38 protein-coding genes, 7 pseudogenes and 1 riboswitch (1 of these 46 running past the window's edge) are annotated in these 57,671 nt (G+C 58.3%); of the genes and pseudogenes, 21 read left to right on the top strand and 24 right to left on the bottom strand.

Going from position 1 to position 57,671, the window contains the following annotated elements; translation table 11 throughout:
• A protein-coding gene (gene groL, locus MTR72_RS33905) for a chaperonin GroEL (protein WP_341511943.1) crosses the window boundary here: on the bottom strand, positions 1-486 show its beginning. Its footprint begins 1,155 nt before the window's first position; 486 of the gene's 1,641 nt are visible here — the first part of the coding sequence; its start codon is at positions 484-486; the stop codon falls past the left edge of the window.
• Between the two features lie 83 nt (positions 487-569).
• Positions 570-884: a co-chaperone GroES gene (locus MTR72_RS33900; RefSeq protein ID WP_280969132.1), complete on the bottom strand. Its 315-nt coding sequence runs from the start codon at positions 882-884 to the stop codon at positions 570-572.
• A 1,123-nt stretch (positions 885-2,007) separates the two neighbouring features.
• Here MTR72_RS33900 and MTR72_RS33895 point away from each other — a divergent pair.
• Positions 2,008-2,655 carry an FkbM family methyltransferase gene (locus MTR72_RS33895; protein ID WP_280970900.1) on the top strand — a complete coding sequence of 216 codons (648 nt, stop codon included), beginning with the start codon at positions 2,008-2,010 and terminating at the stop codon, positions 2,653-2,655.
• A 703-nt stretch (positions 2,656-3,358) separates the two neighbouring features.
• Here MTR72_RS33895 and MTR72_RS33885 read toward each other — a convergent pair.
• The 5 genes from MTR72_RS33885 to MTR72_RS33865 form a co-directional block, all read right to left on the bottom strand.
• The gene (locus tag MTR72_RS33885; RefSeq protein ID WP_341511942.1) at positions 3,359-3,718 is read right to left on the bottom strand and encodes a hypothetical protein; all 360 of its coding nucleotides are present in this window, start codon (positions 3,716-3,718) and stop codon (positions 3,359-3,361) included.
• Between the two features lie 363 nt (positions 3,719-4,081).
• On the bottom strand, positions 4,082-4,243 hold the full coding sequence (locus MTR72_RS33880) for an RbsD/FucU domain-containing protein (RefSeq protein ID WP_341511941.1): 162 nt from the start codon (positions 4,241-4,243) through the stop codon (positions 4,082-4,084).
• 226 nt (positions 4,244-4,469) lie between these two features.
• Positions 4,470-4,724 carry a hypothetical protein gene (locus tag MTR72_RS33875; protein WP_341511940.1) on the bottom strand — a complete coding sequence of 85 codons (255 nt, stop codon included), beginning with the start codon at positions 4,722-4,724 and terminating at the stop codon, positions 4,470-4,472.
• 1,537 nt (positions 4,725-6,261) lie between these two features.
• Positions 6,262-7,059, bottom strand: coding sequence for a glycosyl hydrolase (locus MTR72_RS33870; protein ID WP_341511939.1), 798 nt, complete (start codon positions 7,057-7,059; stop codon positions 6,262-6,264).
• Between the two features lie 700 nt (positions 7,060-7,759).
• Positions 7,760-8,926 (bottom strand): acyl-CoA dehydrogenase family protein, encoded by a 1,167-nt coding sequence (locus MTR72_RS33865; RefSeq protein WP_341511938.1) that lies wholly within the window; start codon positions 8,924-8,926, stop codon positions 7,760-7,762.
• A 1,539-nt stretch (positions 8,927-10,465) separates the two neighbouring features.
• Here MTR72_RS33865 and MTR72_RS33860 point away from each other — a divergent pair.
• Positions 10,466-10,684 (top strand): annotated as a pseudogene (locus MTR72_RS33860) (8-amino-7-oxononanoate synthase); the annotation flags it as partial.
• 314 nt (positions 10,685-10,998) lie between these two features.
• Here the strand turns inward: MTR72_RS33860 and MTR72_RS33855 are convergent.
• From MTR72_RS33855 to MTR72_RS33845, 3 genes are all read right to left on the bottom strand, one after another.
• A complete protein-coding gene (locus MTR72_RS33855) occupies positions 10,999-11,727 on the bottom strand; it encodes a carbonic anhydrase (protein WP_341511937.1) in 729 nt (242 codons plus the stop codon).
• A gap of 10 nt (positions 11,728-11,737) precedes the next feature.
• The gene (locus MTR72_RS33850) at positions 11,738-12,472 is read right to left on the bottom strand and encodes a thermonuclease family protein (RefSeq protein WP_341511936.1); all 735 of its coding nucleotides are present in this window, start codon (positions 12,470-12,472) and stop codon (positions 11,738-11,740) included.
• Positions 12,473-14,300: 1,828 nt separating this feature from the next.
• Positions 14,301-14,918, bottom strand: coding sequence for a nodulate formation efficiency C protein (locus MTR72_RS33845; protein WP_341511935.1), 618 nt, complete (start codon positions 14,916-14,918; stop codon positions 14,301-14,303).
• 1,208 nt (positions 14,919-16,126) lie between these two features.
• Positions 16,127-16,328: riboswitch (cobalamin riboswitch) on the top strand.
• A gap of 103 nt (positions 16,329-16,431) precedes the next feature.
• On the opposite strand from MTR72_RS33845, the gene metE reads away from it, so the two are divergent.
• The gene (gene metE / locus MTR72_RS33840) at positions 16,432-18,777 is read left to right on the top strand and encodes a 5-methyltetrahydropteroyltriglutamate--homocysteine S-methyltransferase (RefSeq protein WP_341511934.1); all 2,346 of its coding nucleotides are present in this window, start codon (positions 16,432-16,434) and stop codon (positions 18,775-18,777) included.
• A 741-nt stretch (positions 18,778-19,518) separates the two neighbouring features.
• Here metE and hemN read toward each other — a convergent pair.
• From hemN to MTR72_RS33805, 7 genes and pseudogenes are all read right to left on the bottom strand, one after another.
• Complete coding sequence (gene hemN / locus MTR72_RS33835; protein WP_341511933.1) at positions 19,519-20,871, bottom strand: oxygen-independent coproporphyrinogen III oxidase; 1,353 nt, start codon at positions 20,869-20,871, stop codon at positions 19,519-19,521.
• A gap of 372 nt (positions 20,872-21,243) precedes the next feature.
• Entirely contained in the window at positions 21,244-21,843 is a 600-nt protein-coding gene (locus tag MTR72_RS33830) for a hemerythrin domain-containing protein (RefSeq protein ID WP_341511932.1), read from the bottom strand.
• Positions 21,844-23,075: 1,232 nt separating this feature from the next.
• A complete protein-coding gene (gene fixJ / locus MTR72_RS33825) occupies positions 23,076-23,681 on the bottom strand; it encodes a response regulator FixJ (protein ID WP_341511931.1) in 606 nt (201 codons plus the stop codon).
• Entirely contained in the window at positions 23,678-23,812 is a 135-nt protein-coding gene (locus MTR72_RS33820) for a hypothetical protein (protein ID WP_341511930.1), read from the bottom strand. Before MTR72_RS33820 ends, fixJ begins: the two co-directional genes overlap by 4 nt.
• A gap of 539 nt (positions 23,813-24,351) precedes the next feature.
• Positions 24,352-24,603, bottom strand: a pseudogene (locus MTR72_RS33815) (PAS domain S-box protein); the annotation flags it as partial.
• Positions 24,604-25,080: 477 nt separating this feature from the next.
• Positions 25,081-25,311 carry a hypothetical protein gene (locus tag MTR72_RS33810; RefSeq protein WP_341511929.1) on the bottom strand — a complete coding sequence of 77 codons (231 nt, stop codon included), beginning with the start codon at positions 25,309-25,311 and terminating at the stop codon, positions 25,081-25,083.
• A 2-nt stretch (positions 25,312-25,313) separates the two neighbouring features.
• Positions 25,314-25,655 carry a hypothetical protein gene (locus MTR72_RS33805; protein ID WP_341511928.1) on the bottom strand — a complete coding sequence of 114 codons (342 nt, stop codon included), beginning with the start codon at positions 25,653-25,655 and terminating at the stop codon, positions 25,314-25,316.
• A gap of 1,366 nt (positions 25,656-27,021) precedes the next feature.
• On the opposite strand from MTR72_RS33805, the gene MTR72_RS33800 reads away from it, so the two are divergent.
• A complete protein-coding gene (locus MTR72_RS33800) occupies positions 27,022-27,249 on the top strand; it encodes a hypothetical protein (RefSeq protein WP_341511927.1) in 228 nt (75 codons plus the stop codon).
• A gap of 525 nt (positions 27,250-27,774) precedes the next feature.
• Here the strand turns inward: MTR72_RS33800 and MTR72_RS33795 are convergent.
• Complete coding sequence (locus tag MTR72_RS33795; protein ID WP_341511926.1) at positions 27,775-28,020, bottom strand: hypothetical protein; 246 nt, start codon at positions 28,018-28,020, stop codon at positions 27,775-27,777.
• Positions 28,021-28,095: 75 nt separating this feature from the next.
• Here MTR72_RS33795 and MTR72_RS33790 point away from each other — a divergent pair, with 75 nt between their 5' ends.
• The 4 genes and pseudogenes from MTR72_RS33790 (at position 28,096) to MTR72_RS33775 (ending at position 30,680) form a co-directional block, all read left to right on the top strand.
• Positions 28,096-28,650 carry a hypothetical protein gene (locus tag MTR72_RS33790; protein ID WP_341511925.1) on the top strand — a complete coding sequence of 185 codons (555 nt, stop codon included), beginning with the start codon at positions 28,096-28,098 and terminating at the stop codon, positions 28,648-28,650.
• Between the two features lie 785 nt (positions 28,651-29,435).
• Positions 29,436-29,747 carry a hypothetical protein gene (locus MTR72_RS33785; protein ID WP_341511924.1) on the top strand — a complete coding sequence of 104 codons (312 nt, stop codon included), beginning with the start codon at positions 29,436-29,438 and terminating at the stop codon, positions 29,745-29,747.
• 157 nt (positions 29,748-29,904) lie between these two features.
• Positions 29,905-30,015, top strand: a pseudogene (locus MTR72_RS33780) (cold-shock protein); the annotation flags it as partial.
• A gap of 479 nt (positions 30,016-30,494) precedes the next feature.
• Positions 30,495-30,680: a hypothetical protein gene (locus MTR72_RS33775; RefSeq protein ID WP_076829490.1), complete on the top strand. Its 186-nt coding sequence runs from the start codon at positions 30,495-30,497 to the stop codon at positions 30,678-30,680.
• A 744-nt stretch (positions 30,681-31,424) separates the two neighbouring features.
• Here MTR72_RS33775 and MTR72_RS33770 read toward each other — a convergent pair.
• Complete coding sequence (locus MTR72_RS33770; protein WP_341511922.1) at positions 31,425-31,856, bottom strand: hypothetical protein; 432 nt, start codon at positions 31,854-31,856, stop codon at positions 31,425-31,427.
• Between the two features lie 799 nt (positions 31,857-32,655).
• Here MTR72_RS33770 and MTR72_RS33765 point away from each other — a divergent pair.
• The 3 genes from MTR72_RS33765 (at position 32,656) to cysN (ending at position 36,971) form a co-directional block, all read left to right on the top strand.
• Positions 32,656-33,921 (top strand): sulfotransferase family protein, encoded by a 1,266-nt coding sequence (locus MTR72_RS33765; RefSeq protein ID WP_341511921.1) that lies wholly within the window; start codon positions 32,656-32,658, stop codon positions 33,919-33,921.
• Between the two features lie 267 nt (positions 33,922-34,188).
• Positions 34,189-35,088: a sulfate adenylyltransferase subunit CysD gene (gene cysD / locus MTR72_RS33760; protein WP_445819658.1), complete on the top strand. Its 900-nt coding sequence runs from the start codon at positions 34,189-34,191 to the stop codon at positions 35,086-35,088.
• Positions 35,088-36,971, top strand: a complete 1,884-nt coding sequence (gene cysN / locus MTR72_RS33755) for a sulfate adenylyltransferase subunit CysN (protein WP_341511920.1) — start codon at positions 35,088-35,090, stop codon at positions 36,969-36,971. Before cysD ends, cysN begins: the two co-directional genes overlap by 1 nt.
• 800 nt (positions 36,972-37,771) lie before the next feature.
• Here the strand turns inward: cysN and MTR72_RS33750 are convergent.
• Complete coding sequence (locus MTR72_RS33750; RefSeq protein ID WP_341511919.1) at positions 37,772-37,999, bottom strand: hypothetical protein; 228 nt, start codon at positions 37,997-37,999, stop codon at positions 37,772-37,774.
• 1,261 nt (positions 38,000-39,260) lie between these two features.
• On the opposite strand from MTR72_RS33750, the gene MTR72_RS33745 reads away from it, so the two are divergent.
• The 6 genes from MTR72_RS33745 (at position 39,261) to MTR72_RS33720 (ending at position 47,229) form a co-directional block, all read left to right on the top strand.
• Complete coding sequence (locus tag MTR72_RS33745; protein WP_445819657.1) at positions 39,261-41,672, top strand: 2-aminoethylphosphonate--pyruvate transaminase; 2,412 nt, start codon at positions 39,261-39,263, stop codon at positions 41,670-41,672.
• Positions 41,673-41,703: 31 nt separating this feature from the next.
• Entirely contained in the window at positions 41,704-42,762 is a 1,059-nt protein-coding gene (gene rtxC / locus MTR72_RS33740) for a dhydrorhizobitoxine desaturase (RefSeq protein ID WP_280969165.1), read from the top strand.
• A gap of 29 nt (positions 42,763-42,791) precedes the next feature.
• Entirely contained in the window at positions 42,792-43,577 is a 786-nt protein-coding gene (locus tag MTR72_RS33735) for a gamma-glutamyl-gamma-aminobutyrate hydrolase family protein (RefSeq protein ID WP_341511917.1), read from the top strand.
• Positions 43,578-43,706: 129 nt separating this feature from the next.
• Positions 43,707-44,609: a DMT family transporter gene (locus MTR72_RS33730; protein ID WP_280969167.1), complete on the top strand. Its 903-nt coding sequence runs from the start codon at positions 43,707-43,709 to the stop codon at positions 44,607-44,609.
• Positions 44,606-45,892: an ATP-grasp domain-containing protein gene (locus MTR72_RS33725; RefSeq protein WP_341511916.1), complete on the top strand. Its 1,287-nt coding sequence runs from the start codon at positions 44,606-44,608 to the stop codon at positions 45,890-45,892. Before MTR72_RS33730 ends, MTR72_RS33725 begins: the two co-directional genes overlap by 4 nt.
• Positions 45,892-47,229, top strand: coding sequence for a glutamine synthetase (locus MTR72_RS33720; protein ID WP_341511915.1), 1,338 nt, complete (start codon positions 45,892-45,894; stop codon positions 47,227-47,229). Before MTR72_RS33725 ends, MTR72_RS33720 begins: the two co-directional genes overlap by 1 nt.
• A gap of 411 nt (positions 47,230-47,640) precedes the next feature.
• Here MTR72_RS33720 and MTR72_RS33715 read toward each other — a convergent pair whose 3' ends face one another.
• The gene (locus MTR72_RS33715) at positions 47,641-47,955 is read right to left on the bottom strand and encodes an IS1096 element passenger TnpR family protein (protein ID WP_341511914.1); all 315 of its coding nucleotides are present in this window, start codon (positions 47,953-47,955) and stop codon (positions 47,641-47,643) included.
• 189 nt (positions 47,956-48,144) lie between these two features.
• Positions 48,145-48,213, bottom strand: a pseudogene (locus MTR72_RS33710) (plasmid pRiA4b ORF-3 family protein); the annotation flags it as partial.
• Between the two features lie 1,090 nt (positions 48,214-49,303).
• Between MTR72_RS33710 and MTR72_RS33705 the strand changes: the two are divergent.
• Positions 49,304-51,559: a hypothetical protein gene (locus MTR72_RS33705; RefSeq protein ID WP_341511913.1), complete on the top strand. Its 2,256-nt coding sequence runs from the start codon at positions 49,304-49,306 to the stop codon at positions 51,557-51,559.
• A gap of 291 nt (positions 51,560-51,850) precedes the next feature.
• Positions 51,851-52,873, top strand: a complete 1,023-nt coding sequence (locus MTR72_RS33700; protein ID WP_341511912.1) for a transposase — start codon at positions 51,851-51,853, stop codon at positions 52,871-52,873.
• Positions 52,874-53,372: 499 nt separating this feature from the next.
• On the opposite strand, the pseudogene MTR72_RS33695 reads toward MTR72_RS33700, so the two are convergent.
• Positions 53,373-54,179, bottom strand: a pseudogene (locus MTR72_RS33695) (IS5 family transposase); the annotation flags it as partial.
• Positions 54,180-54,735: 556 nt separating this feature from the next.
• On the opposite strand from MTR72_RS33695, the gene ltrA reads away from it, so the two are divergent.
• On the top strand, positions 54,736-55,989 hold the full coding sequence (gene ltrA / locus MTR72_RS33690) for a group II intron reverse transcriptase/maturase (protein ID WP_341511911.1): 1,254 nt from the start codon (positions 54,736-54,738) through the stop codon (positions 55,987-55,989).
• Positions 55,990-56,064: 75 nt separating this feature from the next.
• Here the strand turns inward: ltrA and MTR72_RS33685 are convergent.
• Positions 56,065-56,386 (bottom strand): annotated as a pseudogene (locus MTR72_RS33685) (IS5/IS1182 family transposase); the annotation flags it as partial.
• A gap of 519 nt (positions 56,387-56,905) precedes the next feature.
• On the opposite strand from MTR72_RS33685, the pseudogene MTR72_RS33680 reads away from it, so the two are divergent.
• Positions 56,906-57,573: pseudogene (locus MTR72_RS33680) on the top strand (IS5 family transposase).
• Positions 57,574-57,671 lie beyond the last annotated feature (98 nt).

Here is a 57,671-nt window from a genome sequence, read left to right as displayed (position 1 = left end):
GAGGAACTTGCCGATCTCGACATCGCCGTTGGCCGAAATGGTGCCAACCTGGGCGATCTCCTCATTCGAGGTGACCTTCTTCGAGTTCTTCTGGAGATCCGCGACGACGGCTTCGACCGCGAGGTCGATACCGCGCTTCAGGTCCATCGGGTTCATACCGGCGGCGACCGACTTGGCGCCTTCGCGGACAATCGCGGCGGCCAGGACGGTCGCGGTGGTGGTGCCGTCGCCGGCAGCATCCGCCGCCTTCGAAGCTACTTCGCGCACCATCTGGGCGCCCATGTTCTCGAACTTGTCGTCGAGTTCGATGTCCTTAGCGACGGCAACGCCGTCCTTGGTGATGCGAGGCGCGCCGAACGACTTGTCGAGCACGACGTTGCGGCCCTTCGGACCGAGCGTGACCTGCACGGCATTGGCGAGGATGTCGACGCCGCGCAGCATGCGATCCCGCGCGTCTACTCCGAATTTGACTTCTTTGGCTGACATAAAGAATTCCCTCAGTTCTTATTTTCTCATCCATCAGCGCGCCCAAGCGGGCGCTCGTCAGGGGGAGCTGTGCGAGCGCTGGGTTAGGCGGCTTTCTTCTTGGAAAACGCATCGGTGAGAACGCCCATGATGTCGCTCTCCTTCATGATCAACAGCTCCTCGCTGTCGATCTTGACTTCGGTGCCCGACCATTTGCCGAACAGCACGCGGTCGCCGACCTCGAGGTCGATCGGAATCAGCTTGCCGGTCTCATCGCGGCCGCCCGGGCCAATTGCAATGACTTCGCCCTGCGAGGGCTTTTCCTTGGCTGTGTCGGGAATGATAATGCCACCAGCGGTCTTCTCTTCTGCGTCGATACGCTTGACCACAACGCGGTCGTGAAGCGGACGGAAATTCATACAGCTCTCCTGAGCGTTTGAACAAGTTGGAGATAGTCACATTGTGACAAGCCCAATTATAGCAAGAGTCAGGCCAAAAACGAGCTGAACGATCGATGCCTGCAGTTCTGCTGAATCGTTGCCTGGCCTCGCGTGTCTTTGTCCGGAAGCAAACGCCCTCAGGTACACAGCCCGCCAAGCTGTTGCGAAAATGACATTGCGTTTCGTCGAAACACCCGGATTGAGCCCAGGGTTCCTCAACATTGCACGCGCGGCCGTTACACCGATCGAAGCGCCGCGTGTCTCAACGACGACGGCCGGGTGCTGCATGCACATGATTGCGTCGTCTGACGGCAGCATCTAGCAACTGACGCCGGCGGACCGTGCGGTGCACAAGACTCATCGATGAGCAGCGCTCGATCAGTCTGACGTAGTCGTAATAATATGCCAACTATCTCGAAAACTCAGGCGATGTTTCCTGTTGGAGGCGGCGTGCTCCAAGAGAGCCCATCATCGAATTGTCGATATCCAGCCGTGGCACGGTTGCTCAAACCTGTTGGATTTACCCCGATCGAGTGATCGAAGATGATCGCCGGAGGCTTGCCTGCGCGCGGCAACGCGTGCGTCGGAGCTTTGACCTCGTACGCTCTTTTCCGAAGAACAAATGATTCCGAAGAAGGGATCACCCGGAGCTGCTCGCAAATTGCGTCAGCGAATCTGAGATGGCGACCGTCAGTCGGCAGAGCACATTTCGCCCAACTGTGATCGAGGCCATTGGCTATTGCTGCGCACGAGAGATCACTCTGCCCGGCACGCTCCACGGAGAATAGCCGATAGGTGACATTCGAGCGAAGCCGATCTTTCGGCCGCCCCGAAAAAGAACCTCCGACGACGATCTAGCTCACAGAGGGCGCGTCTGCCGACGCTGGGTTGGAATTTGCATTGCAGGGCAGTGCTGCACCTGTCGGTCCGAGAGGTTTCCCTTCTTGATGTCGATGGCATCCAAATAGCCGTCATGGATCAAGGGGACTGAGGGGCATATGAATTATATACGTTGATATACGTTGTGCCGGCGCGTCTGGCGTGTGATTGCGGCTTCGAAGTTCGAAATTTACGCGATCTCCGTCCAATGGAAAAAGCACCTGTGTCCTCTGTAGAAGTACACCAGCACATCGTCTCACTTCTTCAGAAGCCGAATCCCGTCATCCTGGATATCGGCTGCAATGACGGGACCGATACGCAACAGTTTCTCAATCTGTGCCCGCAAGCTCAGCTCTACTGCTTTGAGCCGGACCCCAGAGCGATCGCGCGCTTCAAGAAGAAGCTGGGCTCATCCCTGAATAAGGTGAAGCTGCTTGAAATCGCCATCAGTGATCGAAACGGGATGATCGACTTCCATCCAAGCAATGCAGATGGTGATGCGAAGGAATGGGACCTCTCCGGCTCAATACGCCGCCCGAAGAATCATCTTACCGAGTATGATTGGGTTCGGTTCGATCGCCCTGTCTCGGTTGAAACGCGGCGGCTGGACGACTGGTGCAGCGAAGCGGAGCTGAACACGGTCGATTTCATCTGGATGGATGTCCAGGGAGCCGAAGCCGATGTTATCGCCGGCGGCATGCAGACCTTGAGCAACACGCGCTTCGTCTACACGGAATATAGCGACCGCGAGCTCTACGAAGGGCAGTTGTCCCTGCAAGCTATTCTTGACCTGTTGCCATCATTCGAAGTGGCGGCCCACTATCCCCGCGCGGTGGAGGGTGATGTATTGCTCAAAAATACGCGCTTCTAGTGGCGACTCATATCGAGCGCCTCATTCATCGCTGGAAAACCTGACCAGCGCGCTTATGCCGCCCAAAGCTGCACAACGGTGATCATTCGAGCGGATATCGGTGGCCGGACGGGCGCTCCGGTTTCCGGTTGCCATTACAGACCCCGCACGACGTCCGCGTCGGGCGGATGGTAGGTTTCTAACACTGCCAGCCGGCGCTCGAAGCATTCAATCGTCTGAACGGCTGCTGTGTGGCCTGGTCCTCTAGGAAGCTGGTGCACTGCTTCGAACAAGTGCCAAAGCAATTGCATCAGTTCTCGTAATTCCTTGAGATGGGCGGATTTCAGCACGCGCTTGGCGTCGCTATTGTTGTGTCAATGGGAAAGCGAGCTGAAGTGTGTGTTCATTCCAGAACAAGATCGCCGTGAGGCGTCCAGCATAACTGCAGCAGCCGATTGTCCGGCAAGTCGTCCTGGACGCGGCGCAGGAGAAGGCGGCGGCGATCATCAGCGGCCGATCTCGCGCCGGATCGGATCAAGATCGTCATCGCAATCGGGGTTACTTGCCTGCTCATTTGCCGCAGGTGGAGCTGATCATCGACTCTGCGAGCACGGTCTGCCCGTGCGGCTGCGGCGCGATGACGAACATCGGCGAGGACGTCAGTAAACGCCTCGACGTAATCCCGGCGCAATGGCGCGAAGTTTCTCCTAGCCGCGCCGCTCGATCACCCGCAATTCCAGATCGGCCCGATCGGCGTCCGGGTCCAGCATGGCCCGAAACTGCCGCCATTGTAGCGTCCGCCGCGGAAGGCGGGCCGGCCGAAATAGTGCCACTCGCCATCCCAACCGTAGTACTGAGGAACCGCGTCAATATACCAGTGACGCCGGTCGGCGCGCGAGAGCCGGCGCATCGCGTCCTTCTGCTTGTAGAGCGGAATGCTGTTGCTCAGCGGCTGGCGATATCCGGGCAGGAAGCCGTAACTTTGCCAGACCGGCTTGGGCCGCTTTTGAATTGGCGCAGCGTTCGCGACAACCGGCAACAGCGACAGGATGATAGTAGCAGTTAGACACACAAGGCGAGACATAGATCGACAATAGTCGGTCGGTTGCGCGGAGGCCATTCAAATTTGGGTGCAGAGTTCTGCGCAATCTTGCGTAGAATCTTTCTCTTAGCTGATCACGCCCTTCCTGATCAGAAAGGACGCATATCCCCTGCTGTCACCCACCTGCACGACGCCGAAGCCCGAAGCCGTAGCGCGAGATAATCTGGACGCGAGAGCTTGCCGGGACTGATGGGGCGGCCGACCGAGCGCTCGATCTCGGCCAGCGCCGTGCGCTGCGTCCGGGCACACGGTCGGGATCGTCGACCGGCATCATCACGCGCACGGATCGACGAGATCGTCGAGCGGATAGAGCGTTAGGATGGCGCGGACAGTCCTATCCATAACTCAATGCCCGGCAGCTGGATCAGGCGCTCCGAGCAGAGTCGAGGCGGCGATGCGGGTGGCCGGGTGGTGGGCGTCGACGGCCACGACGTCGCCGCCATGGCCCATGGAGGCGAGCAGCCAGAGCAGCTCGGGCGCTAGGATCGGATCGATCGATTTCAGCATGTGACGAACTATCCTCCCAGTCGATCTTACGTTTTGTCTCTGTCTCCCTAACCCTTCGCAATCATCAGATACCGCGGGCCAGAACACTCCAAACTGTCGTTCATCGTTGGCAAAAAAAGCCCGGCCTCATTTCGATAGCCGGGCCGAAGTCAGTCGTCGACAGAGGGAGCGCTGCCGACGGTTATTTGCGGCAAAACGTTCACCGCAAATTCCAATTACGAAAGGATCAATGATCGGAGAAATCTGGCGTCGTTTCCTTTTTATCAGACGATATTGATGGAATGCGGCTCAACACCGGCTTGCACAAACCTTGAAGGGGGTATTGTCCGTTGTCCCGAGGATCGTCGAAGTCATGGTGATCAAATGAGCGGCGCCGAACAGAGACGATCCGCAGCTGTTCGAACGGCGTCAACGTGCCGGCCGCAAGAGCGCAGCAACCCAGCATCCCCTGGGTTGTGACGAAGTACGTTGTTGTTCGCATGCGAGTACTCGGAGCCGGTTCGCGCGATCCCGCAGGCGAGGGCCCTCTGCTGTACACACGTCGATCGCATTGGTATCATCCTCTCACCGATCGCAGCAAGCAGCGGGCCGGTCCGATTTGACGGGCATCCTCGTCAGCTACTTCGCAATGGTACAACGTGACGCTACGTGCGATTCAAGGCCTTTTAGCTCATCCGCATAAAATTCAAGCCGCCGACCTCTCACAGGCAGCTCAGGGATCCGCAGCGGTCGACGTGCGTCTCGCATTTTATTTTTGAATGGGCTTGTGCACGCGAGCGCTCAAGGCACCTTGCACGTCATATTTCGAAGGGCCGCTGATGCACGTCGCGCGTCAAGCCGCGGAGGTGTCGAAGGAGGGAGGGAGGCGGACGTGACCTTACCGATCCGCGGCTCGCTGTTCGATCAGCGCGACGATAGTGCGCGCTGGCGCGCTCGCCCGTTGAAGCGCCGAGCAGCTCGCGGGCGCGCCGGAAGCGAGATTGCCTTGTCTGATGGGGCCCCCGCTGATGGACTAGATCAGGCAGCGCCTGTGAAGAAAGATGACCATGTAGATCCGGCATTGATCCGGTCTAGGCACCTTTTTGAAGCGCTTCAAGATGCGGAAACTGTCCGGGAGGCGCGGGCCGGTTTTTGCTTCGCGCCGATGGCAGCCGAGCGGTCGTGTGAGGAAATGGGCCAAGTGCACGTGCTTGTTGTCGCTCAGCTTCTCGAAGCTAGCTTAGCTAGGAACCCTGACGTGCCGGTAGGGCAACGGCGGATCAGACGAGCCTGCAGGCGAGCTTTGAACAGTAATTGAGCCAGTTGCAGACAACTTTGCTTGATGAGGGCGCTGGAGAAATCCGGAGCGCCGACCTGCGACAAGAGCCGTTTAGCGGTCCGACGGCGGCGACGCCAGGCCCCGGCCCGAACAGCGGGGGACAGCAACCGCGACCTGTGCTGAATAGGGTGCCTCCGTCGGCGCTAAGCGCGGCCGCTCCGAACCCTTTACCGAGGACAAGGAGCTCGTTTCCGCAATCAAGAAGCAGCGCGCGAAATGGAGATGAGCGAGAGGAACGTCAACAGGTTGGGGCATGATCTGCACCATCCAAGCCGTTGGCTGCGCCAGGAAAATCGCGGTCCCATAGCCGGCCGGTTGAACCGCGATGCTCCTGGCCATGCTTCTTTTGTTGCCGATGTGCAGGACTACTTGAGGAATGATGGCCGCCTTGCTGTCGTTGCGCAGCGTTCGCGCCGGGGAGTCTCCCCTCGCCAGACGAACTGATGCTTCCCGCCGAACACGCGGACCTCTTGCAAGGTTCCGGGTAGACGCCGAGCAGCACAAGATGGTCCCGGGGGCGGTCAATAACGCACCAAATGCTCATGGCGCGTCTGCGGAACGTCGGAGCGGACATCTTGAACTCTGACACCTTGCCGAGCGACTACACCTTCACCGGCTCATAAGTCGCAAACGGCAAGCCGAGATCGTCAGTTGGCGCCGCTCAATGGCAAAGCGCAGATCACATCTTCGCCCGCGATCTTCACTTTAAGGTCACGGTCCAGTCGTTGAAATTGAAGTTCATTCCCCCTGGGGACGAGGTGATCTCGACGCCGTATTGGACGCTACCGACGTTTATGTCGTCGAAGTAGCCCTTTGACTTGATCCACTGCAGGATACTCTTGATGTCCACTGTCCCGCTGTTCGTCTTCGAAGTGCGAAGGAGCGAGATGACCTTGTGACCATTGAAGCCTTCAAACACGTTCCAAGTAGCCCCGCCTGAATCGATATTGCGGTAGACCGGGATCGCCGCCCCGGAAGAGGCATAATGATATGAAATGGGCTTTACGTTGCCGCTACCGTCCGAGTTTCCGGTGTAGTTTGTCCAGAGCATTATCTCATGCTGGTTTGAGCTGTCCCAGATATCGTAGGCGACGTCCCAGGCGCCGCTAGTGGGAACATCCTGATTGAAGCTCGAGCGAAGAGTGTTGATTGAACTCAGAGGCTTTCCGATATTGAAGGCCTCGTGCGGATAACTCTTGATGCCGGCAGTATTAGGCTGGTTCGACCACACGCCCCACTGGTTGACGGCATGCACCGAAATCGTCTGAGGCACAGCGCCCGCACCCCATACGTCGTTGTTCCAAGAGTAGCCATCGCGCGAGAAGGTTCCGTATGGATCGCTCGAACGCCAAATCGGAGCCTTTGCCGATGCAGGCGCAGCAGACGATGGCCTGGTTTCACTCACAGCCTCCCTAAATAGATTATGGTCCTCCTGTGTGCGGTCGTACCCCGTTGGGGACCCTGGCGAGCCGGCACCGTTCATCCGATTGAAATCCATAATGCTCTCCTTGCTCTTATTCGAACAAAGTCTCTTGCCGATCGTCGAGGGGGGTACACCAGGTTCGTCACCAGTCCAGTCATAGGCGGCATTGGCATCTAGAGACCAGGTTCGAATGCTAGGAAGGTTGGCTTTCGAGAAGCTGACTAGTGCCTATCTACGGTGATTCTTTGAAAGGTTGGGTAGGCGCGGCCCAAGCGCGAAGTAAGCAACAACACGTGCGAGGTTCGGGCACGATCGCGTCGGATAGTTACTGTGTTCCAATTGACTTCCCGTCTTGCTGCCATGGTGGTTGAAAAGCGCCTGTCTGTCCCTGTGCCGGCCTGCCGGGCGGACGTCGCTCGCTCCTTTCAGCGACGGTGGCTTCGAAGGTTCGTGAGTTCAGCCGCGAGCCGTTGCGCTGAACTGCAAGTGGATGGTGCTCGACACGACAATGATCAAGGCAGGGGCCTAGAGACCTATGAGCGCGGTCGTTATGTTTGCGACGGGGAAGGGATGCTCCACGGATATGAAGTGGTGTTTTGAGAAGCGCCTGACCGCAAGGGTCTCTCTCTCTCTCTCTCTCTCTCTCTCTCTCTCTCTCTCTCTCTCTCTTGTCCTTTAAACAAGGCCGGCAGGCCGCCAGGTCCTGTAGCTGCAGACAGCATCATATCGCCGGCAATCCGTTGCTGCTGGGCGTGCGGAACGTGGATGAACCACTTCATGGAAATCCCGGCTGTGCTGCATTTCCGAGTAGGAGTCGGCCGGCGCTCTGGAGCGTTCCCTCGTTTAAAGCTGCGTGCTGGGCAACCACGAAGCTGTCGCACATGGCGCGCGCCAGATTGCTGGTGGTATAGAGCGACGCACTTCCAGCGAGACCGCTCGCAATGTTGCAGACCTCAGCGCTCTGCCGCGCGGCGTTCGTCGCGGCGAGTCGCATCAGCGTCGCCGTGCTCGGGTTTACCGCACCCTTGAGCGCTTCCTTCCACAGCTCCTCGGTAGCCTCATAAAAGAAGGAACGGGAGGAACGCAGCATGGCTTCGGCTCTGGCCATCTCCAGTTGGACATAGCCGCGCTCTGCCATCACGGGCGCTCCAGTGATTGAGGCGCGGCTTCCGGCCATGGCGATCACCTCGTCTAGCGCGGAGCGCGCAATACCGACGCCGACAATCGCATGCGCCTGCGCAGCGAAAGTCACGGAGGGATAACGATAGACCGGCGCGTCGAGTGTCGGCGGACCGCCGCGGATCAAGGTCCATTCCTCCGGCACAATGACATCGTTGACAACGACGTCGTGGCTGCCGGTGCCTTGCAGGCCGATGACGTCCCAATTGGGGCGGATTGTCACCTTCTCGGCCGGCATCACGGCTACACGCGCAAGGCCACCGGTCGGATCGTCTTCCACAGTGATGCCAACGCCTATCAGATCCGCGCCCGGTGAGCCGCTGGCGAATGGCCACACGCCGTTCACGACAAACCCGTCGGTGCTTCGCCTGGCGGGCTGGAGCGGGAAAAGCGCACCTGCCAACACCACGTCAGGTCCATTCGCGTATACCTTGCGAAGCGTGTCGTCCGGAAGAGCAGCGAGGTAGCGAGCCCCATCGCCGAAGCTGGCGACCCAACCGGCGGAGCCGTCGGCTTCGGAAATGCGCTCGATCAGGCGACAAAAATCGGCCGGCGTTCGCTCCTCGCCGCCGAATCGCTTGGCGGCCAAAGCCCGATAGACGCCAACGCGCTTGAAGCCCTCGATGATCTCGTCTGGAATCTTCTGCGCGCGGGCGAACTCGTTTCGACGCGCGCGGATATCGACTAGTAGCGGCGACAGATTATCCCAGGTCGCAGCCGTAGCGTCGGTTTCTGCAGTGATCTTCTCTGGTGGAGCGTTCATAAGCTGTCCTCCGTGTCTTGAGCCGATCGATGCCGCGATTCATTGATTTGGATTGCGCGCGCATGGCGAAGCCGGCCGGATTGATACCCAGTCGGATGGGATCGTCGAAACTGTCGCAGTTGATATCGACTGTGATGCGATTACAGGCGGTTGCCAGTCCAACCCACACCCCGAGCGGATTGACTCAAAGAAAGATGTTGAGGGCCGGGAAGGCTGACGGAGATATGGCTGTCGATGCTGCCATTGAGGCTGAACCGGCAAAGCAACCGATATGCGGCGGCGAGATCGATCCGCCTCTGCTGCACTATGTCTCCGACGGCCGACGGCAGCGCTCGTTTTGTCATGTCTTCTCCAATGGACGATTTGTCACACTTGGGCCCGGCCGGCTCGAACCACGTTGTGAATTCCTGACTTGGCGACCGCGAGGTCGCCCAAGCCGCGGCTCTTTTCCATGTCCCCAGCAATCGACGTGCCATCAATCATGGTCTGCCGGCCGTGTCTGAATCGAGCGAGATCACGTGGATCGTGCCGCGCCGGCAGGATGCTCGCGCCTCCCGTGTCTGATTCCATGCACAAGACGTCATCAACCGAACACGGCGGAAGGAGAATGACTGAAGTGGACCTCGAGCGCGAACCAGTCGGGCTCGGCTTGCCTGCTGGAGTTTCAGGCCCGCTCCGATCTCCTGACATTACCAACAGCGCAATTTACGGTGCTCGCGAATGTGGGTCTCGCTGAGAGAGTGTGCATTGTCCGGTCAGTACGAAGCTTGCGCGGGCATGGCGAAGCCCAATCTGCAAATAACCATCCGGGGCGGAATCGTCCGCGCCGCAACGGTTCCTTCTTTCGGCGGGCCTTCGGAAAGGCCATTAGGTGCAAAGGATTGGGGGCGCAGGTGTCTCCGCGTGGCGCTGGCATCAAGGTGTGCAGCGGCATCAGTGGTATGGACGAGCAGGCCTTGGTATGCTCGTTCTGCCTGGCCGTATATCCGTCAAGCACGAGGCGGTTGTCGGCGTTGAGAAATCGGAGTGTGCTTGCTCGCGACATCTACCCCAGCTCGGGACTTGTCCGCCGGACGCCAGTACATGACGGATGACGCCGGCGGCGCTCGGCGTCTTTTGACCAGCGCGCGTTAGATCATCCTGCAAATGTGTGGCGCGCCAGTCATACGAAGAAAGTTTGTGCGACGAAGGCTCGATCGCGCGCTGCCGCGGGGCGGGATAGTTGATCAACAGATACGCCGTGACCTGCCAAAATCGAAACCGAAGCGCGGTCATCTACGTAATCGAAGAACTACAGTCGCCAATCATGGCTGCAGTTGTGCGTTCTTCGGGGAAGGAAAAACGCGCAGGCCGCGCATCGTGCTGATTGATGCGAGACAGTTGCCTCCGACCGCCTTGAAAGAATGGACGGCAGATCTTCATCTTCTTTTTATAGCGATCACAGTCGTTTCACCATTGATGGCATTTGGCGGATTGAGCAATGTGTCCAACCCGTAGCAGCTATGCCGCGGCCTAGAAGCCTTCAGAGGAGACGATCTACTGCGTTGCCTAAAGCCGCGCGCAGGGACTGATTTTGCTTCGAACGATTATCTGGTCCTGGCGAGCGCGCCGCGCATGAAGAAGTCTCTGTTCACCGCGATTGAGATCGGCGCGCCGATCGGAGCTGGTGGGTCACGGCTGCTGCGCGGCAATTGCGAGAAGCACGAAGCTCCCGAAGCCGAGGCGGCACAATTCCTCCGATCAGAGACAGCGCTGTTTGCTCTATGTGATCTTCGGAATGCCTCGCACCGCGATCTGCCGCTTGCACCACCTCTGTTGGCCTAGCGCATCAACGTGCAGGCATGAATACTGTCGGCCGCGGTATGAGTATTTCTGGCCAACATGAGCACGTAGAATGCGAGCAGAATTAAGAGGCCGCGCATACCAAAGGGCTTCCCGAAGCTATGACAATTGTGGAGCGGATTGTATTCGGTGCATTTGATGCAGCCGATGCACGAGCGAATTGCGCGGAACTTGACCGAAGCCCTGTATCAGGCGGCAAACGAATAGCCGGCTGCGCGAAGGTGCCAGCGTCAGCTCAGCAAATCGACCCTGCCGGTGTCGAGCCGATACAGGCCCCCGACGACCTTCAGTCTGTTCTGCTCAACTGCCGCGTTCAAAATCGGCCCCGTCGATTTTAGTTTGTTGACATTGTCGATTACATTTTGTCGGGTTGCTTCGGCGAGCGTGTCACCGGTTTGCTGGCGAGATACTTTTACCGCAGGCGCAAGCGCAGCGACGAGGGATGAAATGTGCCCCGGCGGCGGCTTATCGTCGTGGAGCGACTTGATCGTGGCGTCTATCGCACCACAATGATCGTGGCCAAGTACCAGGATCAGCGGCGTGTTCAGCACGGCGACCGCATATTCCATACTGGCGAGCGTGTCATCGTTGGCGAAGTTGCCGGCGAGGCGGCAGACAAACAGATCACCAAGTCCGCTGCCGAAGACAAGTTCAGGCGCCACGCGAGAATCGGCGCAGCTCAGAACCGCGGCATATGGATTTTGCCCATCCACCAAAACCGGGCGCTCGCGCTTGAAATCGTCGCCTCGTGATACGCCCTGGACATAGCGATCGTTCCCTTCCATCAGCCGCTTAAGGGCAGCATCCGGCGAGAGCAGGTTATCTGGCTTGGGCGGCGCTTTTGCTTCCTTCGCATCGACAATGTTGTTGCCAAGCCGCAGGCAAACCGCCGAAACAGCGAACAGCAACAGCGAGCGGCGCGAAGGCGCGATCATATTCGGAGAATGGCCTGCCTGCATGCATCTCACCTCATCGCGCGGCTTTACGCCACCCGGTGGCTTCGGCTTCCGCTTCGCTGCAGAGCCAGCGTTCACTGGGCTTCTTCGTCATGTCGATTTGCTTGTAACTGAGTTGCCCGGGCAGGTGATAAATGCGCTCGCCGTTGCGGTCCACGGTGCCTTTTATCAGGCACTCGGACGAGGGCGGGTCCGATAGCAGCGCGGATCCGAGCAGGAGTTCCTGAGCGTCGATCGGAACCGAGCTCGCGCCGATGATGATCGTCCCCTTGTTGCGGCGACGCCAGTCCCAGGGCGCGATGAACGCCCCCGACCACAGCCCCGCATAGGCTTTGCTCGCCACAACCTCATAGATAACGTAGGTATGGGTAGAAGGACCCGACGATAGTGCCCAGCCGGAGCGTACCATCCAGGCGTTCACGTCCTCGCCTTCTATGAAGCAACTGCCGCGTGACCTGCCGTATTCATCAACTCCTGTGGTATGACAATCCCACGTTCGTCCGTTCGAATGCTTGATCAGCTCGTCGCGAGCAGCTACGCCGCAAGCCCATTTCCGGCCGTGGGCGTCGAGGCAAATCTGGTCAGTCTCAGGAGCTTCGATGCCTGAGAGCCGAAGCTTGGTTTGCTCGATCTCGATCGTATTGCCGTCGAGGATGCGCGCAGGGCCGCTGAGCTTCGCTGCGCAGACCGGAGATGTGATGACAGCGAACAATGCGACCATCATTACGCGGTGTTTCATCCCGACCATAACCTTTCGCTCTTGATCTTCACGCACGATCCGGCGCCGCCACATTCGACTGCTTAAACGCTATGTCCGTTGTTCGGTCGGCATCTCTCGACGTTTGCTTATGAAAGCTTGGCCGTCATTTCCAAGCTACAGCCTGACGCTGCGTGAGGTTCAAGCGATTTCTTCCGGTGTGCGGGTCGCGGTATCGTTCGAGCTCGCCGCTCTCTCTCTCTCTCTCTCTCTCTCTCTCTCTCTCTCTCTCTCTCTCTGCGCGCACTGCACCCTCTTGACCTGAGGAGGAGATCCCCATCGCTCAGCCACGAACTCGGTATGCGGGAGAAAGCCGAACCTCGGATGCTGTTTCTCACGCGCTTGAAGAACAAAAGCGCCTGTGAATTTTAACGGTCGAGCGGAAGTCAGGCGTGGAGGAGCAACCTGGCTATGCTTTGTGCCAACCTCCATCGGCAGACATAAGGCTGCCGATGGTTTCGGCGAGGGTGATGACATTTCGCCGTAAATTCTTGTCACGAAAAGACTTATGTCCGAAAGAAGTCTGCTCTCGCTCTCCTCTGAGAGTTGGACAAAGGCGCCACGGAGTTCAGCTCAACGCTCGCTGCGCAAATGAATCGGTATCGTTTGCGCAAACCGCGCAAAACCCGGAGCTCTCTTTCGGAGAGCCTGCCGGGATGGTCGTTGATGCCAATCGCATTGTGGCTTTTCGCACCTCTGCCCTGCACCTGGTGCCGCCGCCCCGTTCGTACAAGGACCGGATTTTTCATGACCCAGGCGGCGCGACTGCCGGCCGCTCCCTCGTAGTACGCTTCCCCGTGATCACATATGGAGCGTTACCCAGCAAGCCCGGCATGAGGGTGTGCGGTTGCGCCAGAGACATTTGGAAGGGCAACCATGTGGAGCCCTGGCTTCGTCTTATACGCACCGGGCGAGGGGTGAGCCGCCCTCGTGTTCGGGCGATCGCGAGTGCCATCCTGATGCCATTCGGCGAGGCGTCAATCCACAACATGGGTTGGTCCCATCGCGGCACTCGGGCAGGTAGCTCTGGTGCGGTTTGGCCGACTCAAGCTACACATCATTCTCAACCACCTCGCTACACAATGGGAATGAAATGGTTGCACCCCCCCGGGAATTGCCGGTCTCTTCTTACGCGCTTGAAGTGGATGGCCGACTCAGAGCCGAATTCGCAACCAGAGACGGCGCCAGGGCAGGTGGGACAGAATTAAAGAAGCGTTTTCCCATGCTTCAAATCCGGATCTATGACGCGCAGACGAATGCGCGCGAGGAAATCTAGCGCCGACTCAGTTCGGTCCTCGATGCCTCGCGCTCGGCTCCGGGGATCCTCGCCGGGAGCGCTCGGAAAAGGGCCGGTGCTCAGGGGGTATGCCGGCCCCGCTAACACTGCCCCATTGCCCTCTTAACCGGTTTCGTCGCAGCACTCGATCCCGGGTGCCGCCTCGACGTCGGCAGGCTCACGCTCTTGCGGGTGCCAGTCAGTCGCGCGATGCGCGGCGCACGCCGGATCGGGCTTGAGCCCGAGGCATCTCCAGGCCCGGTCCCGTGAAGAATGGCATGGAGAGCTGGTTCCCTCGCAGATTGGTGTCCTCTCACTGCGTCGGGGCCAAACCACGTCTCGCAAGCTGGCACGCGTCACTGAGCTCGACTCCTCGCAGAATCGTGCCGCCCGTTTTTTCGATGACGGCTGAAGGCTGCGGGAAAGGCTCGCGACTGTTGCGAAGGCGTCAACACCGCAGTTTTAGAGCGGATATGTCTTGCAGTTGCTTTGAGGCGTTCGGCGCTAAAGGAGCTGCGGCGCGATCTTGCTCTGCGCGACCATTTACCAAGGCCTTTCGCTCCCCTCTAACTCTTCCCGTTCCTTTGGCTCCATGCGAGCGAACCAGGAGCCGGGAGGAAAGGCTGCGATACGCTTGGCAAAGGAGGATTGCGGCTCCCAATCTTGCCCTTCGCTCTTCTCGAAAGTGATGACCCCGTTGTGTGTAAAAAAACGGGGCCCTGGGATATTACAGTTCACCAAAAGCAAAACGCGCCACAGATCACCTTTCTCGGTCGGCTTGTCCTTCTGCTTCGGCAAGTAGTCCACTCCAACAGGCTCAACGATAGTGCAGCGGCCCTGCCGCAGAAGATCGCCGAGCCGGCCTTGCGTGGTCGTCACGAAGTTGAAGTTGCTCGGATCATGCAGAAAGCGAAGATTTGCGTCCCTTTCACCCGCCTTGACTTCAGTGGCGATCAACGAGAGCGCCAGGGCGTGCCAGCCCAATTCGATCGGCTTTGCATAGGTCGACGCAAGTTGAAACGTGCCGTCGAGCGCGATCCTCCAGGTGATAACGTACTGTTCGTCTAATGTATCATCCGGGTGCCTGGTCCACGAAACGAAAACATAGTCGTTTTCGTCAAGTTCAGCGACGCCCCACATTCGAGGGACGAACTGTGCCACCTTCGAGACGTTGGAGATAATTTGTTCTATTGTCTCACCGTCTTGCGCTCGCCACGTTGACTTGAATCTTTCGATATGGGGGCTCTCGATGGCGCGAACACTGTTGCTCGTCGCAGCCAGCCCGGCCAGGCAGATCAGGGGTCGACCGAGACAAAACCATAACGCGCGTCTTCTAGACACTTTTCTCATAACTGTCGGCCTATCTGGCTTCATCCATCATTCCAAAGCGGGCAACCTTCAACCTGTTATGCGCGAGCGCAAGAAGTTAGCGGCGACGCGACGGGGAGACCGATGGTGTCCCGTGCGAGCAGGCGCTCCCCTCTATGTCACGCGCCGCTAACTTCGCTGCCGGCGACAGCCTCAAGTTGCTGTGCTGGACATGCCCAGCAGGAGGAGACTGGGCATGCCGAAGACTTGCATTCCTCGTGCCAGGTAACAGACGGCAATTCGCACCGCTTTTATGTCCTCTTTGTCGGCTTTCCGACTTGGGCACGTCTCGATGTCTCCGTTCAGCGCTATCGAGCGCGGCTTATGCATCCTCGTCACGGACCGGATATTCGACGGCGCAGCGGAGCGCCTCGGTGCCAAGTTCCTGATGAGAATTGGAATCACGTTTGCCGCCATAGAACCGTTTGGTTCGGTATCGTTGCCGGGATGTGGGCTTTCGATCTCTGACATGCCTCTGGGCACTTGCGGCCAAGAGGCCAGAGCGCGTTTGGCGCTTCTTTCGCGACATGCGGCGCTCGGGAACTCGAGAGCGGCCTTCGTCAGGTGCGCTTTGCTGTAGAAGGCAACCACGCGAACCCGATCTTCACCGCCGAGCATTTGGAGTCTAGCTGGCACTGCAAATCAACGTGCCGGCCAGGTATGTTGCTAGCTTGCCCAGGTGTCTTAGGCGTATTCAGCACGGATCCAGCTGGTCGAGAGGGCGGCTGGATGGCGGACGCGCTAAGAACCGCTGGGAAGCCGGGACACGCATCAAATGCGTTCTGCTCCAGGCGGCAGTCCCGACCGCGGAAGCCGCATTTGTCCCTTCCACCGATCTGGCGTGCGGCCAGGGGGCGGCTGCGATGGTCATTACAATATCGCGGACTGGAGAGCGCTTCTACATCGACTCAACGATAAAGATGCGCAGTCATTCGCGTAGCGAATGTCGCAGCACCAGCTTCAGACATAATCTGAGAGGTTGACGGAAGACTTGTCTTGCCGATAATCCAAGTCGTCGAGGTTCTCCGGTTCCCACTTGATCCGGAGCTAAGAGGGAAGCCGGTGAATATGCCGGCGCTGCCCCCGCAACTGTGAGCGGCGAGCCGCTGTCCAACGATGTCACTGAAGCCTGCGCGGCTTCGGGAAGGCCGGACAGCAGTGATGACCCGCGAGCCAGGAGACCTGCCCGACAATATCTTCGTCCACGGGCGGGGTGTCCCGGTGGTGCGCCAAGCAGCCGTCGCACCGCGCGACTTCCCCTGCCTGCGTCCGCCATGGCCTTTGCCCCCAACATGGGGTTAACGCTATGTCTCTTCTCTCCCTTCCGGTTGCCACGCTCGGAACGCCACGCATCGGTCCAAGGCGCGAGCTCAAACTCGCTCTAGAAAGCTACTGGGCCGGAAAAATCAGCGAAAAGCAGTTGCTCGAGGACGCAGCTGGCCTGCGTGCCGCGAACTGGGCTCGTCAGAAATCTATCGGCGTCACGGTCATTCCATCGAACGATTTCTCGCTGTATGACCAGGTGCTCGACACAAGTGTCATGGTTGGTGCCATCCCGGAGATCTACGCCTCGAAAGCCGAATCCGTTTCGCTCAAGACGTACTTCGCCATGGCCCGCGGTTCACAATGCGACGACCAGGATGCGAGTTGCGGTCACGGACCGCGCGGATTTGGCACACCCGCGCAGGAGATGACCAAGTGGTTCGACACCAACTACCACTACATGGTCCCCGAGTTTCACAGGGGACAGACTTTCAGGCTATGCTCTCGCAAGCCGATCGAGGAGTATGAGGAAGCCAAGTCCCTTGGCTTTCAGACCCGCCCTGTCCTGATCGGGCCGGTCACATTCCTAAAACTCGGCAAGAGTCCCGATCCTGCGTTCCAGCCACTCTCACTACTGGATGACCTGATACCGGCCTATATCGAGGTTCTGCAGGAATTGGCCAAACGTGGGGCAAATTGGGTTCAGTTCGACGAGCCCTGCCTGGTTCTTGATCTGGATGAGGGGGCGCGAAAATCTTTGCGACATGCCTATGACCGGCTCGCCAAGGAGGGGCCGGCCATCAAGATCATGGTTGCCAGCTATTTCGGCGACCTCGGCGACAATCTGGACACCGCCTTGAGTCTGCCAGTTGCCGGACTGCACCTCGATCTGGTTCGAGCGCCACAGTTGTTGGACCAGATCATCGCTGGCGGCCGAAGTGATCACGTCATCTCGCTCGGTGTCGTCGACGGCCGGAATGTATGGCGGTCGAATTTGTCGTCGCTGCGCCAGCGGCTCGAACCCGCGATTGCGAAGCTCGGCAAGGATCGTGTACAGATCGCCCCATCCTGCTCGCTGCTTCATGTGCCGGTCGATGTTGAACTCGAGACCAGGCTCGCTTCTGACGTCAAGAGCTGGCTTGCTTTCTCGGTCCAGAAGATGCGGGAGCTTGCGATCCTGGCGCGGGCACTCGCAGGCGACCAGAATGTTGCGCTAGCTCTTGCCGAGTCGGAATGTGCCGCGACTGTCCGCCGGACTTCGCCGAAAATCCGTGATGCCAATGTCGCTGTCCGGATGAGGGCGATCGATCAGACCATGCGTCGGCGCGCCAGCCCATTTGCCCGTCGGGCCGAGATCCAAAGCAATCGCTTCGGACTACCGGCTTTTCCTACCACGACGATCGGATCGTTTCCGCAGACCACAGAGGTCCGGAATGCCCGTGCTGCGCATGCGCGAGGCGCGATGAGCGACGAGCAATACGACAGGTTCCTCAAGGAGGAGACAGCGCGCGCCGTACGTTGGCAGGAGGACATCGGTCTTGACGTCCTCGTGCACGGCGAGTTCGAGCGCAATGACATGGTGCAGTACTTTGGCGAGCAACTCGCCGGCTTCGCATTTACCAGGAACGGATGGGTGCAGTCCTACGGATCGCGCTGCGTCAGGCCACCGATCCTGTTTGGCGATGTAGTGCGGTCGAAGCCTATCACCGTGGACTGGTGGCGCTACGCGCAATCACTAACGAGGAAGCCGATGAAGGCGATGTTGACCGGACCGGTGACGATCTTGAACTGGTCCTTTGTTCGCGACGATATTCCCAAGAGCGAGGTCTGCCGCCAGATTGCGCTCGCGATCCGAGACGAAGTCCGCGATCTCGAGAATGCTGGTGCGACCATGATCCAGATCGACGAAGCTGCACTCCGCGAAGGATTGCCGTTGCGTCGATCGGAGTGGACGGCTTATCTCGACTGGGCCGTGGATTGCTTCCGCATCTGCTCATCGGGCGTCGCTGATCAAACGCAAATTCATACACATATGTGCTACTCGGAGTTCAACGACATCATCGGTGCGATCGCTGCAATGGACGCGGATGTCATCTCGATCGAGACGTCGCGCTCGAAAATGGAACTCCTCGACGCGTTCAGGAGCTACGAATATCCAAATCAGATCGGGCCGGGCGTGTACGACATCCACTCTCCACGCGTTCCCGAGACGGGCGAAATGAAGGAGCTGATGGCGTTGGCTCGGACGCGGCTGCAGGATTCGCAGCTCTGGGTCAATCCGGACTGCGGCCTGAAGACGCGCAAATGGGAGGAGGTTCGCCCGGCGCTAGCGAACATGGTCGCTGCCGCCCGCGAACTGCGCGCTGCATTCGATCCGCGAGGCCGTTGATCCGGGCTTGGGTGTCTTCTCGACAAAGCTGATCCGCTTGCGGTCAGTTGCGCTCTCGATAATCGAGGGAGCCTTGGGAACAAAAAAATGCCCGGCCCCGCTTAGCGGGCCGGGCGAAAGTCTGGGAGGAGCGACGCTGACGCATCGCGCGGACTTCCATCGGCGGAGGGAGGATAGCCGCCGGTTCGATCACGGCAAGGACATTCGCCGAAAATCTGAGCCCAGTTGAAGCACAAGCTCAGCGTAGCTCAATTATGCCGTGGTATGCGACCGTATAGCCTGAGGTTTAGAAATCTACACCAAGGTTTGTCGCTCATGACCACGTCGGCAACGGTTGGGACAGCAACGAGGGGCAGTGATGCCGGGCGGTCACCGCAGGGCACCAACCGCAAACTCGGTGCGCTTTCCTGCCTGGAAACCTTATGCTCGATCAGCGCGACGATACGAAAAACCCCGGCTCCAAGGATCCCGCAAGCGTAGCCAATGCAGAGCGGTTGCTATTGATTTGAACCCTGCTTAAGGCAGTCCTTGGTCGACCGGTCCGACCCGATAGTCGGGTTTCGGCCTGGGCCTCTTTGAGATCTATGAGCGGACCACGCAGAGGATGTCACGAGCTTGAAGATGCCCCGGTGCCGATAGGGTGCTCATCAGCCGTGAGCGTGGTCCTGCCCCCAACATAGACCAGTTAAGTGATGGCGATTTCGGATCAGACACGACTCGGCTCGGCTCTGCGCAGCCGGTTTAGACCGCCCGACTATGTATAGCCCCGCACCGAGGAAGATGAGCGTCGAACGCCGATGCGACGCTCCGGACCAGGAACTCTGCGCCATCAACTATGGAAAGCCGACCATTCTCAATCACCACGACGCCATCTGCGATAAGGCTGTCGATTCGAGAACGATCGATGATGGCGAACTTCGGATCCAGACCGTAACGACGGGATGTCTCGGAGAGATCGACTGCCATGTCGCACATGATTCGCTCGATGATCTCGGCGCGGAAGCGATCCTCCTCCGTCAGCAAATAGCCCTTCGCGGTGGCGAGCCGATCCTCGGCGATGCGAGCAAGGTAGTCCTTTGCCGAGATAGCGTTCGCGACAAACCCTTGCTGCATGCGCCCGATCGCGCTGGCGCCGAGACCAATAAGGGCGCCCGCGCAATCGTCAGTGTAGCCCTGGAAGTTGCGCTTCAGCCTGCCTTCCTGCCTCGCGCGGGCAAGACTTTCGTGCGGCAGGGCAAAGTGATCGATGCCGACGCGTACGTATCCAGCATCAACTAAAGCTTCCGCGATCGTTTCGAATTGGAGGTAGCGCTCGACACTGTCGGGCGGGGTGAATTCATCGATCTTGCGTTGATGCTTCTTGAATGCAGGAATGTGCGCGTAGTCGAAGGCCGAAATCCGATCCGGATGCAACTCGAGGCATTTGGCGACGGTGTCCAGGCACGAAGCGACTGTCTGCTGGGGCAGGCCATAGAGCAGGTCGAAATTGATCCGGCCGACGCCCGCACGACGTAACCGATCGACCGAAGTCGCGGTCTGTCCGAAGCTCTGCAGACGATTGATAGCCCGCTGAACAACCGGATCGAAGCTCTGGACGCCAAGGCTCGCCCGGTTGACCCCGCAATAGCCAAGCGTCTCGGCCATCGGCTCGCTCAACATGCGTGGATCGATCTCCACGGCGATCTCTGCATCAGGCAGGACGGCGAACGAATAACGTAACGAACCGACCAGATCAGCAAACGTTTCAGCAGTCATGACCGTGGGGGTACCACCCCCGAAGTGGATATGAGAGATCGGTTGTCGTTGGCCGACGACCTCTGCAACGAGGTAGGCTTCAGTCCGCAGTCCAGCCGCATAGATCGCGATCGGCTCGTCGCGTTTCGTGACAGACGTGTGGCAGCCGCAGTACCAGCACATGCTTCGACAAAATGGCACGTGCACATAGATCGAGGCGGATTGCTGGCCGGCAAAGGACTTAAGCCACGCTTGATAGTCCAACTCGCGAACTGACGCTGAGAAATGCGAGGACGTCGGATAGCTGGTGTAACGCGGTAGGCCGTGCAGGTCGTACAATTGTGCCAGGTCCGGTCGCATTCGGATGCCGTTCTTGTGCACGCCGCATACACGTATGTTGGATCGCGATGAAGCGGTCACACGTCAGGGATGAGCATCCTTTACGATGTGGATCCCCATAGCTCGTTGTAATCCAATCGCGCTAGAACTGGTCGTGGCAATCGACGTCCAGCGCCGTGCTGTTGGTGCTGAACGTACCCGGGCATGGCTCGGCCATGCCGTTTGCACCGGTGGTCGAGGAAGCGATCATATTGCGCAGAAGCCATTTTGGCGGCACGGCAGCCTACGTGCCCGCGAGCACCCCCCATTTTCATTTCGACAGGATGAGCATGAGGTCCACTTCCTGCGATGAAACGGCAGCGATCAATACGGCCCGTCCGTCTCGACGCCGTGTCATGGGTTGCCGGCCTTGGCGGACGAAAACGCGAGCGAGCTGCGTTCGGCCTCGGATTCTTGCTCCAATTGCAGAATATGCGCTCTTAACGCATCGGAAGTCCCTGCCGCTGTCTCGCTGAACAGCGGATCTCCATGATCGGTAAGGGCGGAAGCGATTTCGGTCCAATCCTGTGCCGAGAGAGCCTTCAGTGCGGCCGGAAAGAAATCTCGTTCTTCCCACATCATGTGGCGCCGCTCGCGTACTATAAAGTCGCGTATGATATTGCCGACGTCTTGCCGAAAGAGTTCACGATCCGCGAGGATGGCGTCAATAGCTCGCGCGAAGTGGTGCAAACGGTCGACGACTTCCTGGTGTTCAAGCGCGAGATCGCCGACGATTGCAGCTGCATCCGCATCGCGAGCCTTGAGCTTGGAAAAAATCAAGTCTTCCTGTGGATGATGGTACACCTCGGGGTAAACCTCAAAATAGCTGATAATCGCGCGAATGACCTCATAATCGGGACGGATCCCTTTCTCAAAAATCCCCAACTCGCGTTCAAGAGCGACCAGAAGCAGATCAATGTTGCGATGCTCTCGAAGCAAAAGATCGATGATCATTGCGGTGCTCCTGGAGGCACAATGTAAGCTGGATGCGTTTCTGCCATTTGCAAGATTGCCCAAGCCGAATTCGTTGTCCTTCGCTGCGCTGCAATTTGTCCGCGCTGTTCGACGCAAAAAGTAGCGCGCTTCAATTTGAGCTGGCGTAAATCAACTTAGCCGCAGTGTTGAGGTTGCCCACGCAAGACGCTGGTCGGATGGCGGCTGGTCTCGGTAAAACTAGCGGCCTGGGCGTGCATGGCGGACCCTATCTTGCGAACGTCGATGGGACGCAGATTGGCTGCTCCTGACGAACTGGAAAATTAGGATGTTTTCCCTAGGTAGAAGTCCCTAAGTATTTACACGTAAGTCCCATGAGGAGGGCGTCTTGAATGGGGGCCGCGCGGTCACTTGGTTGCTCAAACATGTTCAAATCGGATTAGAAAGCTGCATGCTGGCTTCGTCGGCCGCGTCCATGGAAACAGTCGGAAGCGCACGGCCGCACCCGTGAAGAGCTCCAGCCAGCCGAAACATTGTCGACCACCGCCACTTTCGGCTCGCCGCAGGAGGTCGCGTTCGGGCGCCTTGACTCCCGTCAGCATCGGTCGGCCGCGGAAGTGACGAGGCGGATATTGACGACATCCCGATCGATGTACGCTGGCCGACGTGGTCGACGCGCTTAATGATCGTGCGATACGCTGTCGTAGCCCCTTTAAGGGTGCGTGACGATGGTTAGGCCGGCGCGCCTCGGCCGGAACCGCACTCAGCGCGCGCTGGTATGCCGGCGTTCCGTGCCCGCAGTGCCGCATCGGCCCGCTCCAACGCACGCGACCGTTTGATTTCGAAGACCGAAGTGACTGTCGCCCAGCCGAGCGCAATCACCGAATGATGGTCCGCTCGTAGCCGATTGCCACAGCGTCAAGATGCGCACCTGTGCCCAATGCGAAGGAAATCGAACCGTTCACGGCAGCCCGCACCGGGAGCTCCATTGGAGGATGGACCAACATATTGCCGAACTATGCCGTTCTCCGGGCTGACAGACCTGCTGTCCATCGGAGCACAAATTTGGGCCGACGCAATTGATCTGCTTCATGTGCCGTCGTGATTCAAGAAGCCAGCAGAGTGTGTTGCATCGGTGGCCGTCACCGAAAACATGATCGGCTCGGTCCGGTGCGCCTGAAAACCCTCCGTCCGTCGTCTGGACTGCGCAGCTTGAATGCATGAACAAGCCATTCGCGCCATTTGCGCTGGTGCTAGAGTCCCGCGGTAATGGCGATCCGCATCAACTCGGACATACTGCGGACATTGGTCTTGGCCATGAGGTTTGCACGGTAAACCTCGACTGTCCGGGGACTGATGCCGAGATCATGGGCGATCACCTTGTTAATTTTGCCGGCCAATAGTCCCTGCAGGACGTCACGCTCGCGCGACGAGAGGTCCGCGAGGCGAGCTTCCGCCAGCAGTTTCGCTGCGTCATCGGCTGGTTTTGTTGGCCGCGCTTCCAAAGCACTATTGATCGCACGCAATAGCACCTCCTCCACGAACGGCTTCTCGATGAAGTCGACCGCACCCGCTTTCATCGCTTCGACTGCGAGCGATACGTCGCCATGACCAGTTATCAAGACGACGGGGCAGTTCACGCGATTGGCCTTCACTTTGCTGACCAGTTCGAGACCGCTCATACCCGGCATCCGGATGTCTGACACAATGCAATCAACTGGACCGCTCGCGACGTCATTGAGAAACGCGGTCGCCGTCTCATAGGTTGCTACGTAGAAACCGTTAACATCAAGCAGGAACGCGAGCGAGTCCCGCATTGCGGCGTCATCGTCGATCACAAGAATGCGCCGCCCAATCATGTCTCTTCACCAAGCTCCGCAAATCGCGCGGTGAACTGAACGATCATGCCGCCGCCCGGATTCGCTTCCGCGACGATGTGGTCGCCATGTTGCTCGATGATCGTCCGGCAGAGTGATAGCCCCACACCCATGCCATGCCTTTGGGCTGGAGCAGTTGGTCGGCGATATCAGCGCTGATGCCGGGGCCCTTGTCAGCAACGGTAAACTTGTCGACGTTGGCAACTTCGCGGCGCGGGCAGGAAGCCATGGCCTCGATTGCATTGCGTATCAGGTTCAGCGCGACCTGCTGGATCTGGATCTTGTCGACGATCACGTCGCGGTCGCTGCGGATCATCACGCGTACACCTTGCTCCTTGGGGCCGACTAGGGCCAGAGCCACAGCTTCTTCAAGGAGCGTGAGCGGATTCGCCTGTTGAGCGACGTGTTCGAGTGCATCACCAATGCGGTTGGCGTTCGGCTTGTCGGGCGCCAGCAGAGCCTTTGTGTCGCGCATGTAGTTTGCAATTGCGGAGAGCAGCCGGTTGATCTCATGGGCAATAGACGATGCCATCTCACCCATGGCGGTCGACCGCGACGCGTGCACGAGTTCAGATTGCAGCTCTTGCCACCGTCGTTCCTGCGCCCGCCCTTCGGTGAGGTTTCGGATGAAACCGGTGAAGAACCGTTCGGCGCGCACTTTGGCCTCACCGACAGAGGTCGAGCCGTCGCTCCGTTCGCCGACCACGATGATGCCGATGCCGATGATGTGCCGCTCGCCGTTTGTCAGATAACGTTCGATGTAGCGCTCGTGCTCGACGCGGTAGAGCTGCGGCATCAACCTCGGTACATTCATTCCGACCACGTCGTCCGGACACCAACCAAATAAACGCACTGCCGGGGCGCTGAACGAGCGAATGAGGCTCTTCTCGCCAATCACGACCATGGCTTCCGGAACGGCGTCCAGGCTCAACTGCAGATGGGCTAGCCTATACCGCGCCTGCTCTGCTTCCCGTCGCAGCCGATTGCCGATAAAGCCAAGGAGGGGACCAAGTACCGCGAATTCCGCGATGATCATGTTTGCGGAACCGCTGATGAGGCCTTTCGCAAGAAAAGCCACGCTGATGATGAGGCAGAGCAGGGTAGCGACGTTCGCCTGGCCACGGACTAAAGCGGCAAAACGACGACCGGAAGGTAGATGTTCGTGAACGTGAGGTCCTGAAGATATGGATTTAGCGAAGGGCACGGCACGAGAGCCAGCGCGGCGGCTGCCGCGGCAGTGCCATGCCCTTACAAGACCTGGTCGGACATGTTTCCTGGCGGACCCTCTCATTCGATCGACTCTACATTGTTTCCCACGAGAGGCCACCGGAGGCAGACCGCGCCTCAACTCAAACCAATCTATTGTGCAGGATGGCCGCCGCTATCTGGGCCAGATGCGCCAGTGCGTCGGCTGCACGGCTACGTGTTCTCCGGTCTTGGCCTTGATCCAGCCGCCGAAGATCCGGCGGCAAGGAAAGACCACCCGGTGAATGGAATTACCTTCGATCACGGCAATCTCCAGATCCCGATCAAAGGGCGGCGCCGTTTCGAGCCGCTCCCAGGTCAGGTCGCCATTGGATCTTGGACGGTGTTCATCGCTTCCGGCTGACAAATTCAGGCAACCTTCTGAACACTACGGACGAGATCGCTTGGCCGCCGCGCGAACAGGCTCGGTCCAATATTGCCCAAGCGGCGCGTGGTCTCGAGCGCGTCAGCCGCGGCCGGGCTTTTATCGGCCGTGACGCCGTTGAACCTATCGTGCCGGGATATGATCCGCTCGCCAACCGAAATATTAGGATTGGCGCTGCGAAACAACTCCCGGGCTTCGGTCGAATCGATATGGGTCAGCTCAAGATCTCGGCGGTTGGTATTAACCGCTGTTCTGCAGACGTTGAACTGGACTGCCGCTCCCGCAATCTGGCCGGCGGCGGGACAAATGTCCCCGTGGTATGTCATGTCGAACATCCTTCGTTGGTGAGAAATCTCCTTGTCCCACGGCGTCAGCGTGGGGCGTAGGGTTGTGATGATGTCAGCCGCGCCCTTGCGAGCGGGGCGCCATCCCCAAGCGAGAAGGGGAAGGCGCGGAATTCGCTTGACACCATTCGGATGGGCCTAGCTGCGGCTCGGCGCCGATCATCGCGCCCGTCCGCAGGTCGATGAAAGTGGACGGCATCGTACGCGGCGCAGGCTATCGTGTGCAGGTCATCGGCACGCGGCTCGGGTGCGTCCGGCAGCAGCCCTCGAGCGGTCGCCGGTATCTTGACATGAAAAGATGATAGGGCGCCAAGTCTTTCTGTCTGCCATGTGTGTGACCTTGGACTGGAAGATCACTTCTATCAGTAGGCAGTCGCCGCAGTATTGATACAGGTCAAAAAGAGCTGATGCGCGTCCAGAATGGCCAAGCTCGAGCGGCCGCTGCGAGCCGGACAGGCCCGCGTTGGCAGGCGACATGTCCCAACTCGGGCGATCCGCCAGGGCCTCGCGTTGGTCCGCAACACGCCAGCGTGTAGCCGGTTTGCCTTGAGGCGCACCGCTCGCGAATGGGCCACGACAGCATTTGTCCTCAATGCTGCGATAGCCGGCAAGCAGATAGTCAATTGATCGCTCGCCCCGCATTGTCGGTAGCCCTGCCGGGCAGATCCCAGCCATAGGCTTTGACGCTGAAGTCCTCAACCCTGGGCTTATCGAAACGTTGGCTGCGACAAGCGTGATCGTCGGCTTTGCTGTCGCGGCGGCAGGGTGGACCGTCAGAAGCGAGATCGAGGCGGTTCGCCTCATTGGCTCACGATCACGTGCGCGTAGGTCTCGTCATCGATGGCCCCGGCCGCCGGCGCGCGTCAGAAATGGCTCTGCCCGGTGATTGGCGCAATGCCCTGGCGTTTACGGCAATGCCTCGTGAGACCACCAAGTATCGCGTGTAAGGTTCTTGGCGTCTCGAGCCTCAATATTGCCAGCGGTTGAGTATCGGATCGATAGAGATCAATAGCCGGCATCTCGGGCGTGACGGCGCATGCTGCTCTCAATCGTCTCTTCAAGACGTTCCTCGATTCATCGGCGACTCAATTTTGTCGGTCGAGGGCATGAGCAGACCAGAAGGCGTTGTCCCTCGGCTCAAAACAGAGTGCGATCCGCCAAGCTGGATAAATAGAGATCGCGCGGCCTGCGGGACAACAGGAGCGCTCGAGCCGCGTTGCCAAAGTCTCGACCTTATCTCGATGGAGGAGCGGACAACCTGTTGGGGATGCTACTTGAGGCAGATCAAATACTCTTGTGGCGCGAATGGCAGAATGGTGGATAAGAAAACCCACAAGAAGAGGGTGCCATGCCTTCATTTAACGTTCGGTTCATTAAGACCGTTTGTGACGATAACGGCCACGAACATCGTGCCTGTCAGGCAGCGTTCAAGGTCGATGCCGCCTCGCTGAGTGCTGCTGCACAGCAGGCGGAGACCAATTTCTGCAAGCAAAAGAGTGTCCGCGATTGGACAGTCTTCGCCGATGTGATAGAGCTTCGAACCCCGCCTGCATTGCCGCCGGCATGGGCTGGTTAGCTTGACTTTGGCGGGGGGAGTCTGCGAATTGAATCGTGGGTCAATCTATAATCTAAGCGTGATCCCGGACAGGGTCGTGTCGACCGTCGATTCGAGAACGACTGGTGATGCTGTCGTCAAATCGGCGGGCGCCCTGTTGTCTCACGACGCCTAAGCGGACCTCGCTGGAGGGTTTGCCGCCTGCCGTTCAATTGGCTCTGCAGCGCTCCGCCAAGCGTCGTCCCGGCAGGGCCGTCCGGGTCGAAGGATCTGCTCCCACAAATCGGTCTTGTTTGATTCTTGTCAAAAGCAAGTCTGCCTCCGGCAGCTATGGCTATTTCAAAGGGTATGCGTGGTTGGCCAATCTGCACACATCAATGCCCTTGACGGTTTAGGCATCTGCTCAGCCGGTTGCGCGCGAGCCTGTCCCGGACATCCGAACCGGCTTGCTTGAGCCCGCAGGACATCGATGCGATCGCACGTGACCTTAATCTGTCCGCATCCGCCTTTCGAACCATGGCGCAAAGACGGGGCTCTCCTGAACTCTTAAGCAAGCGCCTTGCACTTGCCGGCTTTTCCGAGAATGCGTTTGCTGCCGCCATGGAGACGTATTGCGCGATCTGTAGCGGGTGTGCGGCCTATGAGACCAAAGTCCGCTGCGCCGCCGACCTCGCGAGGCAAAACCATGCGCTCAAAGACTGCCCGAATGAACAGACCCTGCGCGCTCGGTCGTGATATCCTCCCGCTGCGCTTTCGCGATTGATCGCGCTCAATCAGTTCCTCGCCGAACATCTTGACTCCTGAGCATGCCCGCATTCAAAGAAGGCCGACACACGACAAGCCCATCGCCGCCTCGAAATCCACGACATGGGTGAAACAGTCCTTATGTCTATATTCGCTGTTACTGCCTACGTTTTCTTCTTTGCCGCAGCGGTGGGACACGATCCGGCGTTTACCTTCTGCGTATTGCTGGCTTTCGCCGCCAGCCTGGCCGCCGCCGCCGTCATCCTCAATCGCCGTTATGAACCGCGACAACCGCCGGCGGAGATCAAAGTTCGGCCGAACTACAACTTGGTCCGATCAAATTCGGTGATGGCGATGTGGCCGCAGGATAAAGGAAATGCAGTCTCAAAGGGCGAGGCGTATTGCATCCAGACGCTCAACACAAGCGGTGAGTGCGCTCCACCTGCTCGGACGCATATTCGCGGCAAGGACAGCAATATTCCTAAAAACGCGGATGGGCACTATCGTGTCGATCTGACGAAGACTGATTCATATCGACCTTATGTCGGCCAATGGTCAGATGCCAAGGGCGCAAGTTGGACCGAGGAGCGTACCACTTTTATGACTGACGTATCTCGCGTTCCCGGTATGAACGCGATGTCTGTGTTCCGCGACCAGTGGGCGGTAGTTGGGACGTGAACACGTTCACGTCCGGTGGCACCATCATGCCCGCGACGGTCCTCACGTACATCGGAACGGCAGCTCTCGAGTACGATTTGATCGTGCGGTCAGGGATAAACTCAGAACAATTTACTTTACAGAGAACGACGCCCCGATAAGAGGATCTGTTGACGATAATAAGGCGTGCGAAGCTCCTGCGTTCTCGGCGATGCGGAGCACGTGAAGGAGAAGCGGGATTGCGCCATGCACGCTCAAGTGCGGGCGAAATCCAGAGAAAACTCGCGTAGAGTCTTTAAGCGCGACTGTTGCTTCGATGTCACCAAATGTATGAACCGGCGATCTACGCTCGTGTCAAATGAGGGACGACATGTTCGATATTTATTTGAACGGAAGACACGATCTTTTGGTCGTTCCGCGAGGGTTTGCGATCCCCGCGGGGTTGGACGGCAGTTGGAAGCGAAAGAAGCGGGCGGTGCGTTCAGTGAGCGATGTCATTCGCCAAGATGTGCAACAGCGCGGTTACCACCGACGTAGTTTGATCTCAAATCGGTCGAAGACGACAGTCGAGACCTCATCACACGCGTAGCCAACGCGGCTATCTCCGCTGGCCCATTCTTCAAAACACTCTGGGCAGGATGTCGCCGATGCCATCGAGAACCTTGCTTACCGCGTCGACGGCAGGTGGGTGTCCTGCTTCATTAGGCTTATGGCGCAAGTTTTCTTTTGAAAAGCGGCGCACGGCGCTGCGGCTTCCCTCAGGATAAGTATTATGGAGCTTTTTCTCGACTCGATGGCATGCGCGGGTGAGTTTTCAGCTGTCCATACTGAAGATACTTGCCGGTCAGCCACATGGACGGGCGAGCATTGAAGTCGTTAAACAGCATTTGGCCATATATTACAGCAGCGGCCCAGAGTGGCCGGCGCGTATGAAGCGCATCGCGAGCCGCGCGCCCCAACTCGATATTTTCGGCCAAAGGCTGATCGAGCGAGAGGCCGGGCGCTGGATTATCACCGACGAGGGAAGGAAGGCTCTTGAGAGGCTCGAACTGCTAGATCTGGGTGCTATGCAGGGTCAGGTTGAGCGCGAGATCGCGCAAGAGCCCGAAGATGAGTAGCCGCCCCTGGCGTCTTTGCAGGTGCGAACGAGCGCGCGCAGAAAGCGCTCCCCGGCAAGCGATTGAGCCCGCGCAAGTGCTATCGGCGCGACGGCTTGCCGCTCAAGCCCTTGCTGATGGCCACGTACCCCGATTAGATCGCGCAAGTTCAATTTGGGTGGCGATCGGTACTATGAAGTGGTCCAACGCGACCAAGGGATATGGCTTCATCCAACCTGAGGATGGAGGAGCTGTTGTCTTCGTGCACTCCGACACGTTGAGCCGAGCCCGGACGACGGACACGAAGGCGAGACCGATCTAGTATTCGCGCACGCCCCGAGGAAGCTTCGGCGTCTAGATAACGAGCGCACCAATCGTCATAAGGTGATCATAGTAAGAGATCGCCACGATGTCTCACAGGCCTCGATGTTTGATCGCTCTAGGCTTAATACAAATTACGAACCTCCCCGAGATGCAGCTGTTCAAATTCATCGCGATTGGCTTGCTCATTCCAGAATATGTTAGTCTACGTGCTTAGCTTCGAATAGAAAGGCCTCGATTGGGGCTGCATTCAATTATAACGAAGCCTCTCAACACAGCGTCTGTACGAAGTTTACAATTCCACAGCTGCACTAGTCCAGACGCCATCGTCTTCCGAAAGCATGACCGAGCTAATACCTGGCGCGAGTTCCGATGACTGTCCTTTTTTACGGTCGTCGCTCCGAAAAAACTATGTTACAAGCGCTCCCCTCAGAAGGAGCATTCATCGTGAAAAAAGCAACCAAGAAACGCGTTAAGCGGCGCGAGTGGACGAAGGCAGATATCAAAGAGCTCAAAGTCCATTCGAAGGCTCGGACCCCGGTCATAAAAATAGCAAAAATGACCAAACGCAGCGTCGGTGCGCTACGCCAGAAGGCCTTAAATCTCGGAATCGGACTCGGACATCAGCGGTAATTTTGAGCAACGCTGGCTAATGGTGCGGTAGGGCGGCTCGCGGGCCGCCCTCTATCGCCATAGAAATCTTATCGCACATTAGCTTTGCCGATCCGCACTGAGCGAGTTTTTCACCACGTGCTGGATACCTTCAATGTCGCGGAATGCGCTCCAGCGCCTCCTCATCCTTGATCAAGATTCTTGGAAGGGGGGCGACGGCCGCTTGCGATGTATGATCGCGAGTGAAGACATAGCCTTGGCCATAGCCCTGTCGCGAAGATAAAACCCGGAAACACTTGGTCCCGGAACGCATGCGATGGGACCACAACGCCCAGTCCTGGGCGCGTTAGCTTTCGAGGAGCTGACCAGTCTCAGACGAACTCCCGTAGGGGTGGATCTAGCATCCGTACGGGCAGCAGCTTCTTCAGCTTCGGCGAGGCAGTCTTGGCCGCGCTGGGCCGAACACATAGGCTGGTCGCTGTAGCCAAATGGAAACAACCTCGCGAATGGGGACCTCGAAGCTCATGCCAGGCTAAAGTTTGGGCGTAAGCGGACCGCGCCGAGCCTGTTGGCTAGCTCGAGCTCCGAGGCGATATGGCGCGCTCAACAGCAATTGAAAAAGCGCTCTGTTAGCTTGATAGATGGCGGCGGAACGGTTACGTCCTGAACCCGTCATCACCTGCCCGCCCTCGGCGTTGTGCACGGACCACAACCATCTTCGACCGCGCTGCTTCAAGACACATTCGAAGGATGGGAGACTCATGGTTAGCGAGCTCCATTTCTGACAGTCGTGCGTTTGGTCTTCTTAATGCCAGAGCGGGCCCTTTCCAGGCGATGCCTCACTGTAGCAGCCTTGGCAATGAGCTCGCTTGATCGGTCAATGCCGCATTCATCAAAAGCGAGCTCATCCTGCGCTGCCTGTCGTGGCGCCAAAGGCGCGAGATGCTTGCGCGTTTCGGCCGTCAGCATCTGCACGTTGCGCGCATCGTTTGCGGAGGACTTATGCCGCAGAAGACCGTTTTTTCTAGCAGCTTTGAGTGGGTTGTCACGAAGGAAGGGTCGACGTGCATCAATCGTGACACCAGATTGACCGGTACACCCTTTCCTCTGCCCAAATAGGTCACCGCCATCAGGATCGTCCACCGTGGCCCAGTGATGCCGAGCACATTCGATTGGCAAGCTCTTCGAGACACGCATGGATCGATCTCATCTCCCACATGAACGGCCGGACAATCTCGTCTCCGTCAATAGAGATGCGGCCAAGCGCGCATGCTGGATCAGGTAAATCCGGAGGTATCTTAAGTCAGGTTCCATCGTTTACAAGCCTCCTTTAGCGCCGATTAGGGGAGGGGCAACGCTCCAAGAGCAGGCAAATCAAATCCTTATAGTTCGGACGGATGAGCTTGCGAACAACGGGCTGGCCGGAGCTATGGCTCAGTGTCTTGACGGGCCAACGGCAGCATGCACGGGAAAGTTGCGTCGGGATCCGCTGACAAGATAAGCTGCGCCCCGCCAAGTGAGATGTCCGCGATGTGGTCTGCTTCTTTGCCGCACTCGCCGAGCTGTCCGCTCTTTTGCCGAGCTTCTTTGGTGTATGCCGAGCATCAGCGAGGTGCATGTCGCATTTAAGTGCCCCAGCAACAGGCAGCTTATGACTACACGTAATAACCTTCCATGTACCGCAGGCGGTCTTCGGCAAACGTCCGTATAGTTCTTCCCAACCTTCCCATATCCGCGATCAATCTTCGTGCAATTGAGCTGGCGCTTGACTTGGTTTCAACTGTCGAGCAATCGAGGAGGCAATTGCAGTTATGCTTCCGTGATCCCGCCCGATCGTCGAACTGAACGGCTCTTAAGTCATGAGTGGCAGACAAAAGTCTTGTCGTTTTGACGCTTTGTACGCATGCGATTGCCCATGTGATCGCGCGGCTGGCTTTTTTCGCTCAATCGACCGAGCGCCGACAGGGTTTGCTTTTCAAGCACGAAGGTCTGAACGATGAGCGGACGTTTTCGCCGTTCGCCTGCGGTGTGCTTTCTTCTGGGTCTTCCACGATCCGGGACGACACTCCTGGCGCATTTGCTCCAGCACCATCCAGACATTGTGGCTCCGCCTGAACCCTGGTTGATGCTGGCGCTTGAAGCCTTTGGCAGGGTGGACCAGCGTCATCCGGCGGGCAGCTCACTGATTGAGGCCGCGACCTCGGAATTCCTGGGGCGGATAGATCGCACGATCGTCAGCCGCGCTTTTGCCGATGCAGCATATGATCAGTATCTGGCAGAGGCGGGCAAGCGCATCATTATAGACAAGACACCACGCTATTGGACGGCGCTTGAGTTTCTTGAATCTGTCTATCCAGAATCGCCTCACATCCTTCTGATGCGCAATCCCTATGCCATCGCCGCTTCACTGAAATCGACGTGGGGCATCCCACTGCGGGCAGAAAGCTCGCATTCGGTCAGCGTCTCCAGTCTCGCCGATCTCATGCTTCGTCTGCCCGACGTCATCATATCTTCACTCGCCGATTTGGTTCTGGGTCTTCCCAAGCTCGCCGCACACCGCGCTCGCCCGCAGACACAGCTTGTGCAATATGAACTGCTTGTGGCGCATCCGGACGAGGAAATCCGGCGTCTGTTGACGGGGCTCGGCTGTGATCCGGCGGCCGTCGCATCGGCGGGGATGAGACAAGCAGATTATCTTCGATCCAGCAGCTTCGGAGACCGAAAAATCCTGGAACGAAACGCCGTCGACGAAAGCTCTGTCAAAACATGGCAATCTCACTTGAGCGTCGAAGAGATGCAAACCGTGACCGATCTGGTTGGCGCCGAGCTTTTGCTAGAACTCGGATATGAGCAAGAACTGCTGCATGCGCAGCAAGCCGGAGTCCTCGATAGGGGAGGTGAGGTAACCGAACTTTATCGTCAGATGTTCCGAACCTGGTGGGATTTGCGGAGTACCAAGACGGGAGCATTATCCGGCCCGTCTCACGCTGGAGAGCCGGTCCACACTGCTTGGGACGTTTCGGAGAAAGTTCGGGCGGCCTGCGACATCTCCAAGGTGCGACAGGCGAACGGTCCATCGGACGCTGACGTCGAGCAGAATTTGCGCCCGGCCACGTCGATGGCTGCCCCGTTGCAACAGGCGCTGTTGGCGTTAGAAGCTGATCGAGCTGCGGGGCTGGATGCCATTCGCAAGCGCGACGCGGCTATTGAGATGTTACGAGGCGAGGTCGCGCGGCTTGAGCAGATCCTCAATACGATCTGAATGCTTGCAATCAAAAGGCGCTGGCGGATTTTGCCAAGATGCTTAACCCACACGAGCTGATCTCCCGATCAGGTGTGACGCAGGCGCCGGCCGCATCAGCGGCGGAATCGATATTCTCCCCAGCCTGCAAGTCTGCTGTCCAACGGGGGCTTGACCTCATGGACGAGCCATGCGTCTTGGCCGGCCGTTTCCGCCGCGGATAATCTCACTGTGGGCTGGTGCCGTAGAACGGCGAAGACCAGAGATCCTGCATCGAAAAGAAGATATATGCTGCCGAAACATCTGCGCCATCTCGAAGCTGAATCGATTGAAATCATGCGTGATGTGGTCGCCGAGTTCAAAAGGCCGGTCATGCTTTACTCGATCGGAAAAGACTCAAGCGTCATGCTGCATATTGCGATCAAGGCATTCTATCCGGCAAAATTGCCTTTCCCCCTGCTTCACGTCGACACGACTTGGAAGTTCCGCGAGATGATCAGCTTCCGGGACGCCGCAGCCAGGCGGCTGGGCCTCGACCTGATCGTCCATGTCAACGAGGAGGGAATCGCGCGCGGGATCAATCCGATCGATTCCGGCTCCGCGCTACACACCCAGGTGATGAAGACTGATGCGCTGAAACAGGCGCTCGACCTTCACGGATTTGATGCCGCCTTCGGCGGAGCCCGGCGCGATGAGGAAAAGAGTCGCGCAAAAGAACGGATACTCTCCTTCCGTTCGGCCGGACACGTATGGGACCCCCGTAACCAGCGGCCGGAGCTCTGGAGCCTGTTCAACACACGGATTCGCCAGGGCGAAACCATGCGGGTGTTTGCGATGTCAAACTGGACCGAGCTCGATGTGTGGGAATACATCATGCTCGAGAAGATTCCGGTCGTTCCGCTCTACTTCGCAAAACAAAGACCGATAGTGCGTCGAAATGGTGCGTCTATCATGATCGACGACCAGCGATTGCCCCTTAACTGCGGCGAGAGGCCGGAAATGCGGATGATCCGCTTTCGCACGCTTGGATGTTATCCGTTGAGCGGGGCTATTGAATCCGATGCGACGACCATCGAAGACATCGTCGCGGAAATGCAGACTGCGACTGTGTCGGAGCGCCAGGGACGCCTAATTGATACCGATGAAGCCGCTTCAATGGAGAAGAAGAAGCGAGAAGGCTACTTTTGATGTTTGCAAAGCCAACAACGGAACTGGTCCCGGCCAGGACAAAGGATCAGCTGCGATTCATCACATGTGGCTCGGTGGACGACGGCAAATCGACGCTGATCGGCCGATTACTGCACGACAGCAAGATGATCTACCACGATCAGCTCACGGTGCTGGAACGCGACAGCATCAAGCATGGTAGCACCGGGAACGACATCGATTTCGCGCTGCTCGTGGACGGGCTAGAGGCCGAACGGGAACAGGGCATCACGATCGACGTCGCCTACCGCTTCTTCACGACGCCACGGCGCTCCTTCATGGTGGCCGACACTCCCGGTCACGAACAGTATACCCGAAATATGGCTACCGGCGCCTCGAATGCTCAGCTCGCCATCATCCTGATCGATGCCCGCAGAGGCATGATGGTTCAGACCCGCCGGCACTCCTTTATCTGTTCGCTGCTCGGTATTCGTCATGTCGTGCTGGCAGTGAACAAGATCGATCTTGTGGCATACAACAAGGAGTGCTTCGATCGGATCGCCCGTGACTATCTGGCCTTTGCCGCCGGTCTCGGCTTCACCTCGATCGTTCCGATCCCGATCTCGGCGCGCTACGGCGACAACGTCGTGGACCGCTCCGGTCATGCCAACTGGTATCATGGTCCCTGCCTGCTCGAGCATTTGGAAAGCATCGACATCCAGCCCGGCACCGCAAGCCAGCCTTTCCGCTTTCCGGTCCAATGGGTGAACCGGCCCAACCCGGATTTTCGGGGCTATGCCGGGTCGGTGGCCTCCGGGAGGATCTCGGCAGGAGACGAGATCGTTGTCGCCGTGTCGGGACGGACCACGCGCGTCAAGCGGATCGTGACCCACGATGGTGACCTTGTCGGCGCCGAAGCCGGCGATGCGGTTACCATTACACTGGAAGACGAAATCGATATCGGCCGTGGCGACATTCTGTCGCGACCGGACGACCGACCGAAGGTCGCCGACCAGTTCGCCGCTTATGTGATCTGGATGGACGAGGAGCCGCTCGCTCCCGGACGCAATTACGTCCTGCGGATTGGATCGCAGACGATCGCCGGCAGCATTACCGCAATTAGGCATCGGATCGACGTCAACACTTGTGAGCATCTAGCCGCCGAGATGCTTTGCCTCAACGAGATCGCCTTCTGCGATGTTGCGACCGCAATGCCCGCAGTATTCGATCCTTACGACGTCAATCGAAAGACCGGATCATTTATCTTCATCGATCGTTACACGAATCGTACGGTCGGGGCCGGCATGATTGCCTTTCCGCTACGCCGGGTTACCAATATTGCTAGGCAAGCGCTATCGGTGGACAGGAGGGAGCGCGCCGCGCTCAAGAAACAGAAGGCTTGCGTCATCTGGTTCACCGGCCTGTCTGGCGCGGGAAAGTCGACGATTGCCAACCTCGTTGATCAAAAACTGTTTGCGATGTCGCGGCATACCATGCTGCTGGATGGCGACAACCTCCGGCACGGATTAAACGCGGACCTCGGCTTCTCGGAGGCGGACCGCGTGGAGAACATTCGACGTGTCGGTGAAGTTGCCAAGTTGATGGCGGACAGCGGCTTGATCGTGATCTGCTCGTTCATCTCGCCCTCCAGGGCCGAACGGGACAGGGTGCGCAGCCTGGTTGGCAAGGAAGAGTTCATAGAAGTTTTTGTCGATACGCCGATCGAGGAATGCGCGCGGCGAGACCCAAAGGGCCTGTATTCAAAGGTGAAATCCGGCAAGATCAAGAACTTCACTGGGATCGATTCGTGCTACGAAGCACCAACAACAGCGGAGATTCATCTCAGGACCATGGAGCAGACCCTAGAGCATTCAGCGGAAGTGGTAGTGGATGCCTTGATGGCGCGCTCAATTCTTGATGGTTAGATGTCCCTCGCATCGCACCATCGATTCGCACAATATCTGCTGGCCCGGCCAAGGCGATTCGGCTCAGACGGGCCTGCGATCGGACTTTTGGCTCTAAAGGAACAAAATGGTCGCACCCACTCGTCGACTGCCCGCTTCCGGTTACGTGCTCGAAGTGGATGGTCAATTCAAAACCGAGTACGCGAGCAGAGATGGAGCACGGGCAGGAGCGGAGGAGCTCAAGAAGCGCCGTCCCATGCTCCAGATCAGAATCTACGACGCGATTACAAAGGCCAGAGAGGAAGTCCGGCTTCCAGTAGGTTGAGTTTTTCGCTTAGCGCTTCTCGCTGCGCGTGCGGCCAGCGAAACGCCGGGCTCCCGTTAAAGCCGAGCCGGGCAGCGTCCCAGCCGGATTCGATCTCTCGCGCATTATGAGGCTGGGGCCTCTGTTTTCCGGACCTCGCCGCATCCGGCAAGCGGGCGCTTGCGTCTCAGTATATTGACCAATCTGAACTTAGCGGTCGGCCACGACTCCCTCCTGTCGCGGCGATGCCAGCTTTCGGGAAGCTTGCTTCCTTTTGGCCCGCCGCTCGTCGGCGGACATGGCCTGCCTACGCCCCGCGCCTTCGCATTGCGAGACAACGCAGCCGCGAACCTTAGCCATCGTGCGCTGCGCTACGGACCTCCGCCACGCTTCGGGTTCTGCTCCGTTCCGCCCGCCCGTCGTTGATCGCCATGAAGGCGGCGATGGGCGCGGCCGAAAAGGCAAGGGAGCTCATCCACGGCAATGACAAGGACTATCTTTTGATAATCTGCTCTGGTCAGCCGTCAACCTGTTCGACCGCGCGGTAGACCGCGTCGAACGCGAGCTCGCCATCAACGAGCAGGCGCTCCAGAGGAGCCAACGCGAGCAGAACGGCTCGGAGGTGCGATCCGTCGAACCAGAGCGCCCCACGGCCGGGGTACTTGCGCTCATTGAGTGCCACGACGCGCTGGAACTCCAGCTCACCTTGGGGCTCACGCTTTGCACCAGCCGTCAACCACGGCACGTTCACCCCCGCCAGGATCGATCGGTGAGACGTTCTCGCCGCGAAGCGGCGTGCAGAACCGAGAGATGCTGTCAGCCTAGCGATCGTTTTCAGAGAGGGACACGTGTCACTCAAGTCCGTAGTCCTCGCAAAGCAGGATGACATGTTCTGCTTCACGGCGACCCGCCGAAAGGTGTCGAACTGATCGTTGCTAAAGGGCCAGCGATTCAAGGTCGCTCAATTGTCTTCAAGCCGGGCTCGACCACAGCCTGCCAAGGCCGCTCATTCAAGCGCAACGACTTGATACCGGCAGTCATGTCCGACGAGGGCGTACACTTTCCCGGCGGCAGCATCCGGGAGGATCTCGCCGGCAAGCTAGGTACCTCAACCTGCGGGTTGGCGAGGAATCGTACGTGAACTGGAGGACTGGGCCATCACTTACTTGCAGGTGGCGCGCTCGCAGGCGGAAGGCCGACGGTCCTGATGTCGAACTCTCAAATTACTTTAGCTCGTTGTGAATCTCCGCACTCTACTGCCTACGTCGGCTTATCGCGGCCAACTGGGAGTACGGTCAGGAAAAATTCACGCGAGAAAAATCCCTGGAGAGGGTTGAAACGCCCCTAACGTCAAGTTGTACGGTCTCGAAATGGACAACGACAGTCATCAGCGTCCGAAACCCTCCAACGAGCGACGGAGTGCGAATGCATCAAGTCTCAAGCCCACGCATCAGACTCCCGCTGCCAACGACGATCATCAAGTGTGCCATGCCTTGATCTGCATCCGGGCGCGATGACATCCGACTGCATCGTTTCCTAACGTCAAGTTTGCCCGAATAGCGCGGGTTCACCGCGTAAGTCGGTCGACCGACCTGCCGCTTCGCGACGTAAGAAGGCTACCGCGCTCAAGCCCGCGCATGCGTGATGGCTGGATGAGAGCGCGCGTCGGCGCCAGTTCGAGGGCGCGGTCCCAAAGCCAATTTCTAGGAGGTGTGAGTGGCATCGGTGATGAGCTCTATGAGAAATCGCTCTGTATCTGCGATGAGATATGGAGGTTGCCATCCGGCAGGCGTTTCGGATGCCGGCCCGAAACGCGCCCGCGATTAATGGCGTTTGCCCCGAAGCTGTTGACCGTGGAAGTCGACGCTCACCGCAGGGGCTCCCTGGTGGGCTGGGCGTTCTCCAGATCCATTGACGACTACAACTTGAGGAGGAATGGTTTGACAAGACAGCGCTCTTTGCTGACGCCCGGTCCATTGTCGTTATCGCTGGCGGTCAGGAGCCAGATGCAGCTTGATCTCGCATCGCGCGATTGCGAGTTCAAGGAAGTGACCGCCCGCATGAGGCGGCTAATGCTCAACTTGCTGCGAAATGCTGAGGACTATTCGGTGGTGCCTATTCAGGGAGGCGGCTCCTTTGCAATGGAAGCCGCTCTCTCTTCATTTGTATCCCGAGCCCACAGGCCGCTCGTTTGCATAAACGGCATCTATGGCGAGCGCATTTTACAAATTTTGCGGCTGTGGGGCGTCGAAGCCGTGAAGCTTGTCAAGCGAGCGACCGATCCTTTGGATCCTCAAGAAATTGGCGAGCATCTGAGCCGAAATCCTGGCGTTACGCACCTATGTTTTGTGCATTGTGAGACGACAACCGGAATCGTCAATCCGCTGGACGCGATCGTGGAGGAGGCGAGGCGACGTGGCGTAAAGACCATCATCGATGGGATGAGTTCTTTCGGCGCCCTCAATATCGACCTGAGCCAGCGTGGACCTGACGTCCTGGTCACCTCGAGCAACAAGTGCATAGAAGGGCCGCCGGGAGTAGCGTTTGTCATCGCGTCTCGCGAGCTGCTGGAGAATGCGGTTCAAGAACCGAGGTCGTTTGTGCTCGACGTGAGAGATCAATGGCGTTCGCTCGAGCGCACCGGTGAATGGCGATCGACCCCTCCCACCCACATCGTTCAGGCAACGACAAAGGCCTTGGAGATTCTGCACGAGGAGGGCATTGATGCCAGGCGCTGCAGGTATGAGAAGGTCAGGGACGATCTCGTCAAAGAACTCGAAGGAGTGGTATCTCCGCTGCTGTCCACGGAGTTGCAGTCGCCGGTCTGCGTTGCGTTCAGTGCGCCGCCCGGAATCGTGGACCAGGCAGGATTCGATGGGCTGTATCGCCACTTGGCGGCCCACAACCTTTACGTCTACTCGAAGCTGCATATTCCGACGCGGAGTTTCCGCGTCGGTTGCATTGGGGAAATCAAATCCAGCTGGATCGAGCAGTTGGGCTGCGCTTTTCGTACATATTTCCGGTCCGATCAGGCTCGGTCAGCGGCGCCGATGTCGGCCCAAGAGACATGCGGGGCTCGCGTAAAGATGCCGGCTCGAGCGGCTGGGGACCCGCAGCTGCCGTTTTCCGCCGAGACTGCTGTTCTGCATGCGGGCTATCGACGCGACGTAGTGACGAAAGCCGTCGCAGTGCCGATTTACCAGAATACAGCTTATGAACTCGATGGCGATCTAAATCACATCGCTGACGTCTACAACGTCAAGGCCGATGGGTTCACGTACACGAGGATCATCAATCCGACGACCCGCGCGCTGGAAAGGCGCTACGCCGCCGTCGATATGGGAAGCGACTCGCTCGCCGTTGCGTCAGGTCAAGCGGCGACGTTCCTGGCTATCGTCAACCTGTCAAGTGGCGAAGTGGGGGACAATGTCGTCGCCTCTCCGTATCTATATGGCAATACCTGGAACCTGCTCCACAACACATTAAAGCGTCTTGGGATCAGCGTGAGGACGGCAGATCCTCGAAGGCCCGAGACGTTCGAACGTGCCATTGATGATCGCACGATATGTCTGTTCGGAGAGGTGATTTCGAATCCTTGTCTGATTCCGCTCCCCGTCAAACAGCTGGCCGAGATCGGCCGAAAGTACGGCGTGCCTTTGGTCGTGGACAATACGACGACGCCACTGGTATGCCGGCCGTCAGATCTCGGCGCTGCGATTACGACGTACTCCGCAACGAAATATATATGCGGCCACGGCACGACGCTCGGCGGACTGATCGTTGACAACGGCGAGTTTAGCTACCGGGGAGCCTCTCGCTTTCCCTTGTTCAACCGTCCCGACGATGCGCATGGCGGAATTGTCTGGCATAACGCCGTGCGCGATGTAGACGATCTTGGAAAGAGCGAGTTTCTCCTCAAGGCTCGCATGACCTGGTTGCGCGATACCGGCGCGGCGATCGCCCCGTTTGCGAGCTTTCAACTGATCCAGGGGCTTGAAACGCTGCCCCTTCGCATGAAGCAGCACTGCGCGAATGCCAGGATCGTGGCCGACGTTCTCAAGGAGCATCCTAAAGTGCGCCGTGTCTTCTACCCGGGGCTCTTTGAAGGCGCCGATCGGGAAACCGTCGAACAGACACTCAATGCTGCATACGGACACGGGGCGATGGTCATGTTCGAAGTGGAGGACGAACAAGCCGGGCGCAAGTTCATCCAGAACGTCGACTTGATGTATCACGTTTCGAATGTAGGCGATGCCCGCACGCTCGTGACCCATCCTGTCTCGACGACCCACACCACCGTCCCGCGGGAAAAGCGCGAAGCCGCCGGCATATTTGGCGGATCGATCCGGCTTTGCGTCGGTATCGAAGATGTCAACGACATCCTGCGCGATCTGGACAAGGCGCTTTCCGCAATCTGACAACCTGCAAGGCGATCAGGAGGAGGTTCTCATGAATCAGGCAGACGCTTGGAAATTGAGGTCATCACGCTATGAGGCCGTTCAATTCAGCCGAGAGATCAATAGGCAGCTCTCCGAGCTGAGGCCCGACAACATAACGGGAGCCGCTTATATTGCTAAAGATTACGCTGTCATCACAGCGTGCACTCTCGCGACTGTGTCGGTCTCGTGGTGGCTCTACCCGCTGGCCGTCCTTCTGATTGGTGCCTATCAGCGCGGATTGACAACCATCGCTCATGATGCGGCTCACCGCACGCTCGCCAAGAACACGACCTGGAACTACGTCCTCGGCATTCTGTTCGCTTCCTATCCGTTGTTCCAGCGCCACTGGGCCTACCGGATCTCGCACGTCTATTTACATCATCCCTATCTCGGGGACCCGGACAAGGATCCCGACCTGAAGTTCTTCCTGGCCAGCGGCGTTTACGACGTGCAGCCTCCGGAGCGGTACGCCTTCAACATGATCTGGAAGCCGATCTTCGGCGGCGCGACAGTGGCGTATCTGAAGTATCTTTGGACCAATCGATTTTCGATCACACATGCCGAGGATCAGAGCCGCTCAGGCATACTTATCGACAAGTATGGCTTCTATCTCTTCTGGATCAGCATTCTAGTCGGGTCATATGCTGTTGGGCTGCTCCATATCGTCGTCCTGTTTTGGATCGTGCCCTATCTCACCACGTTTCAGGTCCTCGGCTGGTTTATCGAGCTCGCCGAGCACTCACCTATGTGCGAAACCGAGACGCAGAACGTCTATCTCACCAGGAATCGGAAAGGGAATTTCCTCGAGCGGGCCATCCTTGGACAGAATCTGGATGAGTACCACCTTGAGCATCACCTTTCGCCGGGTATCCCGTTTTGGCTGTTGCGCAAAGCTCAGAAAATCCGAATGCAGGATCCCAACTACGCGAAGGTTGCCGCTACCTGGGGCGGGCTCTTTGCCAAGGGACCTCAAGGTCAACCTAGCGTCATAACTCAGTTGAAAGAGCGAAATCGACGCTTGTACGAGCAGTCCGTTGCCGAGGCTCGCACGCGAGGGCTGGTGGCGTGACGTTGCTACGGCCAGAGAGCGCCCGAGCCGTGGTCGGCGTCACTTCGAACCGTCTTTTGGTCGATGGTGTGCATCGCGACTGGTTGCGGCGCAAATACGTGCAGGCACTCCATCGTCATGCGGGAGTGGCTTGCGTCATATTGCCGACGGTCGACGCCGAAGATGCGAGGGAGGAGGTCGCCCCGGCGATCATGCGCCGGCTCGACGGCTTGGTGTTGACAGGTGATGAATCGAACATCGACCCCGCCGTCCTGAGAGCGCCTGCGTCCTTGACGGAGGCTGACCGGCAGGACGTTGAGGTTGGGATCCTTGACCGTCCGCGGGACAGGCTCTCTGCCCTAACTATAGAGAGCGCCATCGCGCTCGGAATGCCTATTCTGGGCATCTGCCGTGGCCTTCAGGAACTCAACGTCTATTTCGGCGGCACGCTCCGCTCATCGCTTGCGGAGTGGAGGCCGGAAAGTGGCGCGATGCATGCCGAGAAGCCAGATCGTCCAAGAGACCGTCAGTACGACGCCGCGCACAGCGTCAGGATATCTTCCGATGGCGCGCTCTTTCCAATCGCGCGAACGATCGAAGCACAAGTCAACTCGCTGCACAATCAAGGCATCGAGGCGCTTGCCCCGGCGCTGAGGCGGGAGGCGTGGGCGCCTGACGGTTTGGTCGAGGCGGCTTCGGTCATTGGCGCCCCGACGCTGCAAATCGGTGTGCAATGGCACCCCGAATGGCACGTCTCAACCGATCTCCTCAGCAAGCAACTGTTCAAGGCATTTGGAGAGGCGTGTGTTGGGTACTACCGAACTAAGAAGAGCTAGAGGCGGATTGTGACATTTCAAACCAAACGTGGTCCGTGCGGGTCGAAAGGAGAGTCCCTCGGAGCCGATGCACGCGTCTGGTCCTGCGAGCGTCGAGCGCCGCCTCGCGGGCACAGGAAGACTGGGCGATTGACGAATCGCTTCGCTCTAGGAGTGTTCTTTGTGGCGCTTTATGTCGTCGTAAGCGCGGCAGGCGAGGTTTATGCGGCGTCGTATTTTCAGCAAGCGGATGTGTTCGTCGCGCTCCTGCTGTCCTTCGCTGTGGTTTGTCTGATGTTCAATCTCCTGGCTCGCCACGAGGGAGGCGAGGCAACGGTCGCGAAATGGTCGCTCCTGGTCTTCGTCGCGCTCAATGTCGTGACAGCAATCAGCTGGATCGGCCTATTTATCGGACTGAAATACGCTGAACCTGCGATCGTCGTCGCCTTCATGGTGGCGCTGGGGCCCACCGCGACGGTGTGGTTAAACGCACTGATCAGGCGCCAGGGTGCCCCTCCAGCATCCGATATTGTCGTAAGCGTTACGATCGCAACGATCGGGAGTTACATGATTTGGATCTCGGCCAGCGGCAACGCGGGCGTGGAGTGGGGGGCTCGATCGTCCTTTGGCATCGTCTTGGCCATCGTGGCCGGCCTATCGCTGGCTCTTACAAATATACTTGTCAAACTGCTGTTCGACCGTGGGTTTTCTAGCCGACAAGTGCTGGCGCATCGCTTTTATGGAACGATTCTCTTGCTGCTGGGACTGGTCGACCATTCATCTATCGTGCCTGAGATCTCGCAGCATGGGTTTGCGATCGCAACAATTGGGCTGTCGACGATCATTGTTCCTTTGCTCTTGATCCAACAGGGCATTCGCCGCGTAGAACCCTTCACCGTCAACATGGTCCTGTCCACCGCCCCTATCATCACCTTCCTGTTTCAATACTTCGATTCTCGCATCGTGCCTTCGTCACATACGTTCATTGGAAATGTTCTCATTACGGCTGTCGCTGTCGGCAACATCTACTTGCAGTATCGGAGATCCGCATGAAAGAACGGAATTGTGTAATCGTAGACGCATACTCTACCGGCCGTTACCTACCGGAAGAATTCAAGCGCTATGGAATTGGAACGGTGCATGTGATGTCGGCTGCACAGATTCCCCCGATATTCCAATCGCATTTCAATGCGGATCTGTATGATGAAGTCATTCGCCCCAGCGAGCGCATGGGATATGACGACATCGTTGAATATCATCTTCAGGCTCTCCATGGCAGGGAATTGGAGTTCGTTATCGCGGGCTGCGAGACCGGAGTTGAGCTAGCCGATTCTTTGTCGGAGCGGCTGGGCTTACCTTCAAATGGGACCGCGCTATCCGCTGCTCGGCGTGACAAAGCGCGATTGTCTTGCGCGCTGACCTCTGCAGGCGTGCGATCGATCAGACAAGTCGTGTCCGACAGTGCTGTAGAGATCGCGAGCTGGAAGCGTGAAGCGAAGTTCGATGAGATCGTGATCAAGCCTCTGAACAGTACGGGTACCGAGGATGTATTCTTTTGCTCGACAGATGCTGATATTCAGCGGGCTCTCAGCGCAATTGTCGGGAAGACGAACCGTGTCGGAGCGTTGAATCGTTGTGCCCTTGGGCAGGAAAAAATAAACGGCCAGCAATACACCGTAAATGCCGTCTCGATCGACGGGGAAGCCTTCGTTACGGAGGCCTGGACCTATGACACGGTTCCTATTGAGGGGGCATCATCGGTCTGCTCACTTGAGAGATTGTTGGGCGGCAGCGAACCAATCGTTCAGGAACTGTCCGACTACTTGGTGCGTGCGTTGCAGGCGCTTCAGATCGTCGACGGACCAGCTCATGCTGAGATCATCGTCGATCATCGGGGACCGGTTCTGGTGGACTTCGGAGCGAGGCTTCAAGGGACCATGTCGGCAAAAGCACGAACGATGGCGTTGGGGCACAACCATATGACGCTGACGGCCTGGCGCTACGCAGATCCCAAGGGCTTTGGTGAATATATGAGGCTGCGCGGGCCCTACAAGCGGCAGGCTCACGCACTATGCGTCTCGCTGATCTCGGATATGGGCGGTGTCGTTGCCGGTCACCCGGGACTCGAAGCAATCCGCAAGCTCCCGAGCTTCGCGGATGCCATTGCATTCGTTCCGATTGGTCAAGAGCTGGTTCCCACGATCGACTTGGCGTCGACACCAGGCATCGTTTATCTCGTGAATAGCGAGTTGACTCAGCTTGAGGATGACTATCGCAAGTTGCGAGCAATGCGGATGGACCAGGTGTTCGATTTAGTGACGCAGGATCGCGACTAATGCCAACTGATGCCAGGTTGACCGGAGCGAATCCAGCCCGCGCGGCGATGATCGGCGTAAGCGACTTCGATGGCGTTCTGCGAGGCAAACACGTCTTAGGTGAAGATCTCTCGGATGGAGATAAAGTTATCAAGTTCTCTGAAGCGGTGCTGGCGTGGGATTGTTCGGACCGGCTCATTCCGGCCAGTTTCACGCAAAAGCCGCTATCAGCGTTCGGAGATGCTGACCTGCGTATTCTGTCAGGCACCGGCCGTTCGGTGTCTCATGTCGGCGATCAATATCTCTACCTCGCGGAGTTCACGGGCGCACATGAGAACATCTGCCCGCGCGGTGTTCTGCGCAGGGTCCTGCGAAGGGCTGCTGACCACGGATACGACTGCACTGTCGGGTTCGAGTTTGAATTTATGCTGTTCAAGGAGAACGCAGACACGATCGAAGAAAAGCCGTTCGGCGAATGGGCTCCTTTTACGCGCGGCCCGTTCGGCTACTCGATTGCGCGCTCTGTCGCGCAACATCAGTTATTCGATGAGATCTTGGCGCTTTGTGAGAAGGCAAGAATACCTCTCAGCGGACTGCACTTTGAAACGGGACCTGGCGTGGTCGAAGCGTCACTTCGTCATTGTGATGCGCTGGAAGCTGCCGATCGAGCAACCATATTCAAGTCGATGATTAAAGCCTGGGCGCAAACGCGAGGCATGATGGCTACATTCATGGCCAAGGTTTCCGAGAAATGGCCCGGCCAGTCTGGCCATATTCACATCTCGATGTCCTCGGATAATCAGAATGCGTTTTACGACAGTGATGCGTTCGGCAACGTCTCGAAGCTTATGAGGCAATTCATCGCCGGACAACTAGAATACATGAATGAGTTCTGTGTGCTCGCTGCGCCTAACTTCAACAGCTACAAGAGATTGGTACCTGGCTGCTGGGCACCAATCTGTCCAAGCTGGGGAGTTGACAACCGCTCCTGCGCAATTCGCGCCATTCCGGGAGAGCCATCTGCCCATCGCCTGGAGTATAGGCTGCCTGGCGCAGACCTGAACCCATATCTCGCGCTCGCAAGTGCGATTGGTTCGGGAATATTGGGTGTCGAGACAGGTCCGGCACTGCCGGCTTCGATCGTCGGTGATGCAAGCGCGGAAATGTGTCGGCCGTCCGCTAGACTGCCTCAAAGCCTATCAGAGGCAACTTCTCAGTTTGCAGAGTCTGCAGCGGCAAGTGATGTCTTCGGAGAAAGGTTTGTTGAGGCGTTTTCTTGCTCGCGCCGTTGGGAGTGGGAAGCCGTTCAACATCGGGTCACCGACTTTGAACGTCGGAGATACTTCGAGATCATTTAGCTTGAGCTCTTCGACAGTTCTGAACTTCATTCCTCTGGCCGGTGCCGGCCACACTATTGCGGCTGCCCGTTCCGCTGATGTTGGACTTCATACAGAGCAAATGTGCGTTACTCGTTAAGTGAGGACCTCGGGACGCTGAGGAGGTCTGCAGTTATCTGCTCTGTGGCAGCAACCGCGATTGCTCCGTTGGGATACTAGATTATATCTAACGTCCGGTCCTTCTCGTAAGCTTTACATCGGCAAGCAGATGGTGGAGCTCAAGCATGCGCCCGGTTGGTAGGTATCCCTCGCAAGCCGTCGAGCGTGCGCGCGCTTGCCTGGGTTGGTCCCAAAGCGGCAAGACAAGCGCTGCGGTCCGTCAGCCAGAAACTCACTCCGGCTGAAGTGAGCGAGCTGAAGTTCCTCGCCTCTTCATTGCCGACTTGGCTTGCCAGACCGGTAAGCGGACTGTAAGCGTAGCTCTGCGGCCCTTTTGATGATTGACGCTTGACGAGCCGCGTGCCGCGACGCCGCGGCTTCCAAATTTGGACAATGCGCTGGCGGCGGCCTCGAGCATCCTCGGGGCGACGAGGTTGGGATCGAACTGTGCGGGCCCCAGAGGCGCATATTTTCATATTCCAGATGAGTAGGGTCGCCGCTGGCATCGAGGTACTCGGCATAGCCGGGCGCACCGCCGACGTCCTCGAGCAGGAGGGATGTCCCTCTAACGTCGTGGTGTCGAACCATTTTTCGAGTTTGATCACTTGGTCTCAGCTGTCACCGAAGTCATAGAGATAATGGATCGTCTTCGCGCCGGTCTCCTGAACGATATTGAAGGGCCGCGTCTTGCGATGCATCGATGGGCTGAGGGCCAAAATCTCCTCCGGGATCAGGGATACCCCGACGTCCTTCGCCGGCCAGGAACTCGAAGAGATGGCTGTTCGTCCGGCCAAACGCCGCCTGAAGCGTCAGATGCAGCCGATCAAGGCGCAGCGTGAGCGGCACGACAAGGCATCGCGTCACCTCCGGTTTCACATCCTTGAGAGGTCACCTTGATCCGGACCGAGGTCGTGTTCAGGCCCATGCCGCCAGCCTCGGATTATGTGCATGCATCCTGTAGATCGACGCTCAAGCCGTCCAAGGCAGCCAGGAGATGCTGTCCATTGGTTGGAAACCACCTTGACAGCGCTTTCGATACGTCAGGCGATGAGTTCAGCATTGAAGATTGAGCGGTGGACGCCATTTCTGAGTAGCGCTTACGATAATCGCAGGGTTGATTGCCTCAAAGCAGTTTGGAAAGACCGGCGGGGACCTGACAACGCTCTTGCCGATGTTTCTGCTGATACCCTTCGGCGGTATCCTTCTCGTCTTCGGATATGCACTGGGATACATGCATCTCGAAATATCTGGATAATCGTCGCGATATCGGTCGGAGCAATTTTGGTGGTGGAACCGATTCTCACGCTTTCTGCTGCTTCGAGACGGGCTAACGGTAGTTCGCCGATATCGGATTGGCGGTCGGTGTGCTTCGCACGTTCACTGCGCTATTTTTATGAGCGTATTCTAAGTGCGCTTAACTGGGCAGCATCCTCGGCGAGGTCCTATTCTGAAAAGGACTTGCGCAGCGTAGGTTCTGCTCACTCGAACGCGAGAAGAAGCGGTCGACTTGACGGAACGTTCTACATCGAGCCAGATCTACGCATTGTTGGATCCGAAACTCTTTGGTCGAACAATAGCATCTCCTCCCGGTTAATAAGAGCTTTGCTGCTGCCGAAAGCCTGACAATCGACCCTTGCGGTTCGCCATGCTCGACGGCTTTCGATATTCGGGAATGACTTTGGCAGGGCTATTTCTGGCAGCGCACATTTCCATACTGGTCACGGCGAGGCAGCGGAATCCGGACCGGCGCTACAATCGACTATCCCGCACCTTATGGGTCATCCCCTATTGCTGCCTCAGCACCACAACAGCTTCCATGAAATTGGAACTCGGACGGCGGGGTTGTGCATTCGGAGAGCATCCTTCGTCAGCCAACCGTCAGCCAGGCGGCCTATCCAGGGACGCTGCGCATTGTTGACCGTATGGGAGATGGAACATGACGGGCATTGGCCGACCTGGCGAACCGCACGTTGGGGCTGCGGGAGCCGACTCCACGTCGGTATCGAGCAGTGCGCATTCGGAGCCAAATTGTGTCCCTGCGGAAGGCCACCGAGTTTTCAACTCCGTCGTGGAGCGGATGCGCTTAGCGTCTGAAGATAGAATGGCGACGCTCACGAGCCTGCTCTCAGGTTCGGGTGTGGCAGTCCCCATTTCCTCAAGCGGTGAGGGGATCAACGCAGCGAAACAAAATATGGACGGCCTGCTTGAGGAACTTGATGCTTGCCACAGTGCTGCCATGGGCGCTCAGAGCTCGTCTGAGGCGCAAGAGCTGATCGATCAGGTTGTCAAAGCAGGCGCAGCAGTTCTGGACTACTACGCGAGCCTGTCTCCAGATGTGGCGCGCAGCATTCTGTCCGAAGATCAGGCTTGCCGAATTCGTGACCGGACTCTGGATGCGGGGAACGAATGCAACGCGCTGGCCGCACCGACTATCTACGCCTTGGAGAAGAGTAGGGAGAATGCGGGAAAGATACTCGAGCGGATGCGCCAATCCAATGCTCCGCCCGACCAGCTGATCCGAGCGGCTTCCAGTGTGGCGAAACACTATTTGGCCTGCACGGAGTGGTGGGAAAAGAAGGCATTGCGCTCTGAACGGATGCAGTCCGTCTGCGCAGCCACTGCCAGCTTGCCAAGTGCAACGGCCGAAATGCGACAGACCGAACAGGCGACACTACGGCTGCATACCGGCTGGGCACTGAATACGAGGTGCGTGCATCTGCAATCGCAAATCCTTCTCGCGCGGGTCATGATTGAGTCGCACGCGAGCACGCTCGACCCGGCCGTCAGGCAAATCCTCTTGGGTGAGAACGGTCGGGCGCGTCTACTCGGAACCTTCATGGGCGATGTTGTTCCGGCATTCCTCTCAACGGGCGACGCTGTTCTGAACAGCAAAGGACAAGCCCTCGACGCAGAGCACTGCGCGGTTCTGGAAGGGGTCATGGAGCGGCTATCGGAATTTGCGTCGGCGTTGCCCAACATGGTTGCCGAGCTAAGGAATAAGGGAGCAAGTCCCGAGCTTCCGTTGGATCTGTTGGATCAGATCGTGGAAGGATCGTGGGTCACGGCCCATGAGGTCATGCGCCTGCTAGCAGTGCAGCCGAAGACACCAGCCATAATTGCACCGCCAACGGAGGCTGACCTTGCGTTACCGGCCGACACTGCCGGCAACGACCCGGCGGCCGAAGCCAGTCCAGCGCGAAGGAAAGGGAAGGGCAAGCGGAGGCAGGCCGGAGGTGCGGGGAGCTCGGCAGCCGGGCAGCCCGAGCCGCAGCTCGCTAGGCCCGAAGCCGACACGGTGCGAACCACCAAGGTTATTGTGCTCTCGGATCTGGGCACGAAGAAACTCGCGAGCGCGGAAGAGGCGCATACGAGGATGTCATCGTCCGCGAGGGAACACTTGGCAATATGGCAGGCCCCGCCATCGAAGGAGACACTGACGCGCCTGCTCGCGCGATTGGACGAACTCTTGCAATTCGATCTGCGCAGTGAGCAAAGAGCCGTTTCGCAAGCGCGCCACATGAAGCCCGAAGATGCCGAGCACGTCGTGGACACCGTGGTTGAGCGGCTGCAGAGCCAATCCGCGGAGATTGAGGCCTGTGTAACCGCGCTGGACGAACCTCGCCGACGCGGCCTACTCACGCCTATCCAAGTGCCCGAAGTGCAAAAAAAAATAGTCCGCCTCAAGGCGATGTTGTCAGAGGTTAAGGGGCAGGCACGTACTGCGAAGGCGCAAAAGGCTTCGATCGAGATCGATTGCATGAAGACCTATGCGTTTCCCTCGCAGAAGTACCTCGAACGGTTGCAGGCGGCCGAGGAGTTGGCTCCCTTGGAGGCACCGCGCGCGCTGAAGGGTGAGCCAGGAACGCTGTTCGAGCTCAAGCTGCAGCCTACGCCACTGCGCAATGGTACGGTGAATCCGATGTGGGTGCACATCCATACGAAGCGGCCGGTCTATGCGTGGCAGTTAACGACATTGGATGACGCCGAATTCGCCGCTTGCCACGTGAAATCCAACGAACAGCGCGGCTACAATCGCCTCTGGCAGAACGCTCGAGCTGCAACGGGTCACGAAGACGTCGTGATCCACCGCGGCAAGCTCACGCCTGCGTTCTGCAAGTCCTTGTTAGGTTCCGCTTTTAGCGGCTATCCAGGGTATCCTTTTGCCGGAACGGAGCGCGGGGCACGCAGGTGACTCGATACGAGACTAGTTAAGCGACTCGATAGAGTGCCGCTTGTGGTACGGCATCGGTCTTCTTCGCATCCGGATCCAGTGGCCGAATGAACCGCACTTTGGGCTCCAGGCGCCAACTCCTGAGTTAAGAAGCCGGATTGAGCTGTTGGAGAGGCGAGCGTTCGCCATTAGCAACTCCAGGGAGAGGCCCAAGAGTTCTCTGAGCCGGGCGAGGATACGGCGGAAGATACTATGGGGTGACCGGCAAAGGCGTGAGAGTATTGAGGCTGGTCATGAGCAATGGAGCACCCCATGCAAAAGGCAAACGATCTCGGCCGGTCTTCCACGGTCCTGGAACAAGATAGCACGCTGATCGCAGTCATTGAGATGAGCCTCTCAAGCTGGCTCGTCGCTGGAATCGTTCCCGGGTTGGATCGTCATCCGTTGAAGAAGCTTGGCGCCGACGAAGACGCGCTGATCCAGTTGCTACACCGCTGGCGCGAGGAGGCGACAAAGTGTGGGCACGCGATCACACGCATAGCGGTCGCCTTTGAGGCGGGGCGCGATGGTTTTTGGCTGGCTCGCTGGCTGCGGGCTCGTGGCGTCGAGGCCTTCGTTATCCACTCAACAAGCGTCGCCGTCCCCCGCGAACACCGGCGGGCTAAAACCGATCGGCTCGACACCGAGCATTTGAAGCGCGCTCTGCTCGGTTGGCTACGCGGCGAGCCGAACCATTGCCAAATGGCAGCAATCCCTAGTCTCGATGAAGAGGACGCCCGGCGTCCGAACCGCGAGCGTGAGAACCTTGTCAGCCAACAAACCAGCATTGTCAATCGATTGAAGGCACGCCTTCGCCTCGTCAGGGAGCAGATCAGGGAGATCGAGGCGGCTCGATTACAGCGTTTGCAGGTTTCCGAGAGCGGAGCGCACGCGATGGTCAAATTGCTGGCGCGCATCATTGGCGTTGGAATCGAAACAGCGGACATGCTCGTGCATGAGATCCTCTCCCGGCAATTGAGAGATCGCAGAGCAGTCGCGCGTTATGCGGGCCTCACGGGCGCTCCTGATGAAAGCGGCAAGCGAAGACGGGAGAAAGGCCTTGCACGCGCCGGCAATGCTCGGGTACGGCGTGGGATGATCCAACTGGCCTGGCGCTTTCTCCTTTTCCAAAAGGACAGTGCATTAGCCCAATGGTTCCGCACTCGCGCGGCCGACGCGCGCGGCGCGCGCAAGACCATGATCGTGGCGCTGGCGCGTAAATTGCTCATTGCATTCTGGCGCCTGACGACGACAGGCGAAATACCTGTAGGGATCAAGTTACGCCCGGTAGCATGAACGCGAGACAAGACACCTCGATTGGGGCTTTGGCGAAGCAACCGCTAAACCCTGATACTCCGAGGTGGCGGTGACCCGAGCCACAACTTGGTCCATATGACCTCGCGGAAGAATGGGCCCGCTGCCCGAGCTTCGCTTGCGATGCGCATTGCTGCATCATGGTCGAAGATTGCGTTCGACCGCATACAAGTACGCGGCGCGATGGCCCGCCGGATATTGCAAGCTCCCTCGGAATGTCTCTCAATCGCCATGCCATGGAGAGTTCGTGGTTACGCCCTGCCGCCCGACCATGCTCAGGCCCACCAAGGGGGATGGGCCCCCCTCTCCGCCGCCATCGCTCGCCAGCGCTGCGCTTTGGGGCAAGCGAGCGACGGCGGCTCCGAGGGGATGGCTTCGTCGGGACCCCAACGATCAATTTGCTGAACTTGACGTCACACGACTGCCCCACCCAAAGGAAAAGAATTGCCTAAGAGCTCTTGACAGGAAACACCCCATACAAGTTGTGGCCGACGGCTGAGAGGACGACATTGGCGGCGTCGCCGGCGCGGCCTTTGAGGTAGCAGCGGCCGAGGTGGCCTTCGGCCTTCATGTGCCCGATGATGGGCTCGATGGCAGAGCGACGGCGCAGCTCGCGCTTGATGACACCGAAGACGCTGCGCTTATGGCCGGAGATGAAGACGGGACGGGGATTTTGCGCATGGTGGCCGCGGTACCCCTTGTCGACATAGGCCCGCTCGATCGGACAGCCGGTGAGCGTCTCGGTGCGCTCGATGGCGTCCCGCAGGGTGTGCCCATCATACGGATTGTCGGGCATTGCGCTCGCGTGCAGCACGAACAGTCCGCCGGGAGCGCGGCGATTGTTGGTGACGACGGAGGCCTTCACGCCGAACTCGTAAGGCGCGGCGGCCTTGGTTTTGCCGATGCACTCCACCTCCGGGGCGTGGAAGGAATAAAGCTTGAAGCCGCGCTGGCGCTGCTGTTGCGAGCGGATCTGCGAAGCCCGGCTGAGCGGGAGGACGAAGGCGTTCTCGAGCACAGCTCGACCTTCGATCTTGCGGCCGATATCGCGGATGATCCGGCCCAGCCGGCTGCGCAGGATGCGCAACTGCCGCTGATGCCGCCTGAATTGCTTGGCATGGGCGTAGCGTCCCGCCATCATTGCCGCGGTCTTGGCGACGCGCAGATAGGATTGCCGCAGCTTGACCCCGTGCTTCCGCGCTATGCGGTTGAGCCCCTTGATCGCTGCGTGCAAGAGCTTGGCATCGGTCGGGAAGGTGATCGCCTTCGGCTGCACGGTGGTATGTGCGCCATGACGGCGCGAAGAAGGAGGTTGAGTATGTAGACCATCTTCCGAGCACTTGCTGCGCAAGAGATGAGGGCAGGCCCCTCGGACTCGGATTGCAGGATCAGAGTCCAAACCGCCACAAGCTGCTTTAGCTCAATGGCTGAGGTGGTGAGCGTTGCTGGAAAAGGCGGGCGATCAGCCTGTCAGGTGAGCCACGGGAAGACGAACGCAAGTAAACCGCCGATGATGCATCGAAAGTACAGTTCAGCTGTTGTCGAAACCAGGGGCGATACCACCTCCTGGGATCAAGCGCGGCGAGAGCCTGTCTATTGGCCGGGCGACAACCGGTGTAGAGGCGGCGTGATCCCGATGGCAGGCTCTTGCGCGGAACATGGGAACCTGCGTCGCGATGCCAAGGGAGACCCCAAAGGCGGCGGACCCGCCGAGGGCAGAGTACCAATGCGCGACGCAGGGGCGGACGGGTTCGTAATAGTGATGAGGCCCGGTAATACGGGCGGAGCGAAGGGACCCGATCTTCCAGCCAAAGTCACAGGCCAACCGGAAACGGGAGGAGCCGATGACTGAGGCAAAGTCGTATCAGATCCCCAAACATCTCGTTTGGGAAGCTTGGAAACAGGTGAAAGCGAACCGCGGGTCAGCGGGTGTGGACGGGGTCTCCATCGAGGAATTCGAAAAGGACTTGAAGAGAAACCTCTACAAAATCTGGAATCGAATGTCGTCGGGGACATACTTTCCGCCTCCCGTCCGTCTCGTGGAAATTCCCAAGGCTAATGGAGGGAAGCGTCCGTTAGGAATACCCTCTATAGCTGACCGCGTGGCTCAGACGGTTGCAAAGATGGTTATGGAGCCGACGATGGAACGAATATTCCATCCCGACTCCTACGGCTATCGGCCCGGCCGTTCGGCGCTTGACGCAGTGGGGACAGCGCGAAAGCGCTGCTGGAAATTCGACTGGGTTATCGACCTTGATATCAAGTCGTTCTTCGACTCGATTCCTTGGCACCTGATCGAAAAGGCCGTCGCCCACCACACGGAACTGAGCTGGATTCGTCTCTACGTAAAGCGGTGGCTGCAAGCTCCCGTGGAGAAAGAAGACGGAATCCTAGTGGAGAGAACACGCGGAACCCCGCAGGGTTCAGTGGTTTCACCGCTGCTCGCAAATTTGGTTCTGCACTATGCATTCGATCACTGGATGCAGCGGACCTTCCCTTGTTTGTGTTTCGAAAGATACGCTGACGATGCGATAGTCCATTGCAGAACTGAAAGCGAGGCTCGAACCGTGATGGAGGCGATCCGAAAACGTCTTGCGGAATGCGGTCTGGAGCTCCATCCGGAGAAAACCCGGATCGTCTACTGCAAGGATAATAAACGGAAAAAGGAATGCGAACACATCTCGTTCGACTTCCTTGGCTACACCTTCCAGCCGCGCAGCGCTCGCGATCGAAAGGGCGAGAAGTTCCTCAACTTCCTCCCGGCAATCAGCAACAAGGCTGCCAAAGGAATCCGACAAACCATTCGCTCATGGCGACTGGGTTCGACGCGAAACCACTGGAGTCTTGAAGAACTCGCCAAGCTGATTGATCCTGTCGTGCAAGGATGGCTGAATTATTACGGACGGTTTTATCGGACGGAATGTGTCAACGTCCTTCGTCACGTAAACGACGCGCTCGCCCGTTGGACGAGGCGGAAATACAAGCGGTTGAAAGGCCGGAAAGTCGCCTCAGTATATTGGTTGGGACGGCTCGCACAGCGCGATCCGAACCTACTCTATTTGTGGCGAGTCGGCATTCGACCTGCGGCTGGAAGATAGAAGCCGGATGAATCGAGAGGTTCACGTCCGGTTTCGTGAGAGCCTCGGGGTGCAATTCCCCGGGGCTACTCGACCGACCGTGACGCGCTTGAGGCCTGGCTGCGTAACGTGCCGGCCTCGTGCGCCACCCGCAGGCGCTCGGCCAGCAGCAGCTCCAGCTTGTCGCCGAGCCGCTTGCGCCAATGGCTCAGGTCCGAGCGCTCGTGCGTGAAAGCGTGAAGCGGGTCGCGATCCCGGGCCGGCCGTTCTCGCTGTAAAGCGGAGCGATCTCACCGTCGATCCAGTCCCAATCGATCTTCGGCCGGCAGAACCAGCTCGTGATCATGTTGATGAACTGGTCCAGCCGCGCCCGGAACAGATCGTTCGATCCCGTCGTCTTGTGCTTCTTCGGCCGCATCGTCCCCTCCGATGCACCACACAATCATGGTTCGCAACGAAGGGAAATCCACAAAACGAAATCGCAAGGTTTGGCGGTCTTGAGCTCCAAATCCTTGCAATCTCAAACGCCCCCTCAGCCGAAAAACAGACTCCCGCTCAATCGCTTAACCCTTGTTCACGAACGACTAGGTAATCCTAGCAACGAACAGCACCATTTCCATTCGCATTAATGACTTCTTCAAGAAGGAAGGCAAAGTTGAGCATGCTCAGAGGACGGGCCGAAGAGGTCCGTGGTGCGCGACGCTGTAGCCGAGCCGCGGAGCCACGCAGGACGCGAGGCGCAGCATCAATGGGGGCAGCGCGACCAGACGATGGCTTAGCCGCCGCCGGCCAAGACGAGGATGGCGTAGATCGGTGCTGACTAGGGTGAGAACTCATTAATTTTTCTGCTGTGACAATACGATACTGATTCTCTTTGGGGAAGGATTGGGATCGTGATCAGGAATTTGTTTTGCCGAGCGACGAGCAGTAGCAGCGGATCGAACCTCATCTGCCAACCGACGTGCGCGGTTTCGAGCGGCAAGACGATCGCCGCATTATCAGCGGCATCATACACGTGCTGAAAAGCGGCTGCCGTTGGTCCGATTGTCCCGAAGCCTACGGACCTCCTACGACGATCTATAATCGCTTCGCCCGGTGGGCGCGGCGCGGCATATGGGAAAACCTGTTCCGGGAGCTTGCCGGCAACGGTCGATCGACGGACACCCAGATGATCGACTCCACGCACGTCAAAGCGCATCGCTCGGCAGCGGGCGGAAAAGGGGGGCAGAAGCAGGCTGTTGGTCGCTCGCGCGGAGGGCGCAACACGAAGATACACGCACTCACAGATGCTAAGGGGCGCCTGGTCGCCATTCTGTTGACTGGAGGCGAAGCGCACGACTGTCCGATCGCAGAACGCCTGATCCGCAGGGGCAAGCGGCCGAAACGGATGCTCGATGACAAAGCCTATGATAGCGCCGAATTGCGTGAACAACTCGATGAGCGCGGAACCAAGCCGGTTATTCCAAACCGCAGCAATCGCAATCAACCGTACGGCTTCTCAAAGCGTTCTAGCCTGCTCCGGGCTCCTCTGTGTTTGGCCGAGGCAAATATTTGGGCGATGTAGCCACGCGATTTCAAAAAATTCTCTGTCGCCGCACAGACTGAGGCGTCGTTGTCAACAACGGAAATCACAGGCGCGGACAAGACGAGCCCTCCTGAAGGAGGAATAGCGGCTGCAAGCATTAGCCACCTTCGGCGAAAGA

The organism is Bradyrhizobium sp. ISRA442 (assembly GCF_038085055.1).
In the GTDB taxonomy this organism is placed as follows: Bacteria; Pseudomonadota; Alphaproteobacteria; order Rhizobiales; family Xanthobacteraceae; genus Bradyrhizobium.
The sequence above is the reverse complement of the archived record's forward strand: the minus strand, read 5'-3'. Positions and strand labels throughout refer to the sequence as shown.

Bases quoted from the DNA above. Each gene is read 5' to 3' on its own strand.
- cysN (WP_341511920.1), top strand. From the start codon at position 35,088: ATGTTTGCAAAGCCAACAACGGAACTGGTCCCGGCCAGGACAAAGGAT.
- MTR72_RS33720 (WP_341511915.1), top strand. From the start codon at position 45,892: ATGCCAACTGATGCCAGGTTGACCGGAGCGAATCCAGCCCGCGCGGCG.
- MTR72_RS33855 (WP_341511937.1), bottom strand. From the start codon at position 11,727: ATGCAGGCAGGCCATTCTCCGAATATGATCGCGCCTTCGCGCCGCTCG.
- metE (WP_341511934.1), top strand. From the start codon at position 16,432: ATGTCTCTTCTCTCCCTTCCGGTTGCCACGCTCGGAACGCCACGCATC.
- MTR72_RS33830 (WP_341511932.1), bottom strand. From the start codon at position 21,843: ATGATCATCGATCTTTTGCTTCGAGAGCATCGCAACATTGATCTGCTT.
- fixJ (WP_341511931.1), bottom strand. From the start codon at position 23,681: ATGATTGGGCGGCGCATTCTTGTGATCGACGATGACGCCGCAATGCGG.
- MTR72_RS33700 (WP_341511912.1), top strand. From the start codon at position 51,851: ATGCAAAAGGCAAACGATCTCGGCCGGTCTTCCACGGTCCTGGAACAA.
- MTR72_RS33900 (WP_280969132.1), bottom strand. From the start codon at position 884: ATGAATTTCCGTCCGCTTCACGACCGCGTTGTGGTCAAGCGTATCGAC.
- MTR72_RS33795 (WP_341511926.1), bottom strand. From the start codon at position 28,020: ATGTTCGGCGAGGAACTGATTGAGCGCGATCAATCGCGAAAGCGCAGC.
- MTR72_RS33745 (WP_445819657.1), top strand. From the start codon at position 39,261: ATGCAGCTTGATCTCGCATCGCGCGATTGCGAGTTCAAGGAAGTGACC.
- hemN (WP_341511933.1), bottom strand. From the start codon at position 20,871: ATGCGACCGGACCTGGCACAATTGTACGACCTGCACGGCCTACCGCGT.
- MTR72_RS33820 (WP_341511930.1), bottom strand. From the start codon at position 23,812: ATGGGTGTGGGGCTATCACTCTGCCGGACGATCATCGAGCAACATGGC.
- MTR72_RS33885 (WP_341511942.1), bottom strand. From the start codon at position 3,718: ATGTCTCGCCTTGTGTGTCTAACTGCTACTATCATCCTGTCGCTGTTG.
- MTR72_RS33865 (WP_341511938.1), bottom strand. From the start codon at position 8,926: ATGAACGCTCCACCAGAGAAGATCACTGCAGAAACCGACGCTACGGCT.
- MTR72_RS33765 (WP_341511921.1), top strand. From the start codon at position 32,656: ATGAGCGGACGTTTTCGCCGTTCGCCTGCGGTGTGCTTTCTTCTGGGT.
- cysD (WP_445819658.1), top strand. From the start codon at position 34,189: ATGCTGCCGAAACATCTGCGCCATCTCGAAGCTGAATCGATTGAAATC.
- MTR72_RS33875 (WP_341511940.1), bottom strand. From the start codon at position 4,724: ATGCGAACAACAACGTACTTCGTCACAACCCAGGGGATGCTGGGTTGC.
- MTR72_RS33705 (WP_341511913.1), top strand. From the start codon at position 49,304: ATGACGGGCATTGGCCGACCTGGCGAACCGCACGTTGGGGCTGCGGGA.
- MTR72_RS33870 (WP_341511939.1), bottom strand. From the start codon at position 7,059: ATGGATTTCAATCGGATGAACGGTGCCGGCTCGCCAGGGTCCCCAACG.
- MTR72_RS33880 (WP_341511941.1), bottom strand. From the start codon at position 4,243: ATGCTGAAATCGATCGATCCGATCCTAGCGCCCGAGCTGCTCTGGCTG.
- MTR72_RS33805 (WP_341511928.1), bottom strand. From the start codon at position 25,655: ATGACATACCACGGGGACATTTGTCCCGCCGCCGGCCAGATTGCGGGA.
- MTR72_RS33850 (WP_341511936.1), bottom strand. From the start codon at position 12,472: ATGGTCGGGATGAAACACCGCGTAATGATGGTCGCATTGTTCGCTGTC.
- MTR72_RS33725 (WP_341511916.1), top strand. From the start codon at position 44,606: ATGAAAGAACGGAATTGTGTAATCGTAGACGCATACTCTACCGGCCGT.
- rtxC (WP_280969165.1), top strand. From the start codon at position 41,704: ATGAATCAGGCAGACGCTTGGAAATTGAGGTCATCACGCTATGAGGCC.
- MTR72_RS33770 (WP_341511922.1), bottom strand. From the start codon at position 31,856: ATGCGTGTCTCGAAGAGCTTGCCAATCGAATGTGCTCGGCATCACTGG.
- ltrA (WP_341511911.1), top strand. From the start codon at position 54,736: ATGACTGAGGCAAAGTCGTATCAGATCCCCAAACATCTCGTTTGGGAA.
- MTR72_RS33800 (WP_341511927.1), top strand. From the start codon at position 27,022: ATGCCTTCATTTAACGTTCGGTTCATTAAGACCGTTTGTGACGATAAC.
- MTR72_RS33715 (WP_341511914.1), bottom strand. From the start codon at position 47,955: ATGGTTCGACACCACGACGTTAGAGGGACATCCCTCCTGCTCGAGGAC.
- MTR72_RS33790 (WP_341511925.1), top strand. From the start codon at position 28,096: ATGGGTGAAACAGTCCTTATGTCTATATTCGCTGTTACTGCCTACGTT.